Origin of the sequence: Eisenbergiella porci (assembly GCF_009696275.1) — a bacterium.
GTDB classification, from domain to species: Bacteria; Bacillota; Clostridia; order Lachnospirales; family Lachnospiraceae; genus Eisenbergiella; species Eisenbergiella porci.
In genome coordinates this window covers 1-57,671 of the sequence record NZ_VUMI01000009.1, presented here as the reverse complement: position 1 = coordinate 57,671, position 57,671 = coordinate 1, and the positions used below count along the sequence as shown (strand labels likewise).

57 protein-coding genes and 1 pseudogene (1 of these 58 running past the window's edge) are annotated in these 57,671 nt (G+C 46.3%); 20 read left to right on the top strand and 38 right to left on the bottom strand.

Translation table 11 applies throughout. The annotated features are described in order from the left end of the window. Positions 1–873, bottom strand: the 5' portion of a protein-coding gene (locus tag FYJ45_RS07545; protein WP_154464110.1) for an extracellular solute-binding protein. Its footprint begins 831 nt before the window's first position; 873 of the gene's 1,704 nt are visible here — the first part of the coding sequence; it begins with the start codon at positions 871–873; its stop codon lies beyond the left edge, outside the window. Positions 874–1,317: 444 nt separating this feature from the next. On the opposite strand from FYJ45_RS07545, the gene FYJ45_RS31720 reads away from it, so the two are divergent. Beyond that, positions 1,318–1,479: a hypothetical protein gene (locus tag FYJ45_RS31720; RefSeq protein WP_408609490.1), complete on the top strand. Its 162-nt coding sequence runs from the start codon at positions 1,318–1,320 to the stop codon at positions 1,477–1,479. Between the two features lie 289 nt (positions 1,480–1,768). Further along, positions 1,769–3,094 (top strand): DUF1186 domain-containing protein, encoded by a 1,326-nt coding sequence (locus FYJ45_RS29505; protein WP_195841722.1) that lies wholly within the window; start codon positions 1,769–1,771, stop codon positions 3,092–3,094. Between the two features lie 37 nt (positions 3,095–3,131). Here FYJ45_RS29505 and FYJ45_RS07530 read toward each other — a convergent pair whose 3' ends face one another. Further along, on the bottom strand, positions 3,132–3,860 hold the full coding sequence (locus FYJ45_RS07530; RefSeq protein ID WP_154464109.1) for a response regulator transcription factor: 729 nt from the start codon (positions 3,858–3,860) through the stop codon (positions 3,132–3,134). A 176-nt stretch (positions 3,861–4,036) separates the two neighbouring features. Here FYJ45_RS07530 and FYJ45_RS07525 point away from each other — a divergent pair, with 176 nt between their 5' ends. Continuing rightward, positions 4,037–5,758: a sensor histidine kinase gene (locus tag FYJ45_RS07525; protein ID WP_195841721.1), complete on the top strand. Its 1,722-nt coding sequence runs from the start codon at positions 4,037–4,039 to the stop codon at positions 5,756–5,758. A 148-nt stretch (positions 5,759–5,906) separates the two neighbouring features. Here FYJ45_RS07525 and FYJ45_RS07520 read toward each other — a convergent pair whose 3' ends face one another. The 7 genes from FYJ45_RS07520 to FYJ45_RS07490 form a co-directional block, all read right to left on the bottom strand. Beyond that, positions 5,907–7,592: a type 2 periplasmic-binding domain-containing protein gene (locus FYJ45_RS07520; protein ID WP_195841720.1), complete on the bottom strand. Its 1,686-nt coding sequence runs from the start codon at positions 7,590–7,592 to the stop codon at positions 5,907–5,909. Positions 7,593–7,633: 41 nt separating this feature from the next. After that, a complete protein-coding gene (locus tag FYJ45_RS07515; protein ID WP_154464106.1) occupies positions 7,634–8,542 on the bottom strand; it encodes a carbohydrate ABC transporter permease in 909 nt (302 codons plus the stop codon). Between the two features lie 13 nt (positions 8,543–8,555). Then, positions 8,556–9,473 carry an ABC transporter permease gene (locus FYJ45_RS07510; protein ID WP_235930697.1) on the bottom strand — a complete coding sequence of 306 codons (918 nt, stop codon included), beginning with the start codon at positions 9,471–9,473 and terminating at the stop codon, positions 8,556–8,558. Between the two features lie 149 nt (positions 9,474–9,622). Then, on the bottom strand, positions 9,623–9,985 hold the full coding sequence (locus tag FYJ45_RS07505; RefSeq protein WP_154464104.1) for a hypothetical protein: 363 nt from the start codon (positions 9,983–9,985) through the stop codon (positions 9,623–9,625). 66 nt (positions 9,986–10,051) lie between these two features. Continuing rightward, entirely contained in the window at positions 10,052–10,366 is a 315-nt protein-coding gene (locus FYJ45_RS07500) for a glycoside hydrolase (protein WP_154464103.1), read from the bottom strand. A gap of 155 nt (positions 10,367–10,521) precedes the next feature. Then, positions 10,522–10,872 carry a hypothetical protein gene (locus FYJ45_RS07495; protein ID WP_154464102.1) on the bottom strand — a complete coding sequence of 117 codons (351 nt, stop codon included), beginning with the start codon at positions 10,870–10,872 and terminating at the stop codon, positions 10,522–10,524. Then, entirely contained in the window at positions 10,824–12,290 is a 1,467-nt protein-coding gene (locus FYJ45_RS07490; protein WP_154464101.1) for a DUF4838 domain-containing protein, read from the bottom strand. The genes FYJ45_RS07495 and FYJ45_RS07490 overlap by 49 nt, the downstream gene beginning before the upstream one ends. Before the next feature lie 288 nt (positions 12,291–12,578). On the opposite strand from FYJ45_RS07490, the pseudogene FYJ45_RS33400 reads away from it, so the two are divergent. Next, a pseudogene (locus tag FYJ45_RS33400) lies at positions 12,579–12,892 on the top strand (IS1182 family transposase); the annotation flags it as partial. A gap of 308 nt (positions 12,893–13,200) precedes the next feature. On the opposite strand, the gene FYJ45_RS07485 reads toward FYJ45_RS33400, so the two are convergent. The 5 genes from FYJ45_RS07485 to FYJ45_RS07465 all read right to left on the bottom strand — a co-directional run bounded on the left by FYJ45_RS07485 (position 13,201) and on the right by FYJ45_RS07465 (position 16,025). Beyond that, a complete protein-coding gene (locus FYJ45_RS07485) occupies positions 13,201–13,611 on the bottom strand; it encodes a hypothetical protein (RefSeq protein ID WP_154464100.1) in 411 nt (136 codons plus the stop codon). Positions 13,612–13,697: 86 nt separating this feature from the next. After that, a complete protein-coding gene (locus tag FYJ45_RS07480) occupies positions 13,698–14,291 on the bottom strand; it encodes an alpha-L-rhamnosidase-related protein (protein ID WP_154464099.1) in 594 nt (197 codons plus the stop codon). Beyond that, positions 14,248–14,457: an alpha-L-rhamnosidase-related protein gene (locus FYJ45_RS31395; protein ID WP_154464098.1), complete on the bottom strand. Its 210-nt coding sequence runs from the start codon at positions 14,455–14,457 to the stop codon at positions 14,248–14,250. The genes FYJ45_RS07480 and FYJ45_RS31395 overlap by 44 nt, the downstream gene beginning before the upstream one ends. 478 nt (positions 14,458–14,935) lie before the next feature. Then, positions 14,936–15,358, bottom strand: coding sequence for a spore photoproduct lyase family protein (locus FYJ45_RS07470; RefSeq protein ID WP_276891265.1), 423 nt, complete (start codon positions 15,356–15,358; stop codon positions 14,936–14,938). A 331-nt stretch (positions 15,359–15,689) separates the two neighbouring features. Beyond that, positions 15,690–16,025, bottom strand: a complete 336-nt coding sequence (locus tag FYJ45_RS07465; protein ID WP_146045276.1) for a hypothetical protein — start codon at positions 16,023–16,025, stop codon at positions 15,690–15,692. 250 nt (positions 16,026–16,275) lie between these two features. On the opposite strand from FYJ45_RS07465, the gene FYJ45_RS07460 reads away from it, so the two are divergent. Continuing rightward, positions 16,276–16,905, top strand: a complete 630-nt coding sequence (locus FYJ45_RS07460) for an EAL domain-containing protein (RefSeq protein ID WP_235930695.1) — start codon at positions 16,276–16,278, stop codon at positions 16,903–16,905. A 2-nt stretch (positions 16,906–16,907) separates the two neighbouring features. Further along, the gene (locus FYJ45_RS30495) at positions 16,908–17,075 is read left to right on the top strand and encodes an EAL domain-containing protein (protein ID WP_235930694.1); all 168 of its coding nucleotides are present in this window, start codon (positions 16,908–16,910) and stop codon (positions 17,073–17,075) included. 98 nt (positions 17,076–17,173) lie between these two features. On the opposite strand, the gene FYJ45_RS07455 is transcribed toward FYJ45_RS30495, so the two are convergent. Next, complete coding sequence (locus tag FYJ45_RS07455; protein WP_154464096.1) at positions 17,174–18,220, bottom strand: NAD(P)-dependent alcohol dehydrogenase; 1,047 nt, start codon at positions 18,218–18,220, stop codon at positions 17,174–17,176. Positions 18,221–18,332: 112 nt separating this feature from the next. Then, on the bottom strand, positions 18,333–18,707 hold the full coding sequence (locus FYJ45_RS07450; protein WP_154464095.1) for a hypothetical protein: 375 nt from the start codon (positions 18,705–18,707) through the stop codon (positions 18,333–18,335). Between the two features lie 149 nt (positions 18,708–18,856). On the opposite strand from FYJ45_RS07450, the gene FYJ45_RS30490 reads away from it, so the two are divergent. Together FYJ45_RS30490 and FYJ45_RS30485 are read left to right on the top strand one after the other, a co-directional pair. Further along, on the top strand, positions 18,857–19,921 hold the full coding sequence (locus FYJ45_RS30490) for a beta-L-arabinofuranosidase domain-containing protein (RefSeq protein WP_330588595.1): 1,065 nt from the start codon (positions 18,857–18,859) through the stop codon (positions 19,919–19,921). After that, on the top strand, positions 19,822–20,352 hold the full coding sequence (locus FYJ45_RS30485) for a hypothetical protein (protein ID WP_330588594.1): 531 nt from the start codon (positions 19,822–19,824) through the stop codon (positions 20,350–20,352). The genes FYJ45_RS30490 and FYJ45_RS30485 overlap by 100 nt, the downstream gene beginning before the upstream one ends. A 113-nt stretch (positions 20,353–20,465) precedes the next feature. Here the strand turns inward: FYJ45_RS30485 and FYJ45_RS07440 are convergent, their stop codons facing one another. The 5 genes from FYJ45_RS07440 to FYJ45_RS07420 all read right to left on the bottom strand — a co-directional run bounded on the left by FYJ45_RS07440 (position 20,466) and on the right by FYJ45_RS07420 (position 26,441). Further along, a complete protein-coding gene (locus FYJ45_RS07440) occupies positions 20,466–22,460 on the bottom strand; it encodes a glycoside hydrolase family 31 protein (RefSeq protein WP_154464094.1) in 1,995 nt (664 codons plus the stop codon). A gap of 30 nt (positions 22,461–22,490) precedes the next feature. Further along, complete coding sequence (locus FYJ45_RS07435; RefSeq protein WP_154464093.1) at positions 22,491–22,901, bottom strand: hypothetical protein; 411 nt, start codon at positions 22,899–22,901, stop codon at positions 22,491–22,493. A gap of 364 nt (positions 22,902–23,265) precedes the next feature. Next, on the bottom strand, positions 23,266–24,111 hold the full coding sequence (locus FYJ45_RS07430) for a carboxylesterase family protein (RefSeq protein WP_154464092.1): 846 nt from the start codon (positions 24,109–24,111) through the stop codon (positions 23,266–23,268). An 11-nt stretch (positions 24,112–24,122) separates the two neighbouring features. Then, entirely contained in the window at positions 24,123–25,007 is an 885-nt protein-coding gene (locus tag FYJ45_RS07425) for a creatininase family protein (RefSeq protein ID WP_154464091.1), read from the bottom strand. A gap of 33 nt (positions 25,008–25,040) precedes the next feature. Further along, on the bottom strand, positions 25,041–26,441 hold the full coding sequence (locus FYJ45_RS07420; RefSeq protein WP_154464090.1) for an MFS transporter: 1,401 nt from the start codon (positions 26,439–26,441) through the stop codon (positions 25,041–25,043). A gap of 175 nt (positions 26,442–26,616) precedes the next feature. Between FYJ45_RS07420 and FYJ45_RS07415 the strand changes: the two genes are divergently transcribed. Then, positions 26,617–27,573 carry a helix-turn-helix domain-containing protein gene (locus FYJ45_RS07415; protein ID WP_154464089.1) on the top strand — a complete coding sequence of 319 codons (957 nt, stop codon included), beginning with the start codon at positions 26,617–26,619 and terminating at the stop codon, positions 27,571–27,573. Positions 27,574–27,654: 81 nt separating this feature from the next. On the opposite strand, the gene FYJ45_RS31390 is transcribed toward FYJ45_RS07415, so the two are convergent. Beyond that, positions 27,655–27,789, bottom strand: a complete 135-nt coding sequence (locus tag FYJ45_RS31390) for a hypothetical protein (RefSeq protein ID WP_268890919.1) — start codon at positions 27,787–27,789, stop codon at positions 27,655–27,657. A 21-nt stretch (positions 27,790–27,810) separates the two neighbouring features. After that, complete coding sequence (locus FYJ45_RS07410) at positions 27,811–28,113, bottom strand: hypothetical protein (protein WP_195841717.1); 303 nt, start codon at positions 28,111–28,113, stop codon at positions 27,811–27,813. 341 nt (positions 28,114–28,454) lie between these two features. Between FYJ45_RS07410 and FYJ45_RS07405 the strand changes: the two genes are divergently transcribed. After that, complete coding sequence (locus FYJ45_RS07405) at positions 28,455–29,345, top strand: AraC family transcriptional regulator (RefSeq protein WP_154464088.1); 891 nt, start codon at positions 28,455–28,457, stop codon at positions 29,343–29,345. 125 nt (positions 29,346–29,470) lie between these two features. On the opposite strand, the gene FYJ45_RS07400 is transcribed toward FYJ45_RS07405, so the two are convergent. Continuing rightward, positions 29,471–31,585 carry a glycoside hydrolase family 3 C-terminal domain-containing protein gene (locus FYJ45_RS07400; protein ID WP_154464087.1) on the bottom strand — a complete coding sequence of 705 codons (2,115 nt, stop codon included), beginning with the start codon at positions 31,583–31,585 and terminating at the stop codon, positions 29,471–29,473. Between the two features lie 283 nt (positions 31,586–31,868). Here FYJ45_RS07400 and FYJ45_RS07395 point away from each other — a divergent pair, with 283 nt between their 5' ends. Next, positions 31,869–32,750, top strand: coding sequence for a hypothetical protein (locus FYJ45_RS07395; protein WP_195841716.1), 882 nt, complete (start codon positions 31,869–31,871; stop codon positions 32,748–32,750). A gap of 34 nt (positions 32,751–32,784) precedes the next feature. Here the strand turns inward: FYJ45_RS07395 and FYJ45_RS07390 are convergent, their stop codons facing one another. The 3 genes from FYJ45_RS07390 to FYJ45_RS30475 form a co-directional block, all read right to left on the bottom strand. Beyond that, positions 32,785–33,408, bottom strand: coding sequence for a DedA family protein (locus FYJ45_RS07390; protein WP_154464086.1), 624 nt, complete (start codon positions 33,406–33,408; stop codon positions 32,785–32,787). Between the two features lie 217 nt (positions 33,409–33,625). After that, entirely contained in the window at positions 33,626–34,009 is a 384-nt protein-coding gene (locus FYJ45_RS30480; protein ID WP_276891262.1) for a reverse transcriptase domain-containing protein, read from the bottom strand. 212 nt (positions 34,010–34,221) lie between these two features. Beyond that, positions 34,222–34,413 carry a hypothetical protein gene (locus FYJ45_RS30475; RefSeq protein WP_235930691.1) on the bottom strand — a complete coding sequence of 64 codons (192 nt, stop codon included), beginning with the start codon at positions 34,411–34,413 and terminating at the stop codon, positions 34,222–34,224. A gap of 755 nt (positions 34,414–35,168) precedes the next feature. On the opposite strand from FYJ45_RS30475, the gene FYJ45_RS07380 reads away from it, so the two are divergent. From FYJ45_RS07380 to FYJ45_RS07345, 8 genes are all read left to right on the top strand, one after another. After that, positions 35,169–35,477 (top strand): TM2 domain-containing protein, encoded by a 309-nt coding sequence (locus FYJ45_RS07380; protein ID WP_154464085.1) that lies wholly within the window; start codon positions 35,169–35,171, stop codon positions 35,475–35,477. Between the two features lie 144 nt (positions 35,478–35,621). Next, positions 35,622–38,726 (top strand): ATP-binding protein, encoded by a 3,105-nt coding sequence (locus FYJ45_RS07375; protein ID WP_154464084.1) that lies wholly within the window; start codon positions 35,622–35,624, stop codon positions 38,724–38,726. 16 nt (positions 38,727–38,742) lie between these two features. Further along, the gene (locus FYJ45_RS07370) at positions 38,743–40,389 is read left to right on the top strand and encodes an Ig-like domain-containing protein (RefSeq protein WP_154464083.1); all 1,647 of its coding nucleotides are present in this window, start codon (positions 38,743–38,745) and stop codon (positions 40,387–40,389) included. Positions 40,390–40,410: 21 nt separating this feature from the next. Continuing rightward, complete coding sequence (locus FYJ45_RS07365) at positions 40,411–40,698, top strand: hypothetical protein (RefSeq protein ID WP_154464082.1); 288 nt, start codon at positions 40,411–40,413, stop codon at positions 40,696–40,698. Further along, positions 40,673–40,909 (top strand): hypothetical protein, encoded by a 237-nt coding sequence (locus FYJ45_RS07360; RefSeq protein WP_154464081.1) that lies wholly within the window; start codon positions 40,673–40,675, stop codon positions 40,907–40,909. The genes FYJ45_RS07365 and FYJ45_RS07360 overlap by 26 nt, the downstream gene beginning before the upstream one ends. Positions 40,910–40,946: 37 nt before the next feature. Further along, positions 40,947–41,552: a hypothetical protein gene (locus tag FYJ45_RS07355; protein WP_154464080.1), complete on the top strand. Its 606-nt coding sequence runs from the start codon at positions 40,947–40,949 to the stop codon at positions 41,550–41,552. Between the two features lie 32 nt (positions 41,553–41,584). After that, positions 41,585–42,460 (top strand): patatin-like phospholipase family protein, encoded by an 876-nt coding sequence (locus FYJ45_RS07350; RefSeq protein ID WP_154464079.1) that lies wholly within the window; start codon positions 41,585–41,587, stop codon positions 42,458–42,460. Beyond that, a complete protein-coding gene (locus FYJ45_RS07345) occupies positions 42,453–42,710 on the top strand; it encodes an Mbeg1-like protein (protein ID WP_154464078.1) in 258 nt (85 codons plus the stop codon). The genes FYJ45_RS07350 and FYJ45_RS07345 overlap by 8 nt, the downstream gene beginning before the upstream one ends. A 295-nt stretch (positions 42,711–43,005) precedes the next feature. Here FYJ45_RS07345 and FYJ45_RS07340 read toward each other — a convergent pair whose 3' ends face one another. The 3 genes from FYJ45_RS07340 to FYJ45_RS07330 all read right to left on the bottom strand — a co-directional run bounded on the left by FYJ45_RS07340 (position 43,006) and on the right by FYJ45_RS07330 (position 44,553). Beyond that, entirely contained in the window at positions 43,006–43,611 is a 606-nt protein-coding gene (locus FYJ45_RS07340; RefSeq protein ID WP_021634280.1) for a cytidylate kinase-like family protein, read from the bottom strand. A 178-nt stretch (positions 43,612–43,789) separates the two neighbouring features. After that, a complete protein-coding gene (gene mscL, locus FYJ45_RS07335; protein ID WP_154464077.1) occupies positions 43,790–44,236 on the bottom strand; it encodes a large conductance mechanosensitive channel protein MscL in 447 nt (148 codons plus the stop codon). Between the two features lie 125 nt (positions 44,237–44,361). After that, positions 44,362–44,553, bottom strand: a complete 192-nt coding sequence (locus FYJ45_RS07330) for a hypothetical protein (protein ID WP_025488612.1) — start codon at positions 44,551–44,553, stop codon at positions 44,362–44,364. A gap of 79 nt (positions 44,554–44,632) precedes the next feature. Between FYJ45_RS07330 and FYJ45_RS07325 the strand changes: the two genes are divergently transcribed. Further along, complete coding sequence (locus tag FYJ45_RS07325; protein ID WP_154464076.1) at positions 44,633–45,643, top strand: NHL repeat-containing protein; 1,011 nt, start codon at positions 44,633–44,635, stop codon at positions 45,641–45,643. A 402-nt stretch (positions 45,644–46,045) separates the two neighbouring features. Here FYJ45_RS07325 and FYJ45_RS07320 read toward each other — a convergent pair whose 3' ends face one another. The 8 genes from FYJ45_RS07320 to FYJ45_RS07285 all read right to left on the bottom strand — a co-directional run bounded on the left by FYJ45_RS07320 (position 46,046) and on the right by FYJ45_RS07285 (position 57,520). Then, positions 46,046–46,417, bottom strand: a complete 372-nt coding sequence (locus FYJ45_RS07320) for an HD domain-containing protein (protein ID WP_235930690.1) — start codon at positions 46,415–46,417, stop codon at positions 46,046–46,048. Between the two features lie 16 nt (positions 46,418–46,433). After that, complete coding sequence (locus tag FYJ45_RS07315) at positions 46,434–47,408, bottom strand: DMT family transporter (protein WP_154464075.1); 975 nt, start codon at positions 47,406–47,408, stop codon at positions 46,434–46,436. 518 nt (positions 47,409–47,926) lie between these two features. Beyond that, on the bottom strand, positions 47,927–50,098 hold the full coding sequence (locus FYJ45_RS07310; RefSeq protein ID WP_195841715.1) for a beta-galactosidase: 2,172 nt from the start codon (positions 50,096–50,098) through the stop codon (positions 47,927–47,929). Positions 50,099–50,226: 128 nt separating this feature from the next. Further along, the gene (locus tag FYJ45_RS07305; RefSeq protein ID WP_154464073.1) at positions 50,227–51,258 is read right to left on the bottom strand and encodes a hypothetical protein; all 1,032 of its coding nucleotides are present in this window, start codon (positions 51,256–51,258) and stop codon (positions 50,227–50,229) included. Between the two features lie 99 nt (positions 51,259–51,357). Beyond that, complete coding sequence (locus FYJ45_RS07300; RefSeq protein ID WP_154464072.1) at positions 51,358–53,775, bottom strand: glycoside hydrolase family 2 TIM barrel-domain containing protein; 2,418 nt, start codon at positions 53,773–53,775, stop codon at positions 51,358–51,360. Between the two features lie 168 nt (positions 53,776–53,943). Continuing rightward, the gene (locus FYJ45_RS07295; protein WP_154464071.1) at positions 53,944–55,578 is read right to left on the bottom strand and encodes an ABC transporter substrate-binding protein; all 1,635 of its coding nucleotides are present in this window, start codon (positions 55,576–55,578) and stop codon (positions 53,944–53,946) included. A 119-nt stretch (positions 55,579–55,697) separates the two neighbouring features. After that, entirely contained in the window at positions 55,698–56,588 is an 891-nt protein-coding gene (locus FYJ45_RS07290; RefSeq protein ID WP_102287650.1) for a carbohydrate ABC transporter permease, read from the bottom strand. A gap of 14 nt (positions 56,589–56,602) precedes the next feature. Beyond that, entirely contained in the window at positions 56,603–57,520 is a 918-nt protein-coding gene (locus FYJ45_RS07285) for an ABC transporter permease (protein WP_025488603.1), read from the bottom strand. Positions 57,521–57,671: the final 151 nt, after the last annotated feature.

Here is a 57,671-nt window from a genome sequence, read left to right as displayed (position 1 = left end):
ATACAGACTATTCATATATTTCAATGCTTCCTTATACTCATCGGTATTGGCAATCGTCCTTATCTTGCCTTCCGGTGCCAGGCCTACCTCCACGCGGTAATCCTGGGATTTGGAAGGGGAAAGTATGAAGGCGTTGGTCATCCATTCCTCAAATCTGGCATGCCAGCCGTCCTTCGCCCCGCCTACCGCTATACCTGTAGGGTTGATTTCCAGAAATTTCTTACATGCATCATAAAATTCATCCGTGGTGGTGGGGACATCGATCCCCATCCTGTCCAGCCAGTAGGTGTTCACCCACATTTTCTTGGCGTACATACAATGGTAGCATTCGTTAAGCCCGCAGATAGCGTAAATATGGCCGTCCGTCTGCCTGGTAGCATCTATATATTCTCCCATATTCGCCATATAGTTGGGCATATTTGCCTCAATTAAATCGTCCAGCTGCAGAAGGATGCCTTCCTTTACGCCGTATTTTGCCTGACTGGGGCTTGCAAACATGATCATGTCCGGGTAATCGCCCGTACTGAAGGCCAGGTTCAGCTTGGTTTCCCAGTCATCTCTGCTGCCGGTCTCAAAGTTGATCTTGATACCGGTCTTTTCTTCCAGAAATTTAGTAAAATCATTGGTTGCGAAATCCTCCACGTTAGGCATGGATACGCAGAACAGCGTCAGTTCTATAGGTTCCTTTACAATAGGATAGGTACCCGTCTCCGTAAGAATGCCTGTGGAGCCTGAATCGGCCTGTGCCCCACCATTCTCCGCGTTCTCCCCGGTACCTCCTGTTTCCTTTGTGGTGCCCCCGCCGCAGGCTGCCAGACTGAACGTCATGAGCAGGCAAAGCAGAAGCGCTGTTGCTTTTTTCAGCTTTCTCATTAATCTCCCTCTCCTTTCTGTAAATCAGCTCCATTATAGCTGTTTAGTCCCTTGAGTTTGTGCATCTTTCAGAACTATAATTTATTTTAATGTATCTATAAGCAATTACTACGCACAATTTTTATTTTAGCCAGACATTTTTATGCAAAATATCCGAAAACGCCCATTTTATGGGTATTCCGGACATGTCTAAAAATGTGCGGCTTATTTCGTCAAAACCTCCGATGCCGGATACCCTGACAAAAACCAGTTGCGTTACTGTTACAGGAACCGGATAATTACAATAATATAATAATTGACACATACATTTTAGTAACTTACAATGAAAACAGAGGTAACTGTGAAAACACCGGACAGTTATGTGTTGAGACATAAAATTAAGAAGCAGGAGGTGTAGATGCTGAGAAATACCCGAATCTTCCCTATTTCCTTTTCGGGCACAGCATGGGCTCCTTTATCGCCAGGGATTACGCAGCAAAATACGGCGATGAGCTGGCGGGCGTCACCATCTGCGGCGCCACCGGAAGCTTCCGCGGCGCGGCGGAAACCGCCCTGCTTCTCAAAATAGCCATGGACAACGGCCTGGGGACCGATTCCAATCCGTAATTTACCGGTGCCCTCATGGGCTGGATGTGTGAAACCGGGCATGAGGTTACCACGAGGGGCTATTCCGGCTACCGCCATGAGATACATAATTACAGTGATATCAAGGATGAGGTGGAGGATGGCATCCTTTAGTTTATGCTGGCGGCGGTTCTCTCCTGATACAGCGGGAACCAGCAGGCTTGCATAAGGCCGGGCCAACGAGTGCCATCAACGGAAACTGCATCCCCAATACCGGTCCTGCAGAAAGCCGGTCAGACTTAATTATCAGCAAAATACAAGGAGCTACCACATGAAAAACACGATGTCTGTGCAGACAGCAATAGAAAAAATCACTTATTTTACCAGCGAGTTTCCTGAAGAGCCGTTCCGCGTATTGTCAGAAAACCAGCAGGAAGCCATCCCTTACTTAATGGAAGGCATAAAGAAAGCCATAACGGAGCAGGAACGGCTGGATGAAAATTATCAGCTGCATTTTTACGCGCTTTTTCTTCTTGCGCAGTTTGGCTATAAAGAAGCCTTTCCTGCAGTGATAGAACTGATCTCCGTACCCAGGGATACCTTGGATTCTTTACTTGGCGGTGCAATTACGGAAGGACTGGACGATTGCCTTTATAGTCTGTATAACGGCGATATTGATTTGCTGGAATCTTATATTGTAGAAACGCAGTCCGACAGCTTTGCAAAAAATGCGGCGCTCAAAGTCTGTATCCAGCTATACTATGATGGGAAAATGCAGCAGCAGGAACTGACGGATTTATTCAAAAAGCTGATTTATGCACCGGTGATTGAGGATGACACCTTCGATACCATGGTTTCCGCTGCTGTCTGTGACTGCCGCCTGTTTTCCATGCTTCCGGACGTTAAATATCTTTATGATAACGATCGTGTGGATGAATCTTATTACGGTGATTATGCATACTGTGTGGATTCCATATTCGATTACAGTCCTTACCGCAGCGACAGCAACGGCTGTAAAAGAATCAGCAGTGCTGCTGACACCCTGAGGACATGGGCTATGTTTGACCAGCATTCTGACACACGGTCTCTTAAAGACATTAAGGAGGATTTCGAAAAACTGCTGCATGATATGACTTTCTCTGCGCAGCCGCAGGTAAAAATCGGAAAAATATATCCCAACGATCCCTGCCCCTGCGGAAGCGGAAAGAAATATAAAAAATGCTGTATGAATAAAACTGATGACAACAAAGAAGATTTTATCATGGCGGCGGACAGGAAAAAATGGCTGAAGGATTATCCTGAAGATCCCGATTGCCGGGTTGAGGGCCATATCTACCTAAGTGATTTTTACGACCAGAAAAGTATAGAAACAGATAAGCTAGTCTACCTCGCCCTGAAGCACCGGCAGGGATTTATTACCCAGCGTGAAACACCGGAGCAAATGAGCAAACGCCAGCTCTATTATCTGCGCAGGGCTTTTGCCAGATATACCGAAAGGTGCCAGGCGGAAGGTATCCGCACCTTTCAGGAATATGATGACAAGTACAGTATCCACTATCCCAGCGCCGTCTGGCTGAATTACCTGATGCAGCTGCTGAAACAGGAGGAGCTTTCTGCCGAGCTGAATGAAGTAACAAAATTTTGTGCCGGAAGGTAATCGGAATCAGTGAGGCTGTCTATAGACTGAGGTATACTTAATCCATGGATATTTTCTGTTTATTCCTGAAATCGGCTGGTGAACATCCTTCATATTTGGAAAATGCTTTGGAGAAAGTAGATGCAGAATCATATCCGACTTTATATGCAATATCCGATATTTTAACACTGGGATCACAAAGATAACTTTTAGCTCTCTCGATCCTGCGGCGGTTGATATACTCCGGAAACGTATATCCGGTATACTCCCGGAACCGTCTGCTGAAATAATGATAACTCATTGCAATACTTGCAGCGGCCTCCTCCATGGTAAGGTTTGTGCTCAAATGCTCTTCAATATAAGATAGTACCGTATCAAACTGCAGGGTGTTTCCCGAAATGCTCTTTGTTCCGTTCCCTGGACTGTCTTTAACCGGCAGTATCTTTTCCTGCAGTTCCTGTATATCCACAGGCTTGAGGAGATAGTCCCTGGCACCGTTTAAAAAAGCACGCCTGACCAAATCATAATCATCATATCCGCTGAGCACATATATGCGGATACCTTCATAATTTTTCTTTACGTAAGAAATGAGGGACAACCCGGATATTCCCGGCATATTAAGATCCGTTATTAAAACATCCGGCTCACACTCCCTGATCGCTATTTTAGCATCCACAACACTGTGCGCCATTGTACACTCAAATTTTTCCCTACCCGCAATCCTTAAAAGCTTGGATTTTACATTTTTACAAATCAATATATCATCATCTACAATAAGAATTCTCATAGGGAGCTCTCCATTTCAAAAAATAACAGTTCAGACCTGGCTGCTTCATTTGCAGGATTTCAGCAAGGGCTGGTTCTTTTAGTATAACATATCCCCCTTCAGCTCTCAATATGGGCTAAAACCGCCCAGAGCTGAAAACCGCCGATCCGCAAACCATGAAAACCAGAGGTGGCAATATGAACCAAAACAGACTTTTTATCAAATTTTCGTCCGCATTCCTGGGCTTTATCCTGCTTCCTTTCATGCTCATCCTGATCTTTTTGCTGTTAAGGGCAAACCGGCTGCAGGTGCAATACAATTTATCCCAAAATGAAATCCTGGAAAACCAGACGGTCAGCGCTGTACTCCAGCAAATGAAGCTGGCTGAAAATATGTGCAAAACCGTTATACAGAATCAGAATTTACTTGACTTTCTGGATAAGCAATATGAAACAACACCTGATCTTCTTTATTACAGGACAACGATCCGGGATTTTGTGAAGGTTACGAACGGTGTCTCCGATATTAAACTGCGCATTTACCTTGAAAATACCACGATACCGATGGGTTTCGGTATTTTTTACCCCATCTCCTATATTGACCGTACTGCTTTTTTCAATAATTTTTATCAATCGGTGAATCAGGAAGATATCTGGCTTTCGGGCAGCTTCGATGAGGAGCTCCCCTCCATCCAGAGGATTGGCAGCAAAGATACGTATCACTATTTTCACAAAATTCAGGTTGGGACGCGTTTAATCGGGGTTATCGAAGCACTTGTCCCGGAACAGGTTTTTTTCGTCAAGGATTCTCTGTCGGAGGGAATTTTCGAACCTGCCATGCAATCCGGCTATCATATATTTAATTATTCCTCTTCCTATCTTGATTCCGAAAGGCTTAGTGAGATCGTCGAAGGCCCCCGGTCAGGGAACAGCGGTCATATAATCTATTCAAAATATGATATTGATAATACTCCCTTTCACACTATTACTCTTTCGGACAGCACCCAGCTCACCGGCATTTCCATAGCACTGATGCTGCTTCTTCCGTTGCTTTTTATCGTCATGATGTCTGGTTTCTTTGCCTATAACCGCCGTGTAATCCAGGATATCCATTATTGTCTTGACAGAATGGAATATGCGGTAGAGCATAATTTTGAGTCTTCCGTAGCCGGTATGGATGCCGTAGCCGGCAGAAAGGATGAGCTCTCCGTTCTGGCTGTGAGGATTAATTATCTTCTTACACAGATCCGGACGCTGCTGGATCAGAAAATTCAGGAAGAAACTGCTGCAAAGCAGGCGGAGCTTCTGGCGCTGCAGCATCAGATAAACCCACACTTCCTGTATAATACGATGGAGATATTTTCCTCCCGCATGGAGCTTGCCGGGTTATATAAGGAGAGCGCCGCTGTTTCCGCCTTCTGCAGGATGCTTCGCTATAATATCAATTCCAAGGAACTGATGGCCACGCTGAACGGCGAAATAAAGATGGTCAGAGATTATCTGGCACTCCAGAGCATCCGCAGCATTCCGTTTCAAGTGGATTTTCAAATCCCCGATGAGTTGCTGGAAGAACGCTGCATCCGGTTTCTTTTAGAGCCTTTTATTGAAAACAGTTTTAAATACAGAGGAGATGCCAATCCATTATCCATTACTATATCGGCTCTGAAACAGGGCGACGATATTTGTTTTCTTATAGAAAACAACGGGGAACCGCTTTCCCCGCAACGGGTATCGGAATTGAATTACCGCTTTGAAAGCGCTCCTGTCAAATTAGAAACCGACGGAGAACGAATCGGTCTGAATAACATAAACTCCCGATTAAAGCTTTTTTATGATGATAAACATTTTATACGGGTAAGCTGTGAAGGCGGAATTACTTCTTTCCGTTTCCACATCGAACGGCGGCCGGCCCTGCATTAACAATCCATACTATTCTTATGCCGCATTCCCCATTTCCTAAAAGGAGGAATACGTTCTTAGTTTAACAGAGCGTATTCCTCCTTTTATCCGGATTACGGCTACTCAACCGTTCTCCTTTTCTTATGGTTCACATAACTTCCGGCACTGTTTATTGATTCCCCGGGAATGCAAATGCAAGCCCAAGCTTCTCCTTATTTTTTTGAAATAACTCGTTCTGATAAGCAACAAGTTTACCAAGTCCCAGGTTTTCCATTTCAACCAAAGCCGCATCCAGTTCCGCTTCACATTGTTCAGGGGTGGAAGCCGTAATGATTTTTCCCAGAGCCTGTGTACGGTATTCCTTAATACGCGCCTGAATCGCCGCCTCATCACTTCCGCCTACGGGAGCTACGTTTGCAAAGCATTTATCATCATATATGACTATTCTGTTATCATGCGTCTGTTGATAAACATCATCTGTCCAGACCCCTCCGTCAGCCGGATAGGTTCCCTGTATAATCGTGTAATCCGATGTCCATCCCATATCTCCGGCATATTTTGCTGCAAACTCAGTCGGATTGGAAGCCTTTAATGCCATAATCTCGGGCTCCCGTACTACCAGCCAGTCCTCGCTCAATGTCCATCCACCGACTCCCCATTCATTATCCAGTACCGCTTCCGGTGTATTAAGATAGGCAAATAAGCGGATGATTCTGTCTGCATTTTCCGCATCCTTATTAATCAACGTTGCAGTCCAGCCCATATTATTATTAGCAGGAACCATGATCTGCGTATTGGTATCTCCTGTAAACTGCCCTGCATACAGGATTTTTGCATCGTTATCGGTAGCATACAGACTCTCTCTTGCCGCAGATACATTTGTTTTCGCAGTGGATGCGAACACATGCCCGGCAGCCACTTCCTGCTCCAGCTGGCTTTTATCCACCGTAAAGCTTACATCGGTCAGCAGTCCTTCCCGATACATCTGATTAAAAAGCAGCATGGCTTCCCTGAACTCCGGCGTGGTGTAGATGGACTGGTAATTTCCTTCCGCATCCTCCTCACTTGCCCCAAGCTGCTGTGCGACCTGTTCGGCGGCTTTATCGGCAAAGAGCACCATATATGGAACCACCTTCTGCCCGTTATACTCTATATTCTGTTCCTTAACTGCACGCAGTGCATTCAAAAAGCCTTCCTTCGTACGCAGATCGTCATAGTCCATCCCGATCTGTTTTAAAATATCATCCCGTACATAGTTTTGATTATGGGTTTCATAATACCCTTTATTGTCCGCGATATTATCATCTCCATAGTAATAACTGGCAATAGAGTACCAGTGTCCGTCCTTATTTGTATACCAGTCTATCATGGATTGGGGTATGACAAGATCAGGCGCGTATTGTTCCCGCAGCGTCTCCAGAGGCTGCACCAGCCCATTGTCCTCAAGCAGCTTACGCTGAGTGGAATTGGCATCCAGTGTTATAACATCGGGAAGCTTGCCTGTTTGGATCAGCATGTTCAGCTTATCTGTATCGCCTGTCTGAATTTCAATTTTGATACCTGTTTCTTCATACAGCTTCCTGTCGAAAGCATTATTTACTTCATCAAACTTTTTACCATACCAGTCATAGGCCAAAAACCAGGTAACCGTACAGTCGGAAGTGTCCTGCTTCCAACTAGGGCTTTCCTCCGCGGAACCGGCAACCTCCGTACTTTCCGTCATGCTTTCGCTCCTTTCCTCTGCCGGTTCTGAAGCCTGCGCGGATCCGTTGGCAGGCGAAGATCCACAGCCGGTAATCGTTGCCGACACCATTGCAAGAACCAGTACCCATGCCGCTAATTTCTTTCTTCTCATTATTTCTCCTCCTTTTTTATATACATACCATGATCCCGTCATTATCCTTTAACGGCCCCCATGGTTACGCCCGTAACAAAATACCGCTGCAGGAACGGATAGACACACACCATCGGCAGCGCGGTCACTACCATGGTTGCAAGTTTCACCACCTGCGGTGTAATAGTCGATGCCCGATCCGGAATGGATATGGAGGCAGCCGCCCCTACTCCCTTGGCCACCGATGGATCCGTGATGATTTTTTTGAGAAAAAGCTGGATAGTCTGCAGATCCTGTGAGGTTGTATACATCATAGCATCAAAATAAGCGTTCCAGTTATTCACAATAGTAAATAATGCAATTGTGGCTAACACCGGTTTTGATAACGGAATCACTATCTGGAAAAAAATCCGGTATTCACTGGCACCGTCTATTTTTGCAGATTCGATCAGTTCCCCCGGAAGATCCCGCATGAAGGATTGTATTATGATCATATTGTAAGCGCTGAACATGGGGGGAATAATATATACCCAAAAACTGTCATATAATCCGATATCCATAATCAGAATAAAATACGGAATCAATCCTCCGCTGAAAAACATGGTGAGCATAATGAAGGGAATATATATTTTTTTCAGCTTCAAATCGGGGCGGGTGATGGCATACGCCACCATGGCTGTACATAGTACACCCGTTATTGTTGCAATAAAGCTTTTTGCAATCGTTACTTTAAAAGCAGATAAAATGGACTTATCCAAAAAAACTGCCTTGTAATTTGTCAATGTCCACTTCCGGGGCCACAAAAAAACACCGCCACGTAAATAATCCATCCCTTCGTTAAGACTGCCTACAATACAATACCAGAGTGGATACAGCATGACAAACGCCACTACCGTCATCACTGCATAATTTATCCGGTCAAAGGCTGTATTCTTTCTGAGTTTGGATTTTTTTATATGTATTTTTTTCATTTGATGTTCCTCCTCAGAATAGGCCCCGGTCAAGGAGCTTTTTGGATGTACTGTTGGCGAGAAGCATCAATGCGACGGACATGACTGATTTGAGCAGGCCTACCGCTGCAGCATAGGAATATCGGGACTGTGCAATACCGATTTTATACACATAGGTATCCAACGTTTCACTATAGGCCAGATTCAGTGAATTCTGCAAAAGAATTATCTGCTCGTATCCGGTGTTAAGGATGGAACTTATCTGAAAAATAAGCATGATAACAATAGTCCCGGTAATGCAGGGAATGGTAATATACCACATCTTCTGAAATCTTCCGCAGCCGTCCACAATCGCCGCCTCATACAATTCCTGGTCAATTCCGGTAATCGCTGCGACATACAGGATGGAACCAAAACCAACCGTTTTAATTATGTTTATAACCGTATAAATTCCGTAAAAGTACTCACCCTTTGCCATAAAATTGACCGGTTCTGCAATCAGCCCCAGTTTATAAAGTGTGGTACTTATAACACCGCCAGGCATCAGCATTTCTATAACAATACCTCCGAAAATAACCCAAGATAGGAAATGCGGCAGGTAGGAAATCGTCTGTACAGTCTTTTTAAACTGCACGTTCTTCAACTCATTCAGGAATAATGCCAATATAATTGGCGCAGGGAATGAGAAAACAAGTGCAAGCCCGTTCAGCATAATGGTATTGCGCAACACATTCCATAGAGCGGGATCATTAAAGAATTCCCCGAAATACTTGAATCCCACCCACTGTGCACCGGTAACGGTTGAGAGAATATTGTAATCCTTAAACGCTATGGTAATGCCGTACATTGGGATATAGGAAAAAATGAAACAGAGAATCAGCCCCGGCCATATCATACTCTGTATCTGGAACTGGTCATTTTTCAGTATATTCCTCTTCTTCTTTTTTTCCATTTTCATCCGTCTCCTGTCTGTCTCGCTTATCGTGTTCATACATGATCCTTTCATTCTTCTGATTCTGATGCATCCTCCTGTTCTGATAACGTTTCCGTTTCGCTTTCTTTCGGTTGTGTTTTGACTGTTTCTGTTTCAATAACTGCTGGCTACCTTTCGTCTGATTCGCTTTCCATTACTGTTAGCTGCTCTTCCTCCGATTCTGTCTCGCTTGAAACCGATTCCGTTTCATTGATTTCTGTCTCGGTCATTTCTGTTTCACTTACATCCTGTACGGTACTTGTTTCCGTTTCTGAGGGGACAATTTCTTCTGTTCCTGCCGTCCCCATCAAAGTAATCATGGATTCTGCGTCAACCGACAGCGTGAATCTGCCGTTAGTAACAGGAATCCTTTCCCGCTGTTCCATATCGGAGTCCGCATCGGTTACATAAGGTACCACATGGGAAGCGCTGAAATTCTGTAAATTAAAATCTACAACCCGGTTATTTGTTCTGTCATCATTTATAATCACAATGGCAAACTTATCCGTTTCTGGATCCTTATAGGCAGAAATCCTTAAACCGCTGTATACTTCATCTTATTCATCTATTCTAATCCATCCGGGCCTGACAAGTTTACTGAAATGTCCAAGGGCATACAATCGTTTGGGTACCGTATAACTGGTCGGGGAATCTATACGGATCATTGTCTGGTTGCTGTTTGTTTCATGTGCACCACACCAGTATAAGAAAGCATTTGCCTGTGGCACAGTCATAAACTGATGGATTATTTTTCCCCAGCCCACTGCATCGTCGATTTCCACATGATAGGAACCCTTCTTGTCACACAGCTCCGAAAGCCACAGATGCTTCCCTTTCTCCCTTGCAAGCGGCAAGTCTTTTATAGAGCCCAATCACCTGATAAGTTTTATTCCAGTCAACCTCTACCGTCCTGTTCTCCTACGCATGTATTACCGGCATAGATACTGCCAGCATTCCCGCTACCAGGCTCATGCAAATCCCCCTCATAGTTGTTTTCTTCATTCTTTTTCTCCTTCGCCCCGTAAATTTATACTTCACATTTTTCCAGGGCTTGATATAAATTATCCTGGTTATCCATCAGAATATTATCCCTCCCCGTAATCCGCCATCGCGCATATTTCTCTGATATAAAAGGGTTATCTTCCGCTTCTTCACATTTAGCCAGCTCTTTAAAGTAGGCCTCTGCCTTATCCTGCGTATCCAGCTCTGCATTAAAGGTATCAATATGTCTATAATAAAGACGTATAATTTTCAAATACTCCTGAAGCAAATCAAACTGCTTCCTATAACAGAAATCTGCCGAAAGTTTTTCCTTTTCCAGTCTCTGGTTTATGGATTCCCATGCATCTTCAAACTGTCTGATATGCAGTTCATCCAAATCGACATTCCGGTTTCTAATATGTCTGTAAAATCCATCATGCCCCTGCTCCATGCCGCTCCATATATCCCTGTCTTGCAGCTTCTGGTATATCTGCATAACCAGATCCGCCATCTCTTTTTTTTCTCCGGCCCAAACAATAGTTCCGCAAGCTCCTGCGTCAGACTTTCCACATCTGCTGTCGGATCATAATAAAATCTGCGCAGATACCAGTAATTAATGCTGGCCTGCCACCAACTTGTAACCGGAAGATAGAGTGACACAATCCCCCGATAGCCATAAGATGCCATTGTGTTAACAATTTCCCTGCAATGGTATGGATTCAGCGTCAAGCAGGAACATTGGCGGTAATGATCTCCCGTACCATATTCAAAATAGAATGCCCCGCCCCCTTTTTTGGCAGTACAGGCCCAATCATAGGCCGTCTGATTGCGCACACTGCATACCAGTACGCTCATATTTTCAGGTAATTCCTCCTCCGGACAGACGAAACTCTGCGGCGTATATGCCAGATGCTCCAGTGTCAAATCAGGACGTACCTGTTTTATCTTCTCAGCAATCCTCATATTCGCACGATAGATTCTCAACGGATCCCGGCATGCATCACATTCACAATAATCCCCACCATCCAGAGGCCAGCTTCCCATAAATGTAAACCACGGTTTATCCGCGGAAAACCTGGCCAGACTGTCACCATAGGCTTCCACTGCTTCTTCATTAGAATAACAGATTTGAAGGGGCTGTCTGTGCCCGTTCTTTAGTGCAAACCATTCCGGATGCCGTACAAACAACTCCTTGCGGGAGAAAAAGTAATCTGTTGCGTGTTCACTCATATCGATTACTATCCCCCTTTTCTGAAGCTCCGGTAAAAGGATATCTCCTATCTCATCCCACAAGATAGCATGTTCCCCTATAAAAGTATCATCCGGGCGATGGATCGAGGTAAGCAGAAAATTATAACCATTTTTGGCCATCCAGTCCACTACATCCAATGTTTCTGAAAGCGTCCGTTGTGTTGTATTATAAAAACAAAATCCACGGTATTCTATCCACGGCTCCTTTTTTATATCGATTCCGGAAAGTAACTTATCTCTATGAGCAAGACGCTGGCGATGCCTGCCGGGAAACATAAAATCGCAGCCAAGCTGTCTGAGCAGTTCATAAACACCATGAAGAATCCCGCGTGCCTGCCCCGCCCGTATACTAATTCTGCTCTCGCTGCATAACAAATGAAATCCGTCAAAACGCAGTTTTTCCTGCGCCAATTCAAAGGAAACTCTGCAAATTTCTGGTGGTGATGTGAGAATAGCAGGTAAATAGCGGAGCAGCTCCTCCCGGGAAAAACAGATAATCTTCCGATCCTGTTCCGACTGCTGCAGTTCTTGCTGTATTTCAACTATAATATCTTTAGAATCCAAAATTTTTCGCTTCCTTTCTATATAGATTTCTGTTATTTCTGTTCTTTTATAGTACCTTTTTATCCGTTTTTATTCCATGTCCAATTTTAAGATCACTTGTTCATTTTTATCTTATTTTATTATTTATTTTATTTTTTTTAGTCATATTTATATTTTTTAAGAAGTCAAGAAAATTTTTATATTAATTATGATAATATATTAAGCTATTTTCCTTTTTCGAATGGTCATTTTGATATATATTTTTTTTGATGATAAAAAAGTAATGGAGGAATTAGATTTTCCGGATTACTGGCCGGTGAAATTCTGGGTGATCTCAAATACCAGTTTCTCGGTCGGCTGAAGAAAGAATGACTTATTTCGATTAAAGAGTTTTTATCGGCGGCACAAAAATAGAAGCCAACGCAAACCGTTATACCTTTGTATGGCGCGGAAGCATTAACTACCGTCTTGCCTGCTGGATACCCATAGATGCCCTTTACACAAAGTACAATACACTTCTGCGAGAAAACTGATATAGCCTGAAGTATGAGCTCGGGAATGCACACATGTTCATAATAGAAGGTATGGAAAAGATCAGACGCATGATCGAAGGAAACGAAAAAACGGGGAAACGGGGGGGATTGCGTCCAAATATAGTCCATCAAAAGGGGAAAAAACAAGCATATCCAGCAGAAACCTCCGGCTTAATCTCCCGGTATTCTGCGTGATATGCTTATTTTGTTATAGGGGACTAAAAATCGCAATTTCCCGACATCCCCTTTTGTTATGCCCGGTGATTACTTTCCTCCGGGTTTAACTTGCTTATTATCTTGCTTACTATCTTACTGCCTTTAGTATACCACATATTTATTAACTATTACAAAATTAAGATAAAACAGGTATAAATGCTTAGTTTATGAAATAGCATCCCCTACCGCCCTTTCACCACAACATGCTTTCCCCGTTCCAGCGTATACTCCTTCCCGGCCGCCTTCAGCACGCCGCCGTCCTTATCCGTATACACATCCAGCACGCCGTCCTTCCAGTCCATCCACACCGTCCCTTCATTCACAGGGAAGCTGCAGGAAAAACTGTCAAACAGCCCCAGCTGCGGTTCCACCGCAAAGGTTTCATAGGCCGTCCCTGTGGGCCTGACGCCCATGCAGTACCTGCCCAGCAGATAGATGGGGCTCGTCCCCCCAGGCATGGCACAGGCTCTTGCCGTATTTATCCCCGTACATGCCGTACTGCTCTTCCTCCGGCGTTCCGGCTTGTATTCCTCCCAGAAGGTATCCGCGCCCCGCTCCAGCATCCCTCCCAAATAGCTTTTTAGCGTATCCATCACCACGTCAAAGCGTCCCAGCTTTGCCAGCGCCTCCAGCTCGTAGAACTTGAAATACGGCGTAGTGATCGCAGCAACCTCCTCATTCAGAAGAACCTGTGAAGAATGCTTTCCGTTTCCGTCTCATCCGCATAGCCGAACAGCACGGCAAAAATATTGGCATGACGCGTTACATTCCTGCGCCCTGACTGATAGCTGTCAATAAATACGCCCTTTTCCTTATCCCAGAAAAACTGTCTGATATTATTAAGAAGAGCCTCCTTCCGGCCGATGAACTCCTCCGCATCCAACCCCAGCAGCCTGCGCACGGAAGCCACAGCCTCATAACTTCTGGCCAGCAGCAGCTGCTCCGCACAAAGGGTCCCTTCCTTGTCCAGCTCCGCCCAGTCAATATAGATCCAGTCGCCCTCCCTTCCATATATAAAGCCCTGCTCATCCGTCTGCTCCATACAGTAACGCAGAAGGGATTCCATCTTGGGATATACCATGCGGATAAAATCCAGATCCCCCGACATATTATAATAATTTTCCAGGCTGATAATCCAGTACATGGAATAATCCACAATCGTATTGATATGCTCCGTCACCGGATCATTTCCCCGCAGCGCCAGAATCATCCGTTTGCAGATATCCTTGTCAAAAAAACAGATACTGGTTAATAAAATAGCTCTGATACGCATCTCCCGACCAGATCCAGCGTTCCCTTTTCACCCCGTCAAGGAAAAAAATGCCGCTGGCCAGCCGGAACGTGGTATCCGACACCTCCCAAATCCTGTTCACCAGTCCGTCACTGCAGGAAAAGCTGCTTCTTTTCGGAAAGTCTACATATTTATACAGCGCTTCCACCGTAACCAGCGAAACGTTTTCCCCCACCGGTACGAAAATATAACGGAATGCCCTGAGCTTGGTATGATAGCACTGCCTGGACTCCCATAACCATCAATACATCCGAAGTTTGAAACCTCTGATTGCTTAATGGCAGCTATTCTATTCCTTCATTTCGGTACAGCTGCCTTATTCTGTTGCCATAAAAACCTGTTCTCTGCATCAGCCTCCCACAAACCCGGCCTTGCCGGGTTTTATCCTTATCGGAATCAAGATTGTGAACTCGTTTCGCAATTACCTAGAATTTCACAATCTTTTTGTCATTCACCACCATACAGGACTGCAAAAGGATAGGATCAGATAATCCCTACCTTTTCAGTATGATTTATCTAATCCTATTATATTCCTCTTTCCGTTATAACGCAACAGCCCCTGCGCACCATAAATGATAAATCTTTCCTGATAGCTATGGCAATTCACAGGCTTAAGCTGCCCCGATTCAGCTGATATAAAGAATCGGCGTATCCCCCAGAACCCTTCTGATTTCCCTCCGGAGAAACTCTTCCGCCTCAGCCCTGGCCTCAGGACGGTAACAATACCTCCCCCTGCCCCGACCAATCATCAGCTCCTGCTGATACAAATCCGGCGCCTTGGGAAAAGCATCCCCATTAATTGCCCGATGCACATAGACCAGATAATCCGAAACCTTATGATTTTCCGTATATTTATGTGTCTTTCTGATTCCCACGATCAGATTTCTTTTCATACGCCCAAATTCCGAATTCGGCTTCTCCTGCATCTCCTTTATAGAATTATGGCTCTCAATCGGTATCCAGAGCACCCCCGCAAATTTCTCCTCCAACTGCCTCCCCAGCTCATAATTCAGACTCTCAGGTTCATAATAAACGGCATCAAATGATATCTCTTTCACTTTCCCCTGCTTCCCCCGGACACTTATGCCACATTGCATCCGGCATACTGATTCTGTAACTGCCCGGCGCTTTAACAGTTTCTGCCGGGCAGCCGCTTCATTTTAACAAAATTAGTATGCGCCGTCTTTCCGAAATCATGTACTGACATAAATCATAAACTATTATCCCTTCTGATAATAATATAAAATAACTCTGCAGGAAAAAAATCGGCTGCATCCCTGTACATCCCGCCATTTTCAGACACGAAGAAAGGCCGCGGAATCCATCCGCGGCCTGCCATAACTTTCTTTTCTGCGGCGATACGCCGCAACCTGATTATATCTATTCCAGAATCTTTCTGTTATACTTTTCTTTCTTCTTATAAACCTCCTGGCCGCCATGCAGCTCCTGCTTAAACTCCCTGAGCCGCTGCTCCTTCTGAAGGATACGCTGTGCGCCGATGGTATTGTACCGGTAGCTTTTGAATATATGTGAAAGGCTGATGCGGACATACTCCATTCCCTGAGCCATGGCAATATCCACCTTCATCAGAGAAAGCAACAGCATGTGATATGCCTTACTCCAAAAGCCTTTTCCCGCCTCCGTCTCCCTTACCAGCCAGGCAAAAAGCAACAAAAGAAAAACGCCATCCAATAAAACAAAAATTGTTCCCATCATAATCCTCAACCTCTTTTCCATCATTGAAACGCTGTTTACGGGAACCATGTTTTTCCTTATGTCTATATACTAATCATAGCCTTTTTGCAGGAAAGAGTCAAGGATTCCGGCAGAATTTCGCTAAGGCAGATTAAGATAAAAATTCGCAGAATTATCACTATAATTCCGATACGGAATATGCTAGAATACTTGTTATAGAAATAAAAATGGGCCATGACACCGCCCCCTTATTTCAGAATTGGAAAAAACAATGAAGGATATGAAAAACGAGCCCTGGCTCATGGATAAATATAATCAAGTATGCCAATCCCGCATCCCCGGTTACGCACTGGTCAGCCTGAAGAATAAACGCTTCCGTATTTTTAACCGTCTCTATGACCGCGAAACAGGAGACCTTCTGATTGAAAAAGTATATGAGGTTTTAGAGGACTGGCTGGAGGACGGCGAATACATTGCCCGGATCTACCTGGACTATTACAATATCCTCATGCGTTTTCCCGACGATTACGATGCCCTTTTCGCCCGGGTGATAGAAATGAACCGGATTGTCAGGGACATGCCCTACGAACCCTTCCAGGGTAAAATTTTTTCCGGGCTGGGAATTTTCCCGCTTCCTGAGGAACCCGTGGATTTCTATACCGCACAGTACAATGCGGATATCTGCCGGAACGAATGTCCGCAAAGCCCTTACCGCAATTCCCACTTTGAAGTATACGGCGTGACCTATCGGGACAACAACCTGCTCGCCTTTGATTTGGCGCAGAACCTCCTGCCTGCCATTGAGGCCGGGCATATAAAGCTTTACCTGCAGCCAAAGGTGGATTTAAGGACCGGGGAGATTACCCGCGCCGAGGCGCTTGTACGCTGGATCGATCCCTGAATATGAAATCCGTCGCCGAAGGCGTGGAGACCAGGGGATATGTAGACTTTCTCAGGGAACTGGGCTGCGATTATGTGCAGGGCTATGTATACTATAAGCCCATGCTTGCTGAGGAATTTGAAGAGAGATTCCTGGTGAATGGAGAAAAGGTAAGCTTTGACGAATCATAATATGAAGCGATAATATGAAACGAAAATATGAAACGATAACAGGGCGATGCTCCCTTTTGAGGAACATCGCCCTGTTCATTTTATATTTGCGGCAAATATCAGCAGACCTTAATAACGCCCTTTACAATATCCGCTTTGTTATGTACACAGGAATCCAGTGCATTTTTTATGTCATCCAGCTCAAAGTAATCGGTAACGATGTCCTTGATACGGATTTTTCCTCCTGCCACAGCCTCAATGGCCATAGGGTAAATATTCCGGTAACGGAATACGGTCTTAAAGGTCAGTTCCTTATCCAGCGACATGCCGATGGGCAAGGTCATCTCACCTGTAGCGCTGTAGCCAACAAATACGATAACAGCGCCTTTTTTAGACGCACGGATCAGCTGGGACGCGGTAATCTGGCTGCCCGCCGTCTCAATTCCCAGGTCTGCGCCTTTTCCTCCGGTCAGTTCCCTGATCCGTTCCACCGCATCCTCTTCTTTTCCGTTAATCACATAGTCCGCGCCCAGCTCCAGCGCCTTATCCAGACGCTTCTGCATCACATCCACCACGATGATTTTGGAAACGCCCATAGCGCGCAGGGAAAGCAGCGTACACAGACCAATACAGCCCGCTCCGGTCACAACCGCAGTCTGGCCCAGATGTGCGCCTCCCTGGTTCGCCGCATGCATGCCTACTGCAAGAGGCTCAATCAAAGCGCCCTCCATGGTGCTCACATTCTCCGGCAGCTTAAAGCAAAGCCTTGCTTCATGCGCCACATATTCCTGAAATACACCGTCCACAGGCGGTGTGGCAAAGAAAATCACATCCTCGCACAGATTATATTTTCCTTCCTTACAATGCTCACAATGACCGCAGGTCTTTCCCGGCTCCAGAGCCACCCTGTCGCCCACCTTTAAGTCCGTGACGCCCGCGCCTGTCTCCACCACGGTGCCGCCCGCTTCATGCCCCAGTACAAAAGGCGGTTCCACGACAAAATCCCCGATCCTTCCTGATTCATAATAATGCAGATCAGAGCCGCAAATACCCACGTACTCCACTTTTACCAGCACCTCATTATCCGCCGGCACGGGAATGGGACGTTCCTGAATCTCTACCTGGGAAATCCCTGTCATAACCGCCGTTTTCATAGTTCCTTCCATTGCTAACCCTCCTGTATGCAACCATTTGGAGGAGAAAATCCTCCAATTTTACTACAATTATATCATAGCCGGGTTTCAGAAAAGACGCCAGTCAAATATGGGGATTTATTTGTCAAAAATGTGCAAAACCGTCCGGTACAACGGCTGCTGAAAAACTTTGGGCGGCAATAATGGCGGCGCCACAAACCGGGGGGGGGGGGGGATAACCGTCAATCGCGATGGTAGAGTTACTGCTTCTGCTTCCGTCGGGCTGATAAAATGTCGGTATATCTTTTTTGACAGCCCCTTCCTGAACCAAATTCACATACAGGCCGGCTTTCCTGTTTATCTCCTCATCTTCCTCCGGGACTCCTGTAATTATTCGGGACGGATATAAGTTATCATACAATGCATAAGTACCCTGCCTTTTGATTTCCCGTCTGACCAGAAATAAATTAAACTGTCGTATCTTTTCCATTTTGTTCATGCTTTCTGCCACTCTGTCCATTCCGTCTTCCCAGTTTCCTTTATATAATGAATATATTGGCACATCCGCCGCGCTGCTGCTTTTTTCCGCACTTAAAAACTGGCGCGTTTCAAAGGAACGGCAGGCGGAGTCCGGTTGATTTCATTTAAGAAGATACACAGGAGGGGACCATGAAACCAAACAAACATTTAAAAGAACTGGACGGCCTTCGCACCAGATTATATGATTCGGAGCTGAAGCGCCGTGAAGAAGAAAACAGAAGCTATATGATGCATCTGGAAAACCGCTTTCTTCTGCTTAATTTCAATCTGGAGGCTGGAAGAGATACTTCCGACAACGTCATAGAAGGAATGCACGGCGGCTGGGAATTTCCCACCTGCCAGCTGCGGGGACACTTTCTGGGGCACTGGCTGTCCGCTGCCGCCATGCGATATCATGCTGTGGGGGACAAGGAAATCAAGGCCAAAGCCGATGCGATTGTGGACGAGCTGGCGGAATGCCAGAAGGCAAACGGCGGACAATGGGCCGGACCGATTCCGGAAAAATACCTGTACCGGATCGCCCAAGGGAAGCAGGTATGGGCGCCCCATTATACAATCCACAAGGTATTTATGGGCCTGCTGGACATGTATGAATACGCGGGAAATGAAACTGCGCTGGAAATTGCTGAAAATTTTGCGGACTGGTTTTACGACTGGACCGGACGTTTCAGCCGGGAAGAAATGAATGATATCCTGGATTTTGAGACCGGCGGCATGCTGGAAATCTGGGTGGAGCTTTTTGCCGTTACCGGAAAAGAAAAATATAAGACGCTGATGGAGCGTTATTACAGGGAGCGTCTGTTCGATCCGCTCCTTCGCGGAGAAGATGTGCTGACAAACATGCATGCCAACACCACCATCCCCGAAGTCATCGGCTGCGCCCGCGCTTATGATGTGACAGGGGATGAAAAATGGCGTACCATAGCGGAGAATTACTGGAAGCTTGCTGTAACGGACCGGGGGATGTACGCCACGGCTTTACCAGCCCTTACCCTTCCCATGGGCTTCTTACCTATTCTCTTCCCATGCAGGCGGGCAGCCGCAAAGGCTGGTCAAGCCAGAAAAGCGATTTCTTCTGCTGTCACGGCACGCTGGTGCAGGCCAACGCCGCTTTCAACAGAGGACTCTACTACCAGTCGGAGGATACGCTCTACGTCTGCCAGTACCGTGACAGCCAGGTTACCTTTAACATAAAGGATATTCCTGTCACCCTGCTGCAGAAACAGGATCCGCTCACAGGCAGTTCCCACCTTGCAAGCACCTCCTCGGAAAAACAGTCCGTACTGGAGGACACCCGCAAGTATCCTTCCCAGCCGGACTGTCTGGTTCCCTGTCTGAAAATTGAAACGGCAAAGGCGGTGGAAATGACCCTCCAGATCCGCATCCCCTGGTGGATTGCAGGCGAAGCACAGATTCTGGTAAACGGCGAAGAAATCTTACCGAAGAGGAGCGCACACTGCACGTTCCCGACCTCTCCCGTCCTGAACAAATCCTTGTCCACGATAACGAACGGGAATGGGGAAGCTGGAAATTCACCTTCCGCACCACCGGCCAGGAACGGGGCATCCGTTTTATCCCGCTGCATGATGTGGGCTATGAGCCATACAGCATTTATTTCCCTGTAAAATCAGACAGGTAAAAAATATAGCCTTCGGCCGCATGTCAGCCAGGTAAAAACACAGTTTCCGGGCGCATGCCTGACAGGTAAAAATCATGGCTTCCGGCTGCATGCAGCCGGTTATATCCGGCCGATCAGCTCCCGGCAGCTGCTATCCCGCAAAAATACGGGTATCACGGAAAGCGGCGCCTTTACGGAAACCGTCTGTCCTCCCTCATAGGCCGTACCGTCATGAAGCAGCGTCCAGGTATGGCCTTCCGGGAGGTAAACCTCTCTTTCCGTCGCATCCTCGTACAAAACCGGGGCTACCAGCATATCGCTTCCGAACATATACTGTTCTTTCATTTCCCAGCAGCACTCCTGTCCGGGAAATTCATAAAACATGGGACGCATCACCGGCCTGCCGTACCGATGCGCTTCTTCCATCAGCCGCCTGGTATAAGGCCTCATGGCATCGCGCAGCCGGATATAAGCTGCCAATATCTTTTCATTTTCTTCCCCAAAGCTCCATACCTCATTGGGCCCGCCCGTATGCTGATGCTGTCTGCCGTCCTTTCCCGTCACTCTTTCTGCAGGAAGCCGGTCGCCGTGAAGGCGCATCACCGGACAGAAGGTTCCCCACTCAAACCAGCGGACCAACAGCTGACGAAAGGCCGCATCCTCCGGATCCCCTCCCGTAAAACCGCCGATATCCGTTGTCCACCAGGGAATTCCCGCAATCCCCATATTCAGCCCCGCGCATACCTGCCTGCGGAAAGTTTTCCAGTCGGAGTGGATATCCCCGGACCAGACAAGCGCCCCGTACCTCTGGCTCCCGACCCAGGCACAGCGCACCAGGTTCACCGGCGTCTCCACCCCTTGCCTGCGCAGCCCCTCATAAAAGGTCCGCGTAAACAGCTGGGGATACAGATTCCCCACCTGCGCCTGCGTTCCCATCCTGCAGCGGTAATTGTCATAATCATAGGTGGTAAAGCCCGGCTCCGCCTCATCCAGCCAGAAAAGCCTGATCCCTTTTTCCAGATAATTTTTCCTGCATTTTTCCCAGAGATAATCGCGCGCCTGCGGATTCGTCACATCGGTAAAGGTACTGTTTTCATTAAAAAGCTTTGCCAGATCAATCCCCTTCTCCGCCTTAACCAACAGCCCCTTCTGCTTCATTTCCTCATAGTTTTCACTGGTCCAGGCCACCTCCGGCCATACGGAAACCATCAGCTGCACGCCAAGCTCCTCCAGCCTTTTCACCATTCCTTCCGGATCCGGGAAAAATTCCTCATCAAACCGGAAATCTCCCATTCTTGGCCAATGGAAAAAGTCACATACAATCACATCCAGCTTAATCCCCTTTTGATGATAGGTTTCGGCCACCGAAAGAATCTGTTCCTGGTTCCAATAACGCAGCTTGCACTGCCAGAAGCCCAGCCCATATTCCGGCATCATGGGCACCCTGCCCGTGACCGCTGAATAAGCGCACTCAATTTCATCCGGCGTATCTCCTGCCGTAATCCAATAGTCCAGCTGCTTCGTGCTCTGGGCAAACCACTCCGTAGTATTGGCCCCGAAGCTCACACGCCCCACAGCCGGATTATGCCACAGAAAACCATACCCCAGGCTGGAAAGCAGAAAAGGCACGCTTGCCTGGGAATTTCTCTGCGCCAGCTCCAGGTTGCAATACTTGATATTCAGAAAATCCTGCTGATACTGCCCCATCCCATACAGCTTTTCCTCCGGATCGGATGCGAAAGTCACAGCCAGCTGGTAATCCCCGCCGATGACCGGCTTGAAAAAACGGCTCCTCCGGTTGAGCGCGCCGCCCTCTCCCGCCTCTGCCAAAAGCAATTTCCCCTCACTGTTGTAAAAAGAAAGCACAGCGCCGGAATTTTTCCCCTTTTCCATCACCCCAATAATTTTCCCATTCCTGATTTCACTTCTCTCTTCCCCAACCGTGATTACAGCCTCCGCCCTCTCCTGCGGCAAAAGTGCATAATCCGTATCCTCCGGCTCCCGCAGCATGGCGCTTCTCACCCGCAGTCCGTTTTCTCCCCACGGCTCCACAATCAGCGTCTCTCCATCCCAACGGCAAACCAGCCTGTTTGCCTCCTGAAACATTCTCTCCATAACAATCCTCCCATATCATTTCCCCTGCAATCAATCCAATCCGTCTGCCCTCTGCAGCTCCAAAACCTCATGCAGGACCTCACACCAGTTATTCCATAGCCGTTCATAATCCTCCCCCGAAATCACCCGCTCTTCCAAATCCGCAACACTGCGGATTCCCCGCTTTCTGCAGGCATCCGCACAAAGCCTGTAAGCCTCCCAGTCCAGCTCATCCTCATCCCAGACCAATGGAATCCTCTCAAGCCCCGCAAGCCAGGCCGCATAAGCCCGGGTATGCCCGTCTGTAAAAATAACCTGCCCATCCAGCTCCTTCACCGGCACCGCCTCAAAGCCGGACAAATCCCCCGGATCAAACCAACGCCCAATCTGCTCCAGCTTCTCCTCTGAAATATAAAACTGCGACGGCTGAATATCCACAATCCTCAAATCCCTGATATCCATATTTCCTCCTCCCTGCGCTAATAAACACGCTCGCAAACTTTTTATTATATCAAAACAATCTACACACTCTTTTCCTGTCTTTAATATTCCCAGGACGCACCGCCATCCCCCTCCTACAGTAAACGCCTAAAACAACCCCAATCGAATTATACCATACTTCTCCCCTTTTTCCACATCGTTCTCCTTCACATCCCCTTCCTTTTCCCCACAAAAAAGCCGCCGCCCAACTCTGTAACCTTACGATAACAAAGTCCACGCGACAGCTCATACCTTCCCGTCAAAAACCACTGCTATTTCATATCTATACATTCATCGCTCACTGCCTTCCGGCCTCCGTCGTCCTGTGCCCGCCGCCCCGGCCCGTTTAGCCATTGCGTTCTTTTTTTCCCTTGCACAATGCCTGAAATACCTCAAATAGCCGTTGTGGTTCTGCCCTGCGCAATGCATCCAAATCCGATGCCCCCAAACGCCTTTCCAGCTCCTGCCAGAACGGATATGCCTCACTGGCCGGCCGGGTGGAAAACTGCCTGGATACACCTCCTCCGCTGAGCATGATAGCCCCGCAAAAAAGTCCTTTGGTAAGAGGCGTTACACACAGCTGCTGCACACTCATGGCTCCCGCCGACTGCCCCATAATGGTTATCCTGTCGGGATTTCCCCCGAAGGAGGCAATGTTGCCACGCACCCACTGCAGCGCGCACAGCTGATCAAACAAACCATAATTTCCCGTAAAGCCAGCTTCCTCTGCAAGCTCCGGCAGCGCGCAGAAGCCCATGGGCCCCAGCCGGTAATTACAGGTGACCAGAATCACCCCACGCCTGCAGTACGCTTCCCCGGGAAAATGCTTCTCATGCCCGCAGCCTCCCTTAAATCCGCCGCCATGAATGTAAAAAAGAACCGGCAGACCTTCAGCGTCCACGGGCGCCCAAATATTCAGAAACAGGCAGTCGTCGCTATAGATATAGCTTTCGCCTTTGCGGAATTCATTATAATAGAAAGCCTTCTCAGGAACCTCCTCCTCATTATAAAAAGCCCTCGGCTGCCAGGAACAGTTTCCGAACCGCCCGGCATCATATATGCCGTCCCAATGGTCCACCTGTACAGGATATTCAAAACGTCCTGCCCTGGCATAGCGGATTCCCCGGAAAACAGCCGTTCCTTCCTCCTTTCCGGGAATTCCACGAACCGGCCCGCAACCGGTCTGAACCAGCTAATCCTCTGTCATTTATTTTCACTATCCTTCCGATGACAGGCGGCCGGCATCCATGGAAAGCGTTCCATCACATCCTCCTCAAAGGCTCTCAGCTGCGCAAGGCTCTCCACAACAGCAGGCACATCTATTCTTTTTACAAGCTCATCAATCAGCCGCCTTCCCTCCTGCGCAAGCTCCTGCCTGCGTTCGGCGGTGGGAACAGGCGTTGTGGAGGCATGATCCCCGGGATCCCCAAAGCAGTAGCCGACGCTTCCGCTTTGATAGGCCAGATTGAAAATCCGGTTAAACGGCGCCACCGTCTGCGGCTGCATGGAGAAAAATTCCGTTGTAAGCGGCACATCCTCCAGCCTTCCCAAAATATCATACGCTCCCAGAAACATACCGTCCAGCTTTTCCATAAATCCCAACGGGTTCTTCTGCATATCCTCTGCCGAAAACAGATCCCTGGCCGCTCCAAACATCTGCATAGTCATATCCATATAAAGAATTGGAACCCCTGTTTCATCAAAAAAGTCACGAACCATAGGGCTGCAGGTCATATGGGCCGGCCCATGCAGGCTGATATAGATCTGCCGCCTAAATCCCTGACGCAGCAGGCTGCGTGCAATAGCTCCCAGATAATCAATCCCCTGACGTATGCTCACCTGTGTGGTCCCCCGCCCGCTGGCTGTAGCTCCCGCATAAAAATAGGGCAGCCCGGACAAAACCAGCCCATCACAGGCTTCGGCCATCTTAAGCGCCACCGCCTCGCTGATTACCGTTTCACAGTCAAGCGGCAGGCCTCCGTGCATTTCCACCGTTCCCACCGGAACGATGATGATATCATTATTTTCCAGATAAGCTTCTACCTCACTGTTCAGCAGTTTCGGCAAAAATCTGCTCCTAAGCTCCATTTTTTTCTCCTTTCTTCTCCAAAACAGCCGCTTTTATTCCTCCGTTTTGCCGCCTTCTTTTGAGGCTGCCATCAATTCACGGATTTCCGGCGTGATATTCCATACGAATTTCAGGGAAACCCAGCAGAGCAGCAGGAACACAGCGGGCGTAAGGACTACCAGCGCCTTGATTCCCATCTGGACTCCCGCGGTCTGTGTTTCAGCCCCCGGCATATATCCAATGATACCAAGAAGCGCAACTGCGGCAGATGAGCCGATTGCCTGCCCGATACGGCGCATTAGATTGAAGGTGCCATAAATAGAACCTTCCGTCCTCTTTCCGGTAACATATTCATTGTAATCAATCGCTTCACCAACCATACCCCACTGCATCAGCACCGTGATTCCGCCGAAGCCGCTGGCAAAAGCGGACACTGCCATATACACGAAAATATTATTGGGAAGCAGGAATAAAATAACATACAGGACAACGCTGATAAGCTGGCTGGCACGCACGGTTTTTTCCAGTCCCGCTTTTGCCACTACCTTGGGAACAAGCGCAAGGAAAATAAAGCTTAACCCCATGCTGACCAGCGTCATTATACTCATCATGCTCAGCGCGCCCAACACATCACGGTACATATAAATCCCCAGTGTAGTCCCCATATACTGCATAATACAGTAGAACAGCCCCTGCAGACACAGTGCTACAAAAGCGCGGTTTTTCCTGAATACAACAAGAATATCGGTAAATTTAATATCGCTGGAATCCTTGATATCCTCTTCCACGGGCCTTAAATTACGTTCACAGGTCCATTTGCAGCTTAAAAAGCATGCTATAAATCCGATTACAGCACATACCGTAACGCCTGTGGTATAACCCAACTGCGGATTGGCCGTCATATTGTCTATGATAATCGGAAACATAAACATAGGAATCAGGTTGCCGATCATGGAGCCAAAGCCCCTGGCACTGGAAAGATTCGCCCGCTCCGCATCATTCCCGGCCATCGCGCTGAGCAGAGAACCGTAAGGTATATTGAACATGGTATAGCTGGCCTCATACAACAGATAAGTAACAAGCGCCACAAGCACCTTAGCCGCGCCATTAGCATAGGTAGGCGCTGTATACATAAGTATGGATGTAATAAGAAGAAGCGGCGTTGCACGTACCATCCACGGACGGAATTTCCCCTTGCTGCTGTGGGTACGGGCGAAAATCTTATCCATCAGCGCCCCCATGAGTGGATCATTAATCGCATCCCATATTTTCAGTATCAGGTACATGGAAGCAACCGCTCCCGTTGACAGGCCGGCAACCTCCGTATAATAGGGGGTCAAAAAGGACCCCATAACGGCAAAAGTCATACAGCCGCCCAGATCTCCCATGGCATAACCGATCAGGTTCTTTTTGTTCAGACTGCTGTGGGAGGATGAAACCGATGTTTTTCCCATTTTTTTCTCTCCTTTTCTTATTAAGCGGCTTGCTTTTTCCCCTCCGCTTCCGTATACTCAAAGCATACGGTATTGGAATTGCAATTAAAATTGTGAAATTTGCAAACAACATTGTGATTCCGGCAAACAAATCAGTCACATTGTATGCAATACATAAATTAGAAAGGTAAATTTTATGAAAATTTCACAACGCATTCTGAATAACAAGCAGCTTACGAAAAGTATAAGTATGCAAAAGTTATATCAGGTTATACAGGGACTGGACAGCAGTGATGGAAATCTCTATCAACAGCTCCCCATGTTCCAGCAGGGTGCGCAGATCAACCACGATATCAACTATACCGCGGATACTGTAGAGCTGCATTCCCACACATTTTATGAAATTCTGTTTATCTGCCAGGGTAAAAATGTGCAGTACCTGTGGAACAACAACCGCTACCGTCTTCAAAAAGGGGACATCATGCTCATACCTCCCGGCGTAACCCACAGGCCTCTTTTTGCAGGTGAATTGACGGATCCTTACGAACGCTATGCATTATGGATAGAACCGGATTTTTTCAAAAACCATGCCGCCCAGTTTCCTGTGCTGGACTATGCCCTGGAGCAATGCCGCCTGGCCGACAGCGGGCTGCTGCGAAGTACCTCCGCCACCTATTCCGGCCTTTTTGCAGGCTTCAACACCCTCTGGCTGGAGCAGGAGGGCCGCCGTTTCGGCTGGGAGGCCGCCGTTGCCCTGGGCGCTGTCCATCTGATGATTCATATCAGCCGCACCTTTTATTACCGCAATGCCTCCGTGGCCCAGACGGAAAGCCGCAGCCTGTTCGACGATGTGTTCCAGTACATTGACACACATCTGTGTGAAAAACTCACTCTGGAGCATGTCGCCGGTCAGTTCCACGTAAGCACTTCAACCATTTCCCATCTATTCCGCAAGCAGCTGGACGTCTCCTTTTACCATTGCGTAATCCAGCGCCGCCTCATTAATGCTAAAAATAAAATCCTGCAGGGCATGTCCCTCCAGGATGTATGGGAAGCCTGCGGCTTCACCGACTATTCCTCTTTTTACCGCCTTTTTAAAAAAGAATATGGCATATCCCCCAGAGAATTCCGCACGCTGAATCTGAGGGAATAAAATGCCCCGCTGTCTATTGTCTTTCAACCATAGCAGCGGGGCCATATCTTATGCAAGCCGCATCTTACATGGGGCCGCATCTTAATTCCTTCCTGCAACCTCTTCCATGATTTCTTCCTGGAGGTAAGCATCCATCATTTTCATATCATCTGCAAAAACCTCCGGATAGGTACGCCCTTTCAGGCCGCAGTCTGCCTTTCTGTTACACGCCGTCACAGACCACACGGCTCCTTCTCTTTACAGGCTTCCTGCGCTAATCTCCTCTTTCTTAACATAGCCCTTTTCCGCCCGTTCCACCTTCTCCGTAATAAACGCCTGCATTTTCTCCTGCTGCACTCCCAGGCTCGCAGACAGCTCCGCATACAGATAATCTTCCGCCAGCTTAAAATACTTTTTGTCCATGGCCGTGGTCTTTTTTCCCTGTGACAAACGCTCCTGGTTCCGCATCCACAGGGTCTTGATAATCTTAATCCACTCCCTGCAGTCACAGCTGCTTAACGCCTGCCTGTAATTTTGCTCACGCTGCCGTTCATCCGCCACCCACAAATGCCCGATGTCCGGAATCCCTTCGATTAACGCAAGCGCCTCCTTCCGCCTTCAAAAACAAAAAACCATGCTGCCTTCTCCCGGCAGAACGGTTTCCCCAGTTTTCCTATTCCTATTTTATCAGATTCGGACGCGTCGGCGCAAGCTTTTTTCGCCATACCACATACATTTTTGTTTATTTTTACGCATATATTCTCCAGTATTTTTATGCACTTTTCTTACACAAAATTCCACCGCGCCATCTTTTCTCACACTTTACGGTTATCATTTCAGATGCTATACTAATAGCAAAAATACGGCCCCATTTACTGCCGCAGGGCGAGGTGATATACATAATGATAGAAATACTGAACGGAACGCATGAAACCGTAGCCTACCGGGAAATGAAAGGGATCAAGGTTTTTCTCAACACAGATCCCGAAGACTTCCCTCTCCACTGGCACACGGCGCTTGAGCTTATCATGCCTGTCCGAAATGACTATACGGTCCGGACCAACGGAGAAACCATCCATGTTGTGCCGGGTGACATACTATTGATTCCCCCGGGAGAGCTGCACTCGCTTTTCGCCCCGCCCGAAGGGGAACGGCTGTTTATGCAGTTTGATTACTCCCTGCTTTGCAGCCTGATGGGCATGGATTCCCTTCTGCACACGCTCCGCCCTTACCGCCTTATCCGGGCCGGTGAACAGGGCGGGCTTGCCGAAACGCTCCGTGAATATCTGGAAGAAATCAAAAAAGAATACACCAGTGAGGATCCCTATCGGGAGCCCAGTGTCTATTCCCTGTTTCTCCGCTTTTTTGTGGCCCTCGGACGCAGTGATATGGCCGAAGGGAATAAGTTCCCTGATATTTCCCCCAGCAAACAGCAGGAATATATAGAAAAATTCATGGCCATCTGTACCTATATCAATGACCACTGCACGGAAGATCTGAGCATTGAAAAGCTGGCTGCCAGGGCGGGCTTCAGCAAGTATCATTTTTCCCGGCTTTTCAAGCAGTTTACCGGCGTATCCTGCTATGAATACCTCATCGGCAGAAGAATCGCCTATGCAGAACGGCTGCTGCTTACGCCCAATCTTTCCATCACCGAGGTGGCCATGCAGTCCGGCTTCAACAGCCTTTCCACCTTTAACCGGATCTTTAAGACTGCCAAAAACTGCACGCCGTCCTCCTACAAATCGCTGAACAGGGGAACACGGCTTGACACTGCCGGTTCCCCTGACTAAAATCTTTATTTTACTTGATTAAGAGCTTTTGTTGCGGCTTTTTACCAGCCGGCGCTTTGCGCTGGCCCCAAAAAATGATTTCATTGGCAACAGCCCGAACCTCTCCGGGCTGTTACCTTATTTTTTTACAGATTAATATCCACCTTTACAGGCTCCTGGCCTGTCAGGCTGATGCTTCTTGCATCGGGCTGGCTGATTCCCACATATAATGCAAAATGCTTGCTGTCCACGTACTTCTTTCCTTCTTCATCCACAACCATGAGAGCCTCATAAGGAACCTGCATTGTTACCTGTACGGTTTCTCCCTTTTTCAGGGTGACTCTCTTAAATGCGCAAAGACTGTGATTGGGCACCGCATATTTGGATTCCAGATCCTTGATATATGCCTGAAGCACCTCATCGGTGTCGTAAGCCCCAGTATTTTCCAATACAGCGCTTACCTCAAAGGCTTCGCCTTCTTTGATTTCTCCCACGACTGCCGCCTCTTTTACCGAAACCCTGCCATAGGTCAGGCCATATCCGAAGGGATAAAGCGGCTCTCTTTCCAGATAACGGTAGGTTCTTCCTTTCATGGAATAATCCTCAAACGCCGGGAAGCCTTCCAGATCCTTGTAGAAGGTTACGGGGAGCTTGCCTGAAGGAGAGCAGGAGCCAAACAGGATATCTGCCGCGGCCTTACCTCCTCTGGCGCCCGGATACCATACCTGAAGGATAGCGTTCACATGCTCTGCCGCAAACTGCATGTCAATGGAGCTTCCTGAGAGCATGCATAATACCACAGGCTTACTGCAGCCGGCCACAGCCTCCAGAAGCTCTCTCTGGGATTCCGGCAGCTCCAGATCCTTTTTATCACCGGAAGCGTAGCTGTTTCCGGTATCGCCTTCCTCGCCTTCCAGATTCTCGTCCAATCCCAGGCACAGGACAACAACATCGCTGTGCTCCGCAACGGTAAGGGCTTCTGAAATCCTGTCCTGCTTACAGCCGAGATTTTCCACTCTGTCCTTATAAATATGGCAGCCTTCGGAATAGAATACCCTCACGTCATCGCCAACCGCGTCCTGAATTCCTTCCAGCATGGTGATATAACGGGAAGATGTGCCATGATAGTTTCCAACCAGCGGCGTACGGCTGTCCGCGTTAGGTCCGATAACACCGATTGTGTTCAGCTTTTCCTTACAAAGAGGCAGCGTTCCGTCATTTTTCAGCAGAACCATGCTCTCTCTTGCCATTTTCTGCGCCAGTTCCAGATGTTCCTTACATTCCACTGTTTCATAAGGAATCTTATCGTATTCAGTTTCATCAAAGCAGCCCAGTAAAAATCTGGTGGTAAAAAGCCTTTCTGCCGCCTGGGTAATTTCTTCCTCAGTCACGATTCCCTGCTGATAAGCCTTCAGCAGATGCAGATAGGTCACTCCGCAGTTCACATCGCAGCCTGATTTCAGCGCCAGCGCAGCAGATTCCTCGGGTGTTTTTGTTACCATGTGATGCATATGGAAATCTGCAATTGCCCAGCAGTCGGATACGTAATGTCCCTGGAAATCCCACTCTCCACGAAGGATGTCACGGATCAGCGTCGGGCTTCCGCAGCAGGGCTCGCCGTTTGTCCTGTTATAGGCGCCCATAACGGCTTCCACGCCGGCTTCCTTCACACAGGCTTCGAAAGCGGGCAGATACGTCTCATACATATCCTTTTTGCTTGCTTTGGCATCAAATTCATGACGCACGCCCTCCGGCCCGGAATGTACTGCAAAATGCTTTGCGCAGGCCGCTGTTTTCATATATTCGTCATCCTGGCTGCCCTGCAGTCCTTCCACATAAGCAACGCCAAGACGTGAGGTCAGGTACGGATCCTCCCCATAGGTTTCATGACCTCTACCCCATCTGGGATCACGGAAAATATTCACATTGGGTGACCAGAAGGTCAGTCCCTTATAGATATCCCTGTCGTCATGCTTGGAATATTCGTTATATTTTGCCCTTCCCTCCGTTGCCACCGCATCTCCCACAGTCTTCAGCAGCTCATCGTCAAAGGCGGCCGCCATCGCTATGGCCTGCGGGAAGCTGGTCGCCACACCTGCCCTGGCTACACCGTGAAGCGCTTCATTCCACCAGTTATAGGTGGGAACGCCAAGTCTGGGAATGGCGGGAGCATCATAACGCAGCTGGGACGCGCGCTCCTCCAGTGTCATCTGGGCTACCAGTTCTTTTGCCTTCTGTCTGGCCTTTTCTCTGTTTCTCATTCATTTCCTCCTTATTTTGCGGCATAAAATATGGCTTCTAAGCGGGAAGAGGCTTTTCCTCCCGGCCCTATTTTTGACTCCGCTGTTCACACTTTTCAGATTTCAAATGCGCCTTTTCCCGCCGCCGATTCCGCATGTATCATCCATGCTTCCGTCTGTTTTGGTACCATTCCCCTGCAGGAAAAAGGAGACACTTTACTGTTGATTTGATTATACCAGCTTCCTTCCCGAAGGGGCTTGCGAAATATAGCTTGCTGATGACTAAATATTGCGGTCCTTTTATATGGGTATATGGATTACGGAACGGAGGCTGTGTGAAGGACGCAGGAAAAAAGCAGAAGCAAACGCTGCCGTATGGAAGGCTTCAAATGAGAGGCTTCCATACCCAAAGGTTGCAAAAGAACGCGGTCCGCAGCAAAATAAGGAACAGGGCACGAGGGAAAAGCCAGTCTGGCATTCCGAGGATCTGGCCCTGAAAACAGCTGCCCAATACTTTGGTGCAGAGCTGATGCCGCTGCTGGGAATTGAAGGGACAGCGGAATATATTGCGCCGACCGAAACCGTAAAATTGGAAGCAAGGCACTTTTATCAGGATTTCAACTATGCGATGAATGAAAAAAGCTGGATACATTTCGAATTTGAAAGCGATCATATCACCGGCGAAGACCTGAAACGCTTCCGGGAATACGAGGCCGCCACCAGCCGGGCGCATAATGTGGATGTGGTTACCTATTGTATCTGCTCCGCCAATGTAAGGAATCCCCGGTATCAGTTACACACCGGCATTAACGTGTACCGAATCAGGATAATACGGGGCAGAATAAAAATCAAAGAGCGGATTATCCGAAGCCTGAAAATCCTGTATACGGAAAGGGACTGTATAACTCCGCTGGAAATGGAAAAAATGCAGGCGGTATTGTATACGTTTGCAGATAAGTTCCTGAACAAGGATGAATTGGATAACGTGAAAGAGGTGATTACAATGACAACACTGGGAAGAATGATATTTAATGACGGCGTTGAAAAAGGCATCCGCGCTATGGTCCTGGAAAATCTTGAGGAAGATGTCTGCGACGAGCGGATCTGTGAAAAGCTCCAGAAGCATTTCTCTCTTACCAGGGAGGAAGCGGAAGAAAAGGTACGGGTATATAAAGCGCAGGAATAACACAGCCGGAGGGGCCGCACGCCCCTCCTTTTCTTTATGCCGCACATTCCTTCTTCTTTTTTTTCTTCCATATCCGCAGCGCAAAAGTAACCGCCGCCGTCCCCATAACAATCCATACAAAAGCGGAATAGGAATCCAGATACTCGGTGATAATTCCCCAGGATTCCCCCGCCACCGCACCCAGCACAACGAGCACTGTATCCCAGATGAGGCTCCCCGCCACGGTAAAGATCGTGAATACCGCCAGGTTCATCCTTGCCATACCGGCCGGTATAGATATAAGGCTGCGGACAATCGGCACACAACGGCCGAAGAAAACCGCTTTTCTGCCCTGGCCGTCAAACCACTTCAGGGTATCGGAAATCTCTTCCTTCTTAAAGCCCAGCCTCTTGCAGATTTTACTGTCCAGCAGTCTGCCCAGACGCTGCGGACTCAGCAGGGAACCCGCTCCATAAAGTAAAAAGGCACTGGCAACGGAGGCTGCCGTGGATACAAAAATGACCCCCGTGACGGTCATCTTCGAACAGGTCGTCAGAAATCCGCCGAAGGTCAGGATAACCTCCGACGGAATGGGCGGAAAAATGGTCTCTACCACAATCAGAAGCCCAATGCCCAGATAACCGAACCGATTCATAATTTCAATCACTATTTCCTGCATATGTTGTCTCTGTCTTCCTCACTTATTATTCAGTTTATGCCCTTTTTCCTTTATTCAGCACAAAATCGTAAGGATTCAGACCAACGCCTTGTTTCGCAGAGACTTATTCCGTCACCTTAGACTTGTTACATATATCTTCGGAGCTTCCAGTGGATGTATCTTTAGTATCTCCTGATACTTTCTCCATGTCAGCCAGTAGGACTGGTCTCTGCGGCGCTTACTCTTCCACAGTTCCTGCCTTACATACACAAAATATTTTATGAGTCCTATATAGTTCCCATAGATTCCGTAGTAGCGATAGTGCCCTGTCTACATAATCAAACCTCGTATCTAAAGTATAGTGCAGGTATACATTTGCCAGCACTGGCGAAATCAGTCCGCCCTGCACTGTTCCTGATTCTGTTTCCAGCCGCTTTCCGTCTTCCATGACTCCGCCTGTCAGAAATCTTTTGATGTATCGTATAAAATTCTTATCGGCTATGTCATGCTCCAGAAATTTAATCATCCACTCATGGTCTATGTTATCAAAGAAGCCTTTAATATCAGCGTCCACAATGTAATTTACCTTGTCTGCCATGATGTGTTTATTTACTCTCTGAATTGCGTCGTGACAACCCTTATTTGGGCGGAATCCAAAAGAAAACTCCTTGAACTTTGGCTAATATATCGCCTCAAGGATTTCCTTGAAGACACCCTGAACCACTTTGTCCTCGAATGACGGGATTCCCAATCCCCGCATTATCCCGTTCCCTTTCGGGATATAGGCTCTGCGCACCGGATACGGTCTGTAGGAAAACTTCTTCATCCTTATTATCAGATTTTCGATGTTTTCTCCAATTTTACTCCGTATTCTTCTTTTGTGACTTCGTCCACTCCTACTGCTTTACCTTTCGGCTGTCTGCTGTAGGATTCTTTAAGAGTGTTCCTGTTGACATATTTCATCAACGACTGAAATCTGCCATATTTCTCTGCGGGACTGGCTATTTCTGCTTTCTCTTTTTCCATAGAATCTCTGCCTCCTGTGCTTTCTATGTTTCGATTGCAAAAGCAACTTATTGTCCATCCCTTCCCTCCAGAGTCATTACTTCCTTCACCGGTACTATGGATGAATCCGACTCCTCGACAGTCTTCGTTCGTTTTCATCATTGCATTGGCCGATACTCCCTACTGGCTCCTGTCCAGAACTGTCCAGGCCTCCCAGGTATGCCGGATATAACTATATCAGGTATGCCGTGCTCTCGGACTCCGGTGTGTTTTCATAATCTCGCTTTAACGATTATTCCTTGTTGGTGACCCGAAGAGGTAGCAGACCACCCCACACAATCGATAATTCTAACGAAGCTCAATCACTTCACGCTTTCGCATTACGGCGTTCCTGTTCCCTGTCCTACGCTTAAACATCATCGTTAGCCTTTGACGCTCCAAGGACTCGGTACTGGCGACTTGCTAGGTCTTACCAGACTGGATTCCCACCAGTTATATATTCGGCACCGAACTGGCGCACACCATCCTTTTATCATATTATATCTAATAATACATCTTGACTCGTTTTATTATTTCTGTGATTTTGGTTGAAATGATAATATTGAATGGATAAGAAGAAATAATGCGATAGAATTATGTGGATAAAAAGAAAAAGCCGGAAAACTTTTCCGACTTTTAATATTAAATATATATTTTTATTCGTAGAGTAAACTACTCTACGAAAGGCTCGAAGACGGCTATTCTCCATTATCATATAACAATGGAGGAAATTTAGTATGAGCGATGAATTTAACAACAGTGGAGTTCCTGGAGAAGTTGTGACACAGTCTACCGTTTCGGACAAAAGCAAAGTTGCGGCAGCGGTTTTGTGCTTTTTCTTAGGCCAGTTTGGAATCCACAGATTTTACCTTGGACAGGCAGGTACAGGTGCGGTTATGTTAGTACTGTCTATTATCGGCTGGGCAACTACAGCACTCATTTTTGGTTTTGTTCCCCTTGCTATTGTGTGGATTTGGGAACTGATTGATTTTATCCGTATTCTTTGCAATAGCTTAGTTGATTCTCAGGGAAGAAAGCTGAGATAATTTTGCTGGGGAACTGTAGCGAATACATTACAAATCAGCAAGTGTGTTGTTGTAAAATACGCACGGTAAAAGCTTTACTTCTCAAATGCGGAGGAAAAGCCTTTTACCGTGTTTTTTATTTAAACCTTCAGGTAGGTGATAAAAATGATTACTGATTCTCAAATGTTGTTGCAAATCGAGGCTACAAATCAATTCATTGATAAAAGCTATTTAAAATCTTTGCAGGATTATTGTGTTCAGCCATTGGATGAACGTATAAAAAAACATAATCTAACAAGATTATTTCATGTAGATAAAATTATATACGATAAAGATGAGGATATAAACGAAAAATTGGTCAGTATTTTTCATTCTGTTATGCCGTTTTGTAAAAATGTTGTTCTTATTCTTAAAGGCGGTATTGATAGAGTAGATTTATATCTGGGAATAAGAGCATCTCAAATCAGCAACGCTGCTACGGCCGGTGATGTATTTCATGATTCTTTTTTGGGGAATTTTCCGGGAAGCAGTGTCAAAAACGTTCGATCTAATGAAATTTCTTCGATTTTTTGGGAAGAAGATACAGATACTCTTATAACATCTTCATTACCAAATGTGGCTTATATAAATATTCTTCCCTCTGAACGAACTAATAAACATGGTGAATATGTTCAAGGACTGGAAAAGTTTGTTGATACAATGAGGGGAAGCGAGTATATTTGTGAGATTTTAGCTTCGCCAATTGGAGATCGTGAAATTGAAACACGTATGAATGGGTTTGAGGAACTATATTCTGCATTGTTCCCATTTTCAAAGAAAACCAGTTCGCATGGACATAATGAAGGTAATACCCTTACAGAGGGAATAACAGAAAGTATATCAAATTCAATTTCAAAAGGTCTTTCAAAAGCAACCGGAAGGTCGGATGGTCATACTCATGGAAAAAACTCGGGTTTTAATATAGGAATGCATATGCTTCTTAATTTTGGAGTCATGGGGGGAACTCAGGAAGGTTGGTCAACTGGTTCTAATGAAGTTAGTACAAACACTGATACAAAAACCAGCACAGATGTTTTTGGACGACAAAAATCTACATCTCAGACAACCGGTACGACGGATAATCTGACGGTTGAGTTTCGAGATAAAAGTATTGAAAATTTGCTTGAGAAAATAGACCGACATATCAAACGGATGAAGACGGGAAGTTCTTATGGAGTGTGGGAAGTAGCATCTTATTTCATTTCGAAGGAAAAAAAGACTGCCGCTATTGCTGCAAATACATATCGTTCTATATTGCTGGGGGAAGAAACCGGAATAGAAAAACCGAATTTTACTTTGTTCGATAGTGTGGATGAAAAAACAAAAGAGATTGAGGAAAGCTTAATTTATTGTGAACATCCAATTTTTTTAGTTCCTTCTTTTGAGATACCGTATGGAAAAAACTCTGTTCAGCAACTCTCTCCAACGAGTTATATAAATGGGAAAGAATTAGCTTTATTATTAAATCTTCCCAGAAAATCTGTTAATGGAATAATGGTTGCTGAAATGGCTGAGTTTGGAAGAAATGTACTTGCAAATAGTTCACAGAATCAGAGGACAATTCAAATCGGTAATATATTTCACATGGGTCAAAAAGAAAATGCACCAGTAATATTAAATATTGACAGTTTAACATCACATTGCTTTGTAACGGGGTCAACAGGAAGCGGCAAATCTAATACCGTATATAAACTTATTGAAGAAGTAACAAAAGTGCCGTATCAGATTCCGTTTTTAGTCATAGAACCTGCAAAAGGAGAATATCGAAACGAATTTCGCAATGTTCTAAATATAAACTTATTCAGTACGAATCCTCAGATAGATCAGATGTTAAAATTAAATCCATTTGCGTTTTGTGATGGTATCCATATATTGGAACATTTAGACCGTTTAGTGGAAATTTTTAATGGCTGTTGGGAAATGTATGCAGCCATGCCAGCTATTTTGAAAGAGGCTATTGAAGAAGCTTATATCAGCAAAGGATGGGATTTGTTGAATTCTGTATTTATTTCAGAAGGAGAACCAGTATTCCCAACATTTATAGATGTTTTACAAGAACTGCCTAAGATAATTAATAGCTCAGAATATTCTGCTGATACAAAAGGCGATTATATAGGTGCTTTGGTTACACGAGTTAATTCGATGACAAATGGTATCTACGGACAAATTTTCTGCGATGAATTCGAAGTAGATAATGAAACACTTTTTGACGAAAGTACGATTATTGATTTAAGCCGTGTAGGATCATCAGAAACAAAAGCTTTAATTATGGGGATTTTGATTCTAAAACTTACAGAACACCGAATGGTAAATGCAGACAGTGGTAATTCCGTGTTGAAGCACTTAACGGTTTTGGAAGAAGCACATAACATTTTAAAGAATTCTAAAAATACTCAAAGTACAGCAGGTAGCAATGTTGTTTCAAAATCTGTTGAAATGATTGTAAACAGTATTGCGGAAATGAGAACATATGGAGAAGGCTTTGTTATTGCAGACCAGTCTCCAACCTCTGTAGATATTGCAGCAATAAAAAATACAAATACAAAAATTATTATGCGACTGCCTGAAGAAGAAGATTGTAAGATAGCTGGTCATTCCGTATCGCTTTCAGAACAGCAGGTTGAAGAACTGGCAAAATTGGAAACAGGTGTCGCTGTTGTAATGCAGAACAATTGGTTTGAACCGGTTTTGTCTAAAATTAAGCGGGCGGCTCATCCTTTTGAAGGATATGAACAACCGATTACGTTTAAAAAACTTAAAGAATTCAGAAGTATTGTTCTTTCAGCATTGATTGAACAATTTGAGATTAGTGATGAACAAGATATAAGCAAAGTTATACGAAAGGTAGAAAATTTTGATATTCTTCCCTCAAAGAAAGAGGAGATGTTGCGAATGCTAAAGCAGTTTAATCGCATCATGGCAAAAGGATATGACAGTATTCTTTTTGGAAGAACCATGCTACGCCTAATTGGATGTAATGATGCTTTTCGACGTGCAGAGAAATGTCTGAGATATCAGGAGGATATGGACGGTAAATTGATTGATAGCTATACAGAAGAATCAATTGCTGAATGGTATGGTTATATCGAATCTGCTTTGCCACAATATATTTCTGTTGAGGATACTTATCAGGAAATCGTGAGGCAATATATATTGCATTCAAAGAAATTTGAAAATCATGCAATCAGTTATAGTATCCTATATCGACAAATATACAATGAAATAAAGTAAAACCGGGAGAATAATTATGAATCACATAAAAATAAAATATTCTTATTTCTCACAAAAAGCTGAGTTAATTATGAATGGGGAAAAAGCCAGTCCCTACAGTGAATCGGTGGCTGTATTAAATCATCCATTCTTGGAATCGGTTCCCAATATTATTCAAAGCTTAGATAATGAAGTTTTTGATGATTATGATATTGATTTATACGGAACAGAATTTCAATACGAACTTTTAACATCCGTGGCAAAAAAATCTGAATATTGTAAGGAAATTCATTTTTTCCCGATAGAATCTTTGCTTCCAAAAGTAAAACTGATGGAGAAAATTTCTGATTTGGGAGAACAGAATAAAATTGTTATTGATAAAAGGGAACCTTCTAAAGTCTATTTTTCTAATGGTAAGTGTATAAACTTGCCTGAAACAGAATTTACTTATACGGAGATACCATCGGCTGATATTGGTGTGTTTGAAGAAAATGAAATTATTCCAATGACTGTAAGAATCCCGCTTCTTCTTTCAGACTCATTCGAAATAGTTCAAAGATCTGGTCGTACTTGTTATTGCGTACCAGCTGATAAAATTGAATTATTTTGGAAATATTACACGTTGGAATTTGCAGAACGTCCAATTCTTATGGAATATTTGACTGCATTGAGATATGTCCAATTAAATAATATGCAAACGGTTGAATTTAATGCAATTAAGGACAACAGACCGGCATATTACATCAATGATATACCTTCTGTGATTGACAAAGATGAATCATTTGCTGTTGATTTTAGGAGTTTTCCGGAAAATGCATTTTCTCTAAAAATAGAAGATACCGATATTATAGAGTGTCAGGGAAATATGGGGTTATCGAAAAATCCAGGCGCTACATTGATTTGTATTTGTGATAACAAAGGAGAATGTGTTGTATCAAAATCTATCACTGTTATAGGACATCAATATATAGAAGAAATCCGACTGATACCCCGGTTTGAATATTTAAAGCGAAGTGAACGGAATTGCATTGATGTTGTGCTCACGCCTCTAAATGCTGAAGATGCAAATAAGCTTGTTTGGAAAAATTCCAATCCTAATGTTCTTCAAATTGATGAAAACGGAAATATTATTGCATTAGAAAATGGAAAAGCAACAATTACTGTATCAGGTCAAAAAGTTAATGCTTCGCTTGTAATTGAAGTAAAACCTGTCTTACAAGGTCTTCGTTTTGTACAACAATCGGTTCGTCTTAAAAATGGAGAAACTATTATTCTTGAATGTGATATAACTCCGCCGGATGCACCGACCGAAAATTTAACATGGGAATTGGACAACAAAACAATTGCGTCAATCAATCCATCCAAATATGGAAATCGATGTCAGGTTATTGCATCAACAAGTTACGAGGGAAAAGGAAATGTACGCTGTTATGATGCGGAAACGAAACTGGGAGCGCTATGTAACATTGAAGTCATTTCAAAGGTTAAACCGGGCGCCGCTGGAAAAGTTGCATTGTCATGTTGGCTTATAGGAATATTGTTTCCATTTTTGCTTCCTATATCTTCTATCGCAAGTTTCTATGGGCTTGCATGTGATCCGGAAACGGAGCATCGTACCAGATACATTGTTTGTGCCGCAGGAAGTATATTGACACTGCTCTTTTGGATAATGGGAGCTATGTGATGATGAAACGGAGAAAAAATTATGAGTTGGTTTAGAACAAAAGAAGGAAGAGAAACAGAGCAACCGGAATCAAAGCCGAAAAACGAGATTGAGAAAGCTCCGGAAAAAGTAACTCCGGAAGCTAAAAATAAGCTTGGGTTTGAAAGGTTTCAGGATAAAACTCCAGAAGAACAGACAAAGAGTCTTGAAAGCCAAAAAAAATTTGCTGATGAACGTCAAAAGCTGGAACGTCCACAGAAGCCTAATGAAGGTGATCCGTCAAAGGGACAGAGACAACTCGAACGTGGACGAGAAACGGAACGGGAATAAAAATGCAAAAGATGGAAATGCTTCGGGAAGTTCTTCTGATGCCGACCCGGCCATTGGAGCAAAAGAAAGAACTATAACAGGCGATAGAGCAAAATATAGGGAATTTTGCAAACGGATTCAATGTAATGAAAATGTAAGGGATGAGAATAAAACGAAGCTATCTCATAATTCGATATTCACAAGTAAGGATTTCGAAAATGGAGGAAGATAATATTTTATATGATGTTTAGAAGAAGGTGCTTTAAGTAATGAAACTTGGAAAACTTGATAATCTTGATAACCCGGAGAAAAAAACACATATAACAACTACCGAACCCATAGTTCCTACAGAAGTTGATAAAAGGAAGCTGGAAAATCTGTTATCTCAAAAAAGAAAACCGGAAATCAGAGGTGTTAATGAAAGTAAAAAAAACTACCAGATGGATACACCGAATACTATGTATGAAATTGGAAAACGAATGGATCCTAAAAGTCAGGAGTTTTATACAAAAGCTTTATATTCAGGAGATACTCCGAGAGCCAAATTAATTGGAAAGGGAGAAGAATTTTACAAAACAGGGAAAAAGGCTTCTGGAAATTTTCTCACCAAAGAACATCCGGGAAAAAATGCCATTGAAAGGAAGGAAAATTTACAGCTTCCTAAATCAAATAACGGTAAGAATGTCATAAAGGTAAAATCGACTAGACCCCAAGTTGTAATTGAGAGTAATATAGCAGCTCAGCCTGAATGGGCAAAGGAAAATGGATATAAAACACGTCAAGGTATAAAACAAATTTATACTCCGAACACCAATCCAGAAGGAGCAATTAGTGACAAAAGATATGAAAAAGTAAAAAACATCGGTGATTTTTAAAGTAAAGTCTGTCGGTGTTATAAGAGGGAATTATGAAACACATCGGATTAGTCTTGTCCGGAGGAATGGGGAAAGGCGCATACCAAGTTGGTGCGCTTACGGCTTTAAATGAGTTTTTCCATCCATCGGATTTCGAATATGTGAGCGCTGCATCAATAGGTGTGCTCAATACATATGCATATTTAACAGGAAATATAAAGAAAGCTCATGATATATGGGAAGCTGTTAACTTACAAGGAGACAAGAGATTTATTACATCTGTTTTGAAGAGTTCATTTTTACAGAATATAATTACGAGTATAATTACTGATTCAGAAATACCAAACTCGTTTTATGTGCCACTATTGGATTTAGCGGACAAGGAATTAAATTACTATAATTTTTCGGAAATTCCGTGCTGTAAAATTGAGCAATATCTGAGGGCAAGTATTGCAATGCCCTTTTATAATAAGGGAGTGTCTATCGGCTCAAAAATGCTTTTTGATGGTGCAGTAATAGACAATATCCCGATATTTCCGGTTCTGAAAAATGAATTGAATTATGTTATATGTATTTATTTTGATGATTTCAATTATGTGTTTGAAGACCATGTGTGGGATAGTAAAATAATTAAATTGACATTCCCAGACAATAAACTTATTTCAAATTCCGTAAATATAAAACACGAATCAATTATGTATATGATGGAAGAAGGATATAAACGTACAAAAGGGGTATTATCCGCTGTTTTTTCTGAGGGAGTGGATAATTTCGATATTGTCTATGAAAGAATTGGTGTAATGAATTCTTTGAATTCTCAAAAAGTTATTCGGCTTACAGGTGATGTCGTTGTAACGAATATGAACAAATTACTTAAAAAAATTGTTCGAAAAAAAAGAGTTTTAGAGGGAGGATTTTGCGATGAGTAAATCAAGATGGGGAGTACAAGAAATTCAATTTGCGGCTGTAATATTTTTGCTGTCTGATCAGACAATATTTCTGTCCTTTCGAGGAACGGATAATACTCTGATTGGATGGAAAAAAGATCTTAATATATGCTTTATTGGTGGGATACCTTCTCAGATAGCCACAGCAAGGTATGCTACAGAATTTACATGTAAGTTAAACATACCTCTACGTCTTGGCGGGCATTCTAAAGGTGGAAACCTTTCAATTTGAGCAGGCACACATTGTCTAAGTAAGGTGTCCTTTAATAGTGAAACACATTCCAATCTTAATTTACTAACCCTCTTGTCAGATGATTCTGATTCAGAGTAAATAATATATAAATAGTATAGGACAAAGGTATCCAATGCTCATAGGAAACGGACACCCCAAAACACTCTTTTGCTGTTTTATGAGTGCCGCCCGCATCAGCCATTCCTGGCTGGTGCGGGAAGTCTTTTTTCTTTCCTGTGTCTTAACAGCGCATGTCCGACGTCTCTGTTTTACTGCCTTCTCCGAAAAACAGCGGCTATTCCACATACCCCTTCATTTTCAGATATGCCTCAATCAAGTCCACCGCGCCATCCACACCGGCGGCAGAGGTATTGATCATCAGAGCCTTGTTTCTCTTATCTCCCCAGACTTCATCGGTATAGTACTGATAATAATTCCTGCGGATTTTCTCCGTTTTCTTAATCAGCTTAGCGGCCTTCTGTCTGTCCTCCAGGGAATACAGCTTCATGATCCGATCAATTTTATCCTCCATATCCGCATAGATGAACACATTCACCACATTGTCCTGATAGGCCAGAATCACATCCGCACACCGTCCCACCACCACGCAGGATTCCTCTCTTGTCTTGTTCAGAATCAAATCAGCCTGCATGTCGAACAGGCGCTCGCTCAGAGTATCCGCATCAAAATCATAAGGGATAAAGGATTCCCGGAACGGGCTGGAAGGCTTCTCATCATTTTCCATCAGTTCTTCCACACTGATGCCGCTTTTTCCTGAAATTTCATTCAGGATGTTCTTGTCCAGGAAGGTGAAGCCAAGCCTTTCGGCCAGTTTTTCCCCGACCTCACGTCCGCCGCTTCCGTACTCACGACCGATGGTAACCGTTACTTTTTTCTGCATAAACAAGTCCCTCCTTTTCCTGCCCGGCCTTTCCTGCCGGATGGCTGATGTGCAGTCGGACCGCAGTTCACACACAGTCCGCCCGTCTTGCTGCTTATGGAAACAAATCGCAGCAGCCCGGTTAACTGGTAACAATCCGGATAAACGTTACCGTATTCAGCTGTTGCAGCAATTTTTTTCAGACAGTCTCCGATATCTTTTCCGCCAAATCAGAGGTGCAGTGACAGCACTTTACCGCGTCCGCAGGGATTTCACTCTTACAGTAAGGACAGATTTTCGTAGCCGGTTTTGCCGGTTCCTCAGGCGTTTTCTCCTTGTCCTTCCGGTTCCCCAGCTCAGCAATTTTATTGATGAACTTCACCAGCAGGAAAATGACAAAGGCCATGATCAGGAAATTAATAACCGCCGTCAGGAAAGAACCATACTTAATGTCCACGTCCCGCACCGTAACCACCAGATAACTCAGATTCGTGTTGGCAATCAGTCCCAGCAGAGGCGATATCACATCATTTACCAGGCTGTTCACAATGCCCTGGAACGCTGCGCCGACAATAACGCCTACCGCCATGTCAATGACATTGCCGCGCATGATAAATTTCTCAAATTCCTTTAAAAAGTTTTTCATTGCCAAGTTTTCCTTTCTCCTATGTAATTTCTTTTATTAAAAATATTCTATCATAATTCGGCATTTTCTGCCACTTTAATGCGGCTAATTCCCGTTTAAACGCACTTTTACGGGAATGAAGACTTCTAATCCGCCCTCTGGTCACTCCTCCGGGGCAAATACCCTTTTCCGCCACAATACAAGCTGCCCCCAAAACTCCGGTGTCCGATCTCAAGGCATAATCTTTCCATTTCCTGTACGCTCATTCCAGCTACCGGGAAACCGGAACTTTCCTGCAATTTATCTTCCACCCTGGCCATAAATTCTGTATAGTTCATTTTTCCCCTCCTCTTTGCGCCCTGTCCATCTTGTGCTATACTTAAGTTTATTACATCTGATGAAAGGCCTGGAATTTACATGAAGAAAAAGAAAGCTCATATTCTTCCTGTCTGTATTATAATCTTATTTATCGTAACAGCTGCCGGAGTCCTGCTTTATTTCCGAAACAGGACACAGGAAGCCTTCCTCCAGCTCTCAGAGCTCAGCGAGGCCGCCAAGGACGAAAAGGACATCCCCATACCGGCCAATCCCTACTTTGACCTGAGCGTCCCCACCTATATTACTAAGCTGCAGGATACCTACTTTCTGGTGGACTGCTATCACGATGAAATCATTTACAGCGATTCCCTGGACAGGGAACTGAACGAATGGGAGGTTATGACCGATGAAATCAACCGCGGACACACCATTGCCAGCGACGGTGTGGTATATCTGACGGATGATACGGAAAATAACCGCATTCTGGTATTCGAAAAAGAGGACGGCCGGTTTATTCACACCCAGACCTTTTCCGACATTGGCATACGCCCCCACTATATCGTTTATGATGAAACAAGCGGTTATTTTTACGCGCTCAGCTCCATGACCGGTGAACTGTATGTCTTTTCCCGGGAAAAAAATTCAACGCGCATGGGGCTGAAGGAAGTGCGTTCCATAGAAAAACTAAACGGTGTCTATGTCCGCTCCTTCACCATCATCGGAAAGGAAATTTATTTTGTTTCCGGCAATTCCACCATCATCCGCGCCCGGCTGAAGGATCTGAAAATCCTGGAGGAATATCCGGTAAGCCCGGAAATTGCGGGGATGGTCCAGCTGACCCAAATAGAGGACTATTACTATATCACCATTTCCACCGACGTGGATTTCAATCAGGATTATGCCACCTTCATCCGTACAAAAGATCTGCATTCCCTTGCTTCCGGCGGTTATGAGGACATTTATGATAACTTTATCGGCGGCGGGACCCCCTACTATATCACCTCCTTCGATGGCCATTTCTACCTGACGGAGCACCGGATTCCGGGGCATTCCGTATGGCAGTTTGATGTGGAAGAGAATGAAATTGTTAATGTTGTACCGATTTATTAGTATTGAGGTACGTTGCTATATATTGTAAAAAAAGCCGCCATGCATTATATGGTAACATATCAATGCATGTACGGCTTTTTTACATGATGCGGCATTGCAGCACCATCTCATTTTATAAGTCTGCCTCCATCAGAATTTGCAAAAGCCACTCCTGACTCATAAAAATAAGACAGCTGCCAGGCGGAATCCTGCTCTCCCCTGGCAACTGCCCAATTTCTATCCCCTACATCATTTTTTTCAAAAAAATATAGGGTTTCCATTTATTCTATGATACCACTTATTCTTCTGCAGACTGCTAACAGTCCTTTATCACCTCCGAAAGCCGTTCCTTCCCCATCCGGTAAGTCCCCTCAGCCTCCATCAGTATACTGCCGTAAAAAGCTTCCGCCGCAGCCTGCCTCTTTACCGCCAGCTTTGTTCCCCGCTCTGTAAAAAAACGATCATACAGGTTTTCCAGCTTACGCTTATACTCCCTGAAAAAGCAATCCTCCCCGTCTCCGGAACCATCATTAACACTTCCGTCACCAGCCCGGCCCGCTCCTGCGTCCATCCACAATCCATGAGGAAGGCAAATGCCTTATCACCACACACAGCCGCATGGCACAAAGCCGGATTCTCAAACTGCTCTCCCCGTCCGATATCATGCAGCAGGCACGCCGTAATTAAAATCTCGTAATCCACATCCTGCTCATACGCCGCGATATCCAGCGCCGTATACAACACTCTGTAAATATGCTCCTTATCATGGGCGCTGTCATTCATACAGGAAAGCATATACGCCTCTGTTTTTTCAAACGCTTTCCAATTGACCCCTCTCTTTTGCCGTGCCTGCCGAGCCGTTTACGATTATGATCCCCACACAGACAAGAAGCAAAGCCGCCACTCCCGTAAGCCCGAAGGCCTGGCTGCTCTCTCCCAGAAACAACGCGGAAAGCAAAACCCCGAATACAGGATTCATAAATCCAAACACCGCAACCCTCGCCACCGGATTATATTTCAGAAGAATTCCCCACAGAGTATACGCGGCCGCTGAAATAAACGCCATATAAAGAAGAAGCCCCAGCGCCGGAAGTCCCGCGCCCGCCAAACTGATGCGCCCTCCCATCGCCAGCCCGAATCCTGTGAGCAATATTCCTCCGCAAAGGAACTGATACCCGCTCAGCGTCACCGGTTTTTCGTTTTCCGAATAACGTTTGATTAACGCAGAGGAAAAAGCATAGCTCACTGCAGAGAGGAAAATAAATCCTTCCCCTAAAAAGGACAGATTCATATCCAGGCTCCCGCTGCTCAGATTAATGATCACCACACCTGCAAAGCCGGTGATACAGCCAATCACCTTTTTTGCCGTAAGCTTTTCCATATGGAACACCACCACAGCCACCAGAATCGAAAGAAAAACATTCGACGCGCCAATAATGGAAGATTTCACCCCGGAGGTATGGGACAGGCCGATATAAAAGAAAATATACTGCGCCACTGTCTGCACCAAAGCCAGCTTAACCACCATGTGCAGACTTGTCCTGGCAGGCACCAGCGGCTTCCTGCCTATCAGACTCCCGAAAAGAATCACAAGAATCCCCGCCAGCGTAAAACGGGTTCCGGCAAACACGATCTGTGACGCGCTGTCCGATGCACCGATGGAAAACAGACTGTATCCAATCTTAATACAGGGAAAAGCACTCCCCCAAAGAAAGCAGCAAACCAAAGCACAAACAAATACCACCCAAGTCTTACTCATATACATCTTCATACCAGAACTTTTCATAACTTCAACTCCTTCATTTTATCTCCGCTCCCAGATCGCAGCCCTGTTCCAAAGCCACGCCCCAAAAACTCCCCGCTAATTTCCCACGCCATTCTACCATACTGCCTTTCCACCCATTTTGCAACCCCCTCTCCCCCCAATTCAAGCCGATTCAATAAGTTCAGCCGCCCCCACCAATAATCCACTGAGACCAAACGGTAAACAATATACCTCATTTTATCTCCGGGATAATCGCCGCCCAATTGCCTCTCCGCCCGGATACCCAGCCTGTCTGTACAGCATAATCCCAGACAGTTCATCGGCTGCCGGGAATTTCCAGGGCACGAAATGCTTCCCGGGCAAAAAAAACAGAAGCCTTTACCTTATTTGTAAAAGCTCCTGTTTCCTGTGTTGTTTCGCCGGCTCATCCGCTGACCCGCCGGAAAAATCTGACCTTCTCCGGCTTCCTTTGTCAACCTGCCCTACAGGTCTTATCCATATTTTTTCTTCAATATTTCTCTGAATTATCGGAATATAATTTACAGTTCTGTTTTATATTCCGCAACCGCCTTCACTCCCCGCAGCGCGCAGCCCTTTTCCACCGGAAGATCATAATAAACCTGGTTGTCATAAGGATTGGGAAGCGGACTATCGCTGGAATATATCCGCAGCACCAGGCTGGCAGGGTAATCGAAGCGTTTCAGCGCCGCATGCCATGTCTCTCCGTTGGTAAACCAGTCATCCGCCAGACGGCCATCCAGATAAAGCTCCGCCCTGTCGCCCACATAATTCGCTTCCAGATACAGCTGGTGAAGTTTATCCACAGGAACAGCCCCAATATACACCTCATATTCACAATATCCGGCAGCTTTACCGACAGCTTCGCTCCCTGTCCGTTTTTCTGCATCCGTCTCCAGCAGCGTAAAGCGGACAGGCACATCTGTCTCCTGCGCCTTCACAGTGAAAACCTTCGGCTCGCCTTCCGCTCTATAACAAATCACCTTTTCCTGTGCATGGCTGGAAATCAGATATATTTTTCCTTCCTGCTCTATCAGACAGCTGTCCTGATATTCCGTCACATACAACGCATCGCCCAGACGGCAGGCCCTGGCCGCCTGTTCCTCTGTCAGCGTGACCACATCCCCGGCTTCCCCTCTCCACTGATAAAAAGGATTTTCACAGACTTCCTTACTTCCATAGAAAAAGTACCTGCTGCCCAGATGGCATAACAAAGAAGCGTTGGTTTTTTCCAGAAAAGCCTCGCCCACAGGCAGGGAAAAAGGAATCACCGCACAGCTTCCCGGCTTCAGGAAAAGATGGTCAATCACCAGCTCCCTTTCCGGGAAAACCAGCTTTACGGCCGCATCCTTCCGTTCCTTCATCCGGCGTTTTCTCTGATGATTATTAATAAAAAGGAAGCCTGTCCGGCTCTCAGGGTTCACCCGAGCCGTGGTGCGCAGTGTATGTAAATCCTCCGGCGACTCGGGAAGCTTTTCCGGGAAACAGGTTTCACTCCCCGCCAGCTCTTCTCCGAAATCCTGCAGCAGCAGATGCAGCCTGCCAAGCCTTCCATAGCTTTCATTTACCTCGCCGGATTCCCTGATACAGGTCTGGAAATCATAGCTTTTTACCGGCAGATCATTATTATACCCCGTAGCCCTGGATTCCTGAAGGGTTGTTTCCTTTCCCTCCGGATTGATGCCGCCATGGTACATATAATATCCCAGCAGATTGGCCCCGCCGCCCAGCATACAGAGCGCCTGGGCTTCAATATCTTCCGGCCAGGGATAAGTTCTTCTGTGGGAGGTTGGCTGCAGCCCGCCGCCAAGCTCTGCGGTCAGATAAGGATTTCTGCTGATGTCAAAAGTAAACTGCCTGCTCTCCTGTCTCTTCAGATCGGAACCGATATTTTCATCCTGTTTATAGGACGAAAATAAAAAGTTGGCGCTGGCGGGCATTTCCTGCACATGCTCCGCCCAGGGCGCATCCACATAGCCGCCCAGCACCGGCAGTGTTTCTCCGTCCACAACGATACCGCCGCCCCATCCTGTGGAGGTATAATAAGGAACCTCCAACCCGGCTTCCAGCGCCATTCTTTTCAACGTGCGCATATGCTCCATGCATTCCTCCTGGGAGGAAGGGCCGCCTCCGCAGTGTCCGTATTCATTTTCCAGCTGGACGCCTATAATGGGGCCTCCGTCCTTTGCCATTTCTCCTGCCGCCTGTTCCCCGATCTTCTGATAGAGGCGGCGCACCTCCTTCAGATAGCCGGGATCATTGCTGCGCAGCCTGCTGTCGAATTCTTCCGTCAGCCAGTCCGGGAACCCGCCGTTGCGGCATTCCCCATGGGCCCAGGGCCCGATGCGCAGCCACACCTGCATGCCAACTCTGCGGCAGGTCTCCAGAAAGCCCCGCAGATCACGGCAGCCGCCAAAGTCCCACTCACCGCGCCTTTCCTCATGGTGGATCCAGAAAACATAGGTTGCCGTCACCGTGATGCCGCCCGCTTTCATCTTCAGCAGTTCTTCCTCCCAGTCCTCCGGCTCATATCTGGAAAAATGAAACTCCCCCATTACCGGCAGAAAGCGTCTGCCGTTTTTCATCAGGCTTAAGTTATCCACCTCATACAGGTTTCCCTGGCTGTCTTTTCCACACATGGGGAACTTCACCGCTTCCCTCATTTTTCCTGTAATCCTGATTGTGTTGTCCATACCTTTCCCTTCCTTTTTCAGCCGCAGTCCGGAGACTGTAACGACTCCGGCGTTATATGCCGACACTTCTGAATTACATTTTTTACAGTCGGCCCAATGTGCCGGCCTGCCAACTGCCATACGGTTATTTAATAATAATCTTTTATTGCCTTTCTGACAACCTCATAAGCCTTTTTCGACTTCCCTTCCACATCCGTAATTCCCCAGTAGCATTCCGAAGGGCAGTCGGACGCACCGCAGTGATAACAATGGGCGGCATCCTTGAAACAGAAAAGGAAGCTTCCCAGTACATGAGGATTTTCCGCAAAGATTTGCAGGCCTCTTCTCAGATATTCTGCCTGAACCTCTTGTGTATGTCCACCCTCCACCTGGTGGAACCAGCTTTTCTCATAGCAAACATCCGGAATACCCTCCGGAAGCGCTGAAGGGTCCGGTCGCTCCTCCATCACCCTGCCGCCGGAGGAATAGCCCCATTCATTGGCAACGACGGGAAGCTGATACCTTTCATATAATGCCTCTATTACATCATTCCAGCTCTCCACCGTCTTTCCCTGCCAGGAGCCGAAATACTGGTCGTCCCCGATATATCCGAACTTATGCCCCGGCGCATATACCATATCTGCGATTTTCAGCCCATCCTCATGATAACGTGACAGATTGATGCCGCATTTTGCTTCCGGATTGGCGCGGACGATCCCTTCTGCAGAAGCCCTGGCCGTTCCCGTGGTAACCTCCGGCGGATAGCTGCCGGAAAAGGTGGGAATATCGATCTCATTCATGCACTGCCACAGATTTCCTGCCAGCTCCCCCAGGTCACTGCAGATGAATTCACAGGCCGCCGCCACATTTTTATAATAGATATCACTGCCCTTTTCCCCTGCAAAGGCAGGCCAGGCATCCTGGTAATAAGTCTCCTTTTTTACCTCGTCATAATAGTATCCGCCCATTCCCGGCGTGGAAGGCATGATTTGCATGCCCGCTTCATGCGCCCTGCGGATTTCCTCCTTGCATTTCAGGTATTTCGGGCTGAGAGTGCCGAACATTTTATCCTCCCAGGGGAAACAAATCTCCATTCTTACCCAGGAAAAACCCAAGTCCAGAATTTCCTGATAGTCATCTTTTACATCATACGCATATACAATACCCAATATTTTTTCCATTGACTCCTTTTTTAGCTGCGGCTTTCCGGTCCCATCACAGTTGCTGCCAGACGCCATCCTGAACCGTCTTTCGTACCGGAATATGCCTCTCATAAATTATTATCTTAAAGTCACAAAGATCACCTCAGCCGCCGCAGAAGGCAGCCCACCAGCGCTCACCGTAACCACGCACCTCCCTGCATTCCCGTCGGAACGAAGTACAGCCAAAGCCCTGCCATGAAAAGCATGGATATGATCCGCCTTCATGCTTTCCAGGCTGTCGGGACGGCCGTTGTCCACTCCGATAACCTCACCGGGGCCTTCCGCACTGAAGGTAAGCTCATTATCTGCCTGCCAGCAGAAGTTCCCGTCCTTATCCAGAATTTCCACCTCAATCTGCCCTACATCCAGTCCATCGGCAGCCGCCTCCTTCTGATAGCAGGAAATCCTGAGCGCGGCAGGCTCTCCGGCGGTTTTTACCTGATGGCGGCAAACCTCTTTCCCATTCACGAAACCAGCCAGCTCAATACAGCCCGGCTCATATGGCACATCCCAGCAGAGGAACAAATCCTCCGTATTCACCGCACCTGGTTCTTTGTCATAATGACCGTACCGTTGTGTCATACCGTAGGCGGGGTAGGAATATGCTTTTCTCCCATAGGATTTTCCATTCAGGAAAAGCTCCGCGCTTTCACAGCTGGTAAAGCCCAGCACCGGCAGGATTGTCCCCTCCTCCACTTCCAGATTCCAGTGCGGAAGAAGATGGACCATGGGAATATCCCGCCTCCAGATACTCTGGTAAAAATAATAACCGTCCTTCTCAAAACCACAGGTATCCAGCACTCCCGCGCTGGCCGACCGGTAAGGCCAGTGTGCCTCGCCAAGATAATCGATTCCCGTCCACATGAAATCTCCGGCAACATAATCATGGGTCATGGTATACCTCAACAGCTTTCCTACGGCTACCGGCGTGCTGTAATAGGGCCGTTTCCACCAGCTGCCCGTTTCTCTTCCCCGGTCATATTCCCCCCGGATGCCGCCCATTCCCGGATTTTCCGTTCCGATAACGCACCAGTCAGGATGGGCACGCTTGTCATCCTCATACAGTGTCTCCGCCCGGGTTCTCCATCTGCCCACATAATTGTAGCCCACCACATCCAGTTCATTCAGGAACTCCTGCATCGCGGCCTTTGGCTCCGCACAAATCTGATCATTGGCCTGGGTTATCGCCCTTTCCGGATCCAGCTGCTTACAGATTTCCTTTAAGCGCCTGGCCGTCAGATATCCTGCCGGATCCGTCTGATCTGGCACCTCATTGCCGATGCTCCAGATCACGACGGACGGATGGTTCCTGTCCCGGTAAAGCATGGCTTTCAAATCCTCCTCGTGGCACTGCGCAAACCATTCCGAATACCCCCGGCTTTCATGGGTATTGGAGCCTAATTCCTTGCCCTTCAGGATTTTCCACTCGTCAAAGGCCTCATCCATCACCAGAAAGCCCATTTCATCACATAGCTCCAGCAGCCCCGGATCGGGAGGATTATGTGACATGCGGATACTGTTTGCTCCCATTTCCTTCAGTTTTTCCAGCCGCCGCTTCCATATCTGCAGCGGCACTGCCGCCCCCATGCAGCCGCCGTCATGATGGATGCATACACCGTTGATTTTCACCTGTTCCCCATTCAGCAGAAAGCCCCTGTCCTTATCGAATACGGCGCTTCTCAGCCCGGTTCTTGTATGTACCTCATCCAGAAGAACACCTTCCTTATTGTAGAGCCGGGTAATTACCTCATACAGACAGGGAGAGGCAACGGACCAGAGGCAGGGCTCCTCCAGGGAAAAAAGCTGTGTACAGACGGCATTTCCAGGAGCAGCCGCCGTTTCCTTCTCAGCTGCGATTGTCCCCCGGGGCGAAATGATGCTGGTCTTTACCGTCAGCTCCTCCTGATTCCGGCAGGAGGTTGTGATCATCAGCTCCGCATATTGCCGTGTCACCTTCTTCTGCCGGATATACACTCCATTTTCCGCCACATAACTATTTTCTACAGTAAGTATCCACACATCCCTGGTAATCCCGGAGCCGGAATACCAGCGGGAACCCGGCTGTCCGGAATTGTCTATCTCCACGTCCAGCACATTGCATTCTCCCCGGCCTGTTTTCACCAGCTCCGTAATTTCTACGGAAAAAGGCGTATATCCATATATATGTTCCTTTATCCGGCTGCCATTCAGCCACACACGGGTCTTCATATAAGCCCCGTCAAAACACAGAAACAGATGCTTTCCCCGTACTTCCTCCTCCGTCACGGTAAATATCTTTTTATACCATCCTATCCCGGTTTCCACGTAGCCTCCCGAGCCGCAGGAGGCCGCCTTTTCATCAAAGGAATACTCCAGGCTCCAGTCATGAGGAAGCTTTACCGGCCGGTATCCCGGCGTTAATTCGCTTCCCGCCGGATCCGGCGGACACCCGTCCCCCTCCCCTGCTTTGTGATAAAAAAACCAGCCCAGATTCCAGTTATCCTTTTTTCTTCCCATAGAATGCCCTCTCCTATTTTTGTGCCGCAAAGGCCCTCACCCGGCGCGTGCCAGGCGGGAGCCTTACTGGTAATATTCAGGTAACTGTGAAGAGTACCAAACAGTTACCTATTCAGATATTTCAACTGCCGGGACAGTTATCCCTTTTATTTCTGTGTGATACCCATTTTATTGATTATAGCCCTTCTTTTCACAGAATGCTTCATACTGCCTCTTCATTTCCGCAGTTACCTTGTCCAGTCCGGCCGCTTCCAGTTTACCTTTGAACTCCTCAAACTTCGCTTCCGTCTGGTCACCGAAGACACCAAGGAAAAAGCTTGTCAGATATTCATCACGGATTGCATTGATAACGGAAAGTTCTGTTTCCACCGGGCTTTTATCAAAGGTAAAGCCGGCTGTTTCAGGAACGAATTCCTTTGCTTCACATTTTTCTCTGAACTCCAGCTTCCGGGGATCCATTCCCTCTTCATCAGGCTGATCACCTCTCTGGATTCCCCATGCCCAGGAATTCCATGCATATTTGCCGGATTCCTCTGTAAGGCCTCTGGTGCCGTCCTCATTTAATGTCCAGTGAACACCTTCGATACCGCCGAGAATCAGATTATTGACTTCCGTGAAACCTTTCAGACAATCAAGAACAAGTGCCGCTCTTTCCGGATTTTTAGAGTTTGTGGTGATGGCTACGGCATCATCCGCATAACTGCCGCGTGCACGGGATACATCAGGGGTAATATCATAAGCTGCGTAGGTTCCCAAGCCAGCCTCCTCCAGAGCCTTTCCGGCATCATAAATGGTTTCATTCCATACAAAGCTTGCAGAGGTTCCGTTTTCAAAGGCTGCCCTTGATTCATTGGTATCATTGATGGCATTGCTTGACCATACGCCCCTGGCTGCCATCTCAGCCATTTCCAGGCAGTAATTTTTGAAACTTTCCGAAGTATATTTGTAGAAAACATCCTTATCAAAATCCGGAGCTGCTTCAGAATTGTGATGGGGATATAAAAAGTCAAATCCAACCGCCAATACGTTCAGGCCTTCATTCTGATTCCACAGATTAAGATATTCTTCTCTGTTGGCCGTCTGTCCGCTTGCAGAGATCCCACTTCCCTTATCGTCAACCGCCGCGTACAGATATTCTTTCATGCTGTCCCAGCTGTCAATCGTTTCAATTCCATATTTCTCCATTAAATCCTGGCGGACTGCAATAAAATTGTAGCCGTTAAACGTTGCATTGGATCTGGGCACTGCAAATATTTTGCCGTTAATGGAAATCTGATCCCAGCTTTCTGCAGGCTGCTGCGGGTAACTGATGGGCATATATTTCTCAAGCCATTCCTGATCCAGCTCCCGGAATGCGCCCTTTGCCGCTTCGTCATTATAGTAACACCAGGAGGAGGTATACATTAAATCTACAGGCTCACTTCCTGCCAGCACCAGAGAATATTTTGTAGTATAATCACTCCAATTGAGAAACTGCATTTCCAGTGTCGTATTCAGCCAGGGATTCAGATATTTGCTGTTCAGTTCCTCCAATACCTTGTCCATATCCTCGGGCCTGTCCCCCAGTGCGTACATAATCACCGTTACAGGTTCGGAAAGGTCCAGTCCTTTATCCGCATAAGGGCTGTCCGCACTGATTCCATCATTGGATGCAGCGGTATTCCCCGTTTCCGCCTGCCCGCTTTCTGCCGTCCCGGCACTGCTCTGTGCAGACTGTCCTGCATTTCCTCCGCAGCCTGCAAGGGAAATTAACATTGCCGCGCTCAGAATTGCCGCCATTGCTTGTTTCATCATTTTTCTCATAACCAACCTCCATATATTTTTTATACTAAGGCCAAAGGCCCAGGGTATCAAGATTAACTTCTTCTGTTTTTTCTTTACAATCTTCGGATGCCAAGACGCAGACCGTTTTTTGTGGGAAATTATCCCTTCACCGCTCCGATGGTCAGCCCCTTCACAAAATATTTCTGCAGGAAAGGATATAACAGGATAATCGGTCCGGTGGCAATCACCGTCATAGCCATTTTCATGGACTCACTGGGAAGCTGCTGTACCTGCTGTCCGGTCAGGGCCGCAATCCTTTTTAAGGCCTCTGAACTGTTCAGGATATTCTGCAGCGTATACTGCAGGTTCCAGAACCGGTTGTCATTGATAAACAGCATGCAGTTATACCAATCGTTCCAGTAGGCAAGCGCTGTAAACAGTCCCAACGTGGCAATCAACGGCTTAGCCATAGGTATCATAATTTTATAATAGATACAGAAATCCCCTGCGCCGTCAACCTTGGCTGCCTCAACCATTTCATAAGGAATTCCCTTCATGAAGCTTTTTGCGATAATCATGTTCCATACGGAAAACAAGCCCGGAATAATCAGCGCATACAGCTTATTGTTGAACTGAAAGGTCTGTGTACAAAGCAGATACCAGGGTACCAGCCCGCCGTTGAACAACGTGGTAAAAAAGAAGAAAAAGGAAAAACCGTTTTTCCAGGGAAAATCCTTTCTGGACAATACATAGCCGGTCATTGTCATCAGAAAAATGGAAAGCACTGTTCCCAATACGGTAACAAAAATGGTAACCCCATAAGCCCTGAGGATTTCCATAGGATTTTTCAGCGCTGTATCATACCCGGCAAGAGAAAAACGATCCGCAGTTACAAGGAAACTGTATCCTTCGGTAAGTATGGAATGTTCACTGGTAAAGGAGCCTACAATAATCAGATAAAACGGTATGACACACGCTAAAGCAAACAGCGCAATCAACGTATAGGATATTACGGCAAAAATAATCTTGTCCCTGCTTTTTCTTTTCATGACTGCACCTCCCCTTAAAACAGTGTGTAATCCGGGTCAATCTTCTTTACAATAAAGTTGGCCGTACAGATGGTTACAAAGCACAGAACCGACTGGTACAGGCCGGCTGCCGCCGACATCCCATAATCATTAGTGGTAATCATGGTTCTGTAAACAAAGGTATCAATAACATCGGAGGTTTCCAGCAGGAGCTGATTATTCTTCACCAGCTGATAGAACATTCCGAAATCCCCGCGGAATATGTTTCCGATGGCAAGAAGCGCCATGATAAAAATGGTGGGCTTCAGGCTGGGTATGGTAATACAGGTAATTTTCTTCCAGATGTTGGCGCCGTCAATTTCCGCCGCCTCATACATTTCCGTGCTGATGCCCGCTATGGCAGCCAGATAGACCACCGTTCCATAGCCGGTCTGTTTCCATAGCCGTACACACACCATTACTATCGGCCAGGTTTTTACATGGCTGTAAATACTGTAGGGTTCCCCTCCGATAGAGGCCAGAATATTATTTACCACTCCGTTATCGCCAAAAATATTCAGCATGACCGTGGATACCACGACCCAGGAAATGAAATATGGAAGGAACATTACTGTCTGGGACACCTTTTTAAAAATCCGGTTGTTGATTTCACTCAGCATTATGGCAAAACCCACTTCAAATACGATTCCCAGCACGATAAAAGCTATATTATACAGAAGTGTGTTCCTGGTCAGCGACCACAGCTTATCGGAAACAATCATATAATCAAAATTCTTCAGTCCCACCCATGGGCTGCCGTAAATTCCATCGTGATAGTTATATTTTTTAAATGCCAGAACAATGCCCGTCATGGGGATATAACTGAATATCACTGTATAGGCAATTGCCGGCAGCAACATCAGCAGCATGATTCTGTTCTTACGCACCTTTTGAAAAAGGCCAGTTTTTTTCATCTTGTTTCCCTCCTCGTTTTCGTTGGTAGTGTCAAGTTTCACTACCGTTTTTTATTGTTAAACCTTGATTTTATGGGAGTTTACAATAAAAAGAGCATTGACCTCCCTTTTATGGTATAATGTCACTCGCCAAAACAACCTTATACGAAAG

Bases quoted from the DNA above. Each gene is read 5' to 3' on its own strand.
- FYJ45_RS07455 (WP_154464096.1), bottom strand. From the start codon at position 18,220: ATGGAAGGAACTATGAAAACGGCGGTTATGACAGGGATTTCCCAGGTA.
- FYJ45_RS29505 (WP_195841722.1), top strand. From the start codon at position 1,769: ATGAAAAACACGATGTCTGTGCAGACAGCAATAGAAAAAATCACTTAT.
- FYJ45_RS07525 (WP_195841721.1), top strand. From the start codon at position 4,037: ATGAACCAAAACAGACTTTTTATCAAATTTTCGTCCGCATTCCTGGGC.
- FYJ45_RS07435 (WP_154464093.1), bottom strand. From the start codon at position 22,901: ATGGATATCAGGGATTTGAGGATTGTGGATATTCAGCCGTCGCAGTTT.
- FYJ45_RS07395 (WP_195841716.1), top strand. From the start codon at position 31,869: ATGGGTATATGGATTACGGAACGGAGGCTGTGTGAAGGACGCAGGAAA.
- FYJ45_RS07350 (WP_154464079.1), top strand. From the start codon at position 41,585: ATGAAACACATCGGATTAGTCTTGTCCGGAGGAATGGGGAAAGGCGCA.
- FYJ45_RS07380 (WP_154464085.1), top strand. From the start codon at position 35,169: ATGAGCGATGAATTTAACAACAGTGGAGTTCCTGGAGAAGTTGTGACA.
- FYJ45_RS07315 (WP_154464075.1), bottom strand. From the start codon at position 47,408: ATGAAAAGTTCTGGTATGAAGATGTATATGAGTAAGACTTGGGTGGTA.
- FYJ45_RS07290 (WP_102287650.1), bottom strand. From the start codon at position 56,588: ATGAAAAGAAAAAGCAGGGACAAGATTATTTTTGCCGTAATATCCTAT.
- FYJ45_RS07330 (WP_025488612.1), bottom strand. From the start codon at position 44,553: ATGAACTATACAGAATTTATGGCCAGGGTGGAAGATAAATTGCAGGAA.
- FYJ45_RS31720 (WP_408609490.1), top strand. From the start codon at position 1,318: ATGGGCTCCTTTATCGCCAGGGATTACGCAGCAAAATACGGCGATGAG.
- FYJ45_RS07480 (WP_154464099.1), bottom strand. From the start codon at position 14,291: ATGCGTATCAGAGCTATTTTATTAACCAGTATCTGTTTTTTTGACAAG.
- FYJ45_RS07485 (WP_154464100.1), bottom strand. From the start codon at position 13,611: ATGGATACGCTAAAAAGCTATTTGGGAGGGATGCTGGAGCGGGGCGCG.
- FYJ45_RS07425 (WP_154464091.1), bottom strand. From the start codon at position 25,007: ATGGAGCTTAGGAGCAGATTTTTGCCGAAACTGCTGAACAGTGAGGTA.
- FYJ45_RS07460 (WP_235930695.1), top strand. From the start codon at position 16,276: ATGAAGGATATGAAAAACGAGCCCTGGCTCATGGATAAATATAATCAA.
- FYJ45_RS07305 (WP_154464073.1), bottom strand. From the start codon at position 51,258: ATGGAAAAAATATTGGGTATTGTATATGCGTATGATGTAAAAGATGAC.
- FYJ45_RS30495 (WP_235930694.1), top strand. From the start codon at position 16,908: ATGAAATCCGTCGCCGAAGGCGTGGAGACCAGGGGATATGTAGACTTT.
- FYJ45_RS07450 (WP_154464095.1), bottom strand. From the start codon at position 18,707: ATGGACAGAGTGGCAGAAAGCATGAACAAAATGGAAAAGATACGACAG.
- FYJ45_RS07325 (WP_154464076.1), top strand. From the start codon at position 44,633: ATGAAGAAAAAGAAAGCTCATATTCTTCCTGTCTGTATTATAATCTTA.
- FYJ45_RS07300 (WP_154464072.1), bottom strand. From the start codon at position 53,775: ATGGGAAGAAAAAAGGATAACTGGAATCTGGGCTGGTTTTTTTATCAC.
- FYJ45_RS07345 (WP_154464078.1), top strand. From the start codon at position 42,453: ATGAGTAAATCAAGATGGGGAGTACAAGAAATTCAATTTGCGGCTGTA.
- FYJ45_RS07520 (WP_195841720.1), bottom strand. From the start codon at position 7,592: ATGAGAAGAAAGAAATTAGCGGCATGGGTACTGGTTCTTGCAATGGTG.
- mscL (WP_154464077.1), bottom strand. From the start codon at position 44,236: ATGAAAAACTTTTTAAAGGAATTTGAGAAATTTATCATGCGCGGCAAT.
- FYJ45_RS07515 (WP_154464106.1), bottom strand. From the start codon at position 8,542: ATGAAAAAAATACATATAAAAAAATCCAAACTCAGAAAGAATACAGCC.
- FYJ45_RS07420 (WP_154464090.1), bottom strand. From the start codon at position 26,441: ATGGGAAAAACATCGGTTTCATCCTCCCACAGCAGTCTGAACAAAAAG.
- FYJ45_RS07530 (WP_154464109.1), bottom strand. From the start codon at position 3,860: ATGAGAATTCTTATTGTAGATGATGATATATTGATTTGTAAAAATGTA.
- FYJ45_RS07405 (WP_154464088.1), top strand. From the start codon at position 28,455: ATGATAGAAATACTGAACGGAACGCATGAAACCGTAGCCTACCGGGAA.
- FYJ45_RS07370 (WP_154464083.1), top strand. From the start codon at position 38,743: ATGAATCACATAAAAATAAAATATTCTTATTTCTCACAAAAAGCTGAG.
- FYJ45_RS07390 (WP_154464086.1), bottom strand. From the start codon at position 33,408: ATGCAGGAAATAGTGATTGAAATTATGAATCGGTTCGGTTATCTGGGC.
- FYJ45_RS07310 (WP_195841715.1), bottom strand. From the start codon at position 50,098: ATGGACAACACAATCAGGATTACAGGAAAAATGAGGGAAGCGGTGAAG.
- FYJ45_RS07375 (WP_154464084.1), top strand. From the start codon at position 35,622: ATGATTACTGATTCTCAAATGTTGTTGCAAATCGAGGCTACAAATCAA.
- FYJ45_RS07400 (WP_154464087.1), bottom strand. From the start codon at position 31,585: ATGAGAAACAGAGAAAAGGCCAGACAGAAGGCAAAAGAACTGGTAGCC.
- FYJ45_RS07415 (WP_154464089.1), top strand. From the start codon at position 26,617: ATGAAAATTTCACAACGCATTCTGAATAACAAGCAGCTTACGAAAAGT.
- FYJ45_RS07365 (WP_154464082.1), top strand. From the start codon at position 40,411: ATGAGTTGGTTTAGAACAAAAGAAGGAAGAGAAACAGAGCAACCGGAA.
- FYJ45_RS07340 (WP_021634280.1), bottom strand. From the start codon at position 43,611: ATGCAGAAAAAAGTAACGGTTACCATCGGTCGTGAGTACGGAAGCGGC.
- FYJ45_RS07440 (WP_154464094.1), bottom strand. From the start codon at position 22,460: ATGGAGAGAATGTTTCAGGAGGCAAACAGGCTGGTTTGCCGTTGGGAT.
- FYJ45_RS30475 (WP_235930691.1), bottom strand. From the start codon at position 34,413: ATGGAAAAAGAGAAAGCAGAAATAGCCAGTCCCGCAGAGAAATATGGC.
- FYJ45_RS07510 (WP_235930697.1), bottom strand. From the start codon at position 9,473: ATGGAAAAAAAGAAGAAGAGGAATATACTGAAAAATGACCAGTTCCAG.
- FYJ45_RS07465 (WP_146045276.1), bottom strand. From the start codon at position 16,025: ATGATGGGAACAATTTTTGTTTTATTGGATGGCGTTTTTCTTTTGTTG.
- FYJ45_RS07320 (WP_235930690.1), bottom strand. From the start codon at position 46,417: ATGCTTTCCTGTATGAATGACAGCGCCCATGATAAGGAGCATATTTAC.
- FYJ45_RS30490 (WP_330588595.1), top strand. From the start codon at position 18,857: ATGAAACCAAACAAACATTTAAAAGAACTGGACGGCCTTCGCACCAGA.
- FYJ45_RS07295 (WP_154464071.1), bottom strand. From the start codon at position 55,578: ATGAGAAAAATGATGAAACAAGCAATGGCGGCAATTCTGAGCGCGGCA.
- FYJ45_RS07355 (WP_154464080.1), top strand. From the start codon at position 40,947: ATGAAACTTGGAAAACTTGATAATCTTGATAACCCGGAGAAAAAAACA.
- FYJ45_RS07285 (WP_025488603.1), bottom strand. From the start codon at position 57,520: ATGAAAAAAACTGGCCTTTTTCAAAAGGTGCGTAAGAACAGAATCATG.